We start from the raw sequence: 57,671 nt of genomic DNA, 5'->3' as shown, positions 1-57,671 counted from the left end.
CCGCACCGCGGACCGCGGCGTCCTCGAGCACCACGACCCGGTCGTGCAGCGCCAGGGGCGCGGTCCGGTGGGTGACGGTGACGACGGTGCGCCCGGCGGCGAGGTCGTCGAGGGCGGCGAGCACCGCGGCCTCCGTGGCCTCGTCGAGCTGGCCGGTGGGCTCGTCGAGCACGAGCAGCGCGGCGTCCGCGACGAACGCGCGGGCCAGCGCCAACCGCAGCCGTTCCCCACCCGAGAGCCGGGCGGCGTCCTCGCCCAGCGGCGTCGCCAGGCCCTGCGGGAGCCGGCGGACGACGTCGAGCAGGCCCGCCCGCGCGAGCGCCTCCTCGACGTCGGCGTCGGTGGCGCCGGGCCGCCCGAGCCGCACGTTGTCGGCGACGCTGCCCGCCAGCAGCCACGGGCGCTCGGGCACGTAGGCCACCCGGGACCGCCAGCTCTCGGGGTCGAGCTCGGCCAGGGGGACGCCGTCGACCAGCACGCTGCCCTCGTCGGGGACGGCGAAGCCGAGCAGCAGCCGGGCGAGGCTGCTCTTGCCGGCACCGCTCGGCCCGACCAGCGCGGTCCGGGACAGCGGCGGCAGGTCGAGGTCGACACCGTCGAGAGCCACCCGCTCGCCGTACCGCAGGGTGACGCCGCGCAGCTCGACGTGCGGGACGCCCGCCGGGGCCGGCCGCGAGCCGCGCCGCGGCGAGGGCGCGTCCAGCAGCGCGAACACCCGCTCGGCGGCCGGCGCACCCTCGAGGCTCGCGTGCCGGTCGGCCCCCAGGGCCCGCAGCGGCGCGAAGAACTCCGGCGTCAGGAGCAGCACGAGCAGGGCGCGCTCCAGGGCCAGCTCGCCCTCGAACAGCCGCACGCCCACGGTCACCGCGACCAGGGCCGTGCACAGCACCGCTCCGAACTCGAGCACGAAGCCGTTGAGGAACGCCGTCCGCAGCAGCCGCATGGTGCTCCGCCGGTGGGCCTCGCTGACGTCGGCCAGCCAGCGGGCGCTGCTCCGCGCCCGGCCGTAGGCCACCAGCGTGGGCAGCACCTGCAGCGTGTCGACCAGCGCGGCGCCGAGCCGGGCCAGCGTCTCCCACTGGGCGCGGGACGCGCGGGCGGCCAGGGTGCCGGTCAGCCACAGGAACAGCAGCACCAGCGGGCCGGTCAGGAGCAGCAGGGCGCCGGCGGCCGGGTCGAGCACCAGCACCGTCACCGCCACCAGCGGTGGGACGACGGCCGCCGTCACCGCACCGGGCAGCAGCCGGCCGACGACGCCGTCGAGCCTGCCGACGCCCTCGGTGACGGTGGTGACCAGCTCCCCCGCCCGCTCGCCGGCCACGGTGCCGGGGCCGAGGACGAGGAACCTGCGCAGCAGCGTCGCCCGCAGCATCCGCCGGACCCGCGCGGAGGCCCGTGCCGCCGCGCGGTCGCGCACGCCGGCCAGGGCGGCGCGGGCGCCCCAGGTGGCCAGGACCCCGGCCAGGACGCCGGCCAGCGTGCCGGGTGTCGCGCCGTCCTCGACGACCGCGGTGACGACGGCCGCGACCAGCGCCCACTGCACGACCAGCAGCGCCCAGGTCAGCAATCCGAGCACACCGCAGACGAGCACCAGCCGTCGCGGACCGGGCAGGGTCAGCAGGCGTGCTGCGGGGCCGCGGGCCATCAGTAGCCGTGGGTGAGGGCGCCCTCGTCGGGGCGGACGCGTTCCCGGAAGACGTAGTAGTTCCAGATCTGGTAGCCGATGATCAGCGGCAGGAAGATCCCGCCGACCCACGTCATCAGCACCAGCGTGTAGTGCTGGCTGGCCGTCTCCTGCAGCGTGAGGCCGAAGGCGGGGTCGAGCGTCGAGGGCAGCACCTCGCCACGGGTGTAGAGGGCGATGAACACCGTGACCGTGGCGAACAGGACGGTCAGGCCGCTCATGGTGAACGCGAGGGTGTCCCAGTGGCGCGACAGCGCCAGCCAGATGCTGGCCAGCGTCAGGAAGGCCGCGACCGGGAACACCCAGGACGCGAACCCGAAGTCCTCGAACAGGTCCTCGGTCACGTAGCCCATGACGACGAACGCCACGATCGCCACGGTCGCCAGCGCGCCCCACCGCAGCGCCGCCGTGCGCGCCCGGTCGTACAGGACGGTGTCCCGGTGCAGGCGCAGCAGCAGGAAGTTGGCGCCGTGGAGCATGAACAGCAGCAGCGTGGTGACGCCGCCGACGACCGAGAAGGGGGTGAACATCTCCGCGAAGCCGCCCTCCACGCGGCCCTCACGGCCCACCGGCAGCCCCTCGATGATCTTCGCCATGATCACGCCCCACAGGAACGACGGGACGACGCTGCCGCCGAAGGACATCCAGTCCCAGAACGCGCGCCACCGCTCGCTGTCGACCTGGTTGCGGTACTCGAAGGAGACGCCGCGCAGCAGCAGGGCCAGCAGGATCAGCACGAACAGCGGGTACATGCCGCTGAACACCGCGCCGTACCAGACCGGGAAGGTGGAGAACATCAGCCCGGCGGCGGCGATCACCCACACCTCGTTGCCGTCCCAGAACGGCCCGATGGTGCCGGTGAGGGCCCGCTCCTCCGCCTCGGTGCGCGCCAGCGTCGGCCGCAGGATGTCGACGCCGAAGTCGAAGCCCTCCAGGAAGAAGTAGAGGGTGAAGGCCAGCGCGATGAGCCAGAACCACAGCGTGACCAGGTCCACCGTCAGTCCCTCTTCTCGTACCCCTGGAACCCGGCGCCCTCGTAGTCCGGCGCCGGCGCGGCGACCAGCTGGGCCTCGGGCTTGCGGTGGATGCCGGCCCGGGCGGTGACCGTCAGCAGGTAGATGTCCAGCCCGATGAGCGCCAGGTAGACCGCCCACAGCCCGATCAGGCCGGCGAGCACCTCGCCGGCGGTGTTGGCGCTCACCCCCTCCTCGACGGTCAGCAGGCCGTAGACCATGAACGGCTGGCGGCCCATCTCGGTGACCATCCACCCGGTAAAGTTGGCGATCCAGGGCAGCGGGATGAACAGCACCAGGGCCCGCAGGAACCAGCGGGTGGTGTCCAGTCCCTGCCGTCGTCGCCACCAGAGGAACAGCCCGAGGAACGCCGTCGCCAGCAGCAGCGAGCCGATGGCCACCATCGTGCGGAAGGACCAGTACACCCACGCGACCGGCGGGACGTAGTCGCCCTCGCCGTAGAGCTCCTGGTACTCCTCGTTGAGCGGGATCAGTCCCTCGTAGCGGCCCTCGAGGCTGTTGTAGGCCAGCACCGACCCGAGGTACGGGATCTCCACGTTGACCGTGTTCCGCTGCTCGTCCTGGTCGATGACCGCCGCCAGCGACCACGGGGCCGGCGAGTCGGACGTCTCCCACTGCGCCTCCATGGCCGCGAACTTCATCGGCTGGTCCTCGACCGCGACCTGGGCCTCGGTGTGCCCGCTCACGATCGAGAACACCGTGCCGACGGCGGCGAAGACCAGGCCGAGCCGCAGCGACCGGGAGTAGACGTCGGTGTCCTGCCGGCGCAGCAGGTGGAAGGCGCTGATGCCCAGCACGAAGAAGGCGGCGACCACCCACGCGCTGCCCTGCACGTGCGCGAAGTACAGCCAGGCCTTGTAGTTGAAGACGACGGCACCGAAGTCGGTGAGCCGCGCCTGCCCGTCGACCACCTCGTAGCCGACCGGGTGGTGCATCCAGGCGTTGGCCAGCACGATCCAGAACGCGCTGATCTGCGTGCCGATCGCGACCAGCCAGATGCTGGCCAGCCGCATCCACGGCTTGAGCCGGTCCTTGCCGAACCACCACAGCCCGATGAAGGTGCTCTCGAGGAAGAACGCCATCAGCACCTCGAGCGCCAGCGGGACGCCGAAGATGTTGCCGACGAAGTCGGAGTACTCGCTCCAGTTCATCCCGAACTGGAACTCCTGCACGATCCCGGTGACCACGCCCACCGCGAAGTTGATCAGGAAGAGGTGACCGAAGAAGTTGGTCATCTTCCCGTAGACCTCGCGCCGGTCCGCGCGGACGAACGCGATCGTCTCCATCACCGCGATGAGGAACGCCAGCCCCACGGTGAGCGAGACGAAGAAGAAGTGGAAGATGCTGGTCGAGGCGAACTGGAACCGCGAGAGCTCCACGACGTCCACGCACACCACCTCGCTCCGGAGGCCGGGGAGCCGTGAGGAGGCGCGGGGCTCACGCCAGGGCGCCGGGCGTCCGGGCACCAGACTTGCACGCCACCGGTCGGGGAGCACCCCCAGCGGCCGCCCGGCTCCGGGCGGGCCCGCCTCTCCGATCCCTGGTCAGCCCCTCGGCTTCTCGCTCCCCCGGCCCTCGCGGACCCGCACCGAGATCTCGATCGGCGTCCCGTGGAAGCCGAAGCGCTCGCGCAGCTTGCGCTCCAGGAACCGCCGGTAGCCGGCCTCGAGGAACCCCGTCGAGAAGACGACGAACCGCGGCGGGCGGACGTCGGCCTGCGTCACGTACTTGATCTTCGGGGCGCGGCCCCCGCGGGCCGGCGGCGGCGTCTCCTGCACCAGCGCGCGGACGTAGGTGTTCAGCTCCGCCGTCGGCACCCGGGTCTCCCAGGAGGCCAGTGCCGCGCGCAGGTGCTGGGCGAGCTTGTCCACGCCGCGGCCGGTCTTGGCCGAGACGTTCACCCGCGACGCCCACTTCACGCGGGCCAGGTCGCGCTCGATCTCGCGCTCCAGCTGCAGGCGGCGGTCCTCGTCGAGGGCGTCCCACTTGTTGAAGGCGATGACCAGCGCACGGCCGGCCTCGATCACCTGGGTGATGACCCGCTGGTCCTGCTCGCTGACCACCTCGTCGGCGGCCAGCAGGACGACGGCGACCTCCGCGGCCTGGATGGCGGCCTCGGTGCGCAGGCTGGCGTAGTACTCCATGCCACTGGCGGTGCTGACCTTGCGGCGCAGCCCGGCGGTGTCGACGAACCGCCACTCCTCGCCGCCCAGGGTGACGATCGAGTCGACCGGGTCGACGGTGGTGCCGGCGACCGAGTCCACCACCGAGCGCTCGTCGCGCGCCAACCGGTTGAGCAGGCTGGACTTGCCCACGTTGGGCCGGCCGACCAGCGCCACCCGGCGCGGGCCGCCCTCGTCCTCCTGCTCCCGCGGCGCCTCGGGCAGCGCGTCGAGGACCAGGTCGAGCAGGTCGCCGCTGGCCCGGCCGTGCAGCGCGCTCACCGGCTGCGGTTCCCCCAGGCCCAGCGACCACAGCTCCGCGGCGTTGGACTCGCTGCGCTCGTCGTCGACCTTGTTGGCCACCAGGACCACCGGGCGGTCGCTGCGGCGCAGGATCCGCGCGGCGGCCAGGTCGGTGTCGGTGGCGCCCACCTGGCTGTCGACGACGAAGACGATCACGTCGGCGGTCTTCATCGCGTACTCGGCCTGGCGGGTGATCGAGGCGCCCAGGCCGCTGGCCTTGGGGTCCCAGCCGCCGGTGTCGACGACGGTGAAGCGCTTGCCGTTCCACAGCGCCTCGTAGGCGATGCGGTCGCGGGTGACGCCGGGGGTGTCCTGGACGACGGCGGCGCGGCGGCCCAGGATCCGGTTGACCAGCGTGGACTTGCCGACGTTGGGCCGGCCGACGATCGCGACGACCGGCAGCGGGCCGCTCTGCTCGCTCATCGCGCGGCCCCGACCGTCGAGAGCGCGAGCTCCACCACCCGGTCGACGACGCCCTCGCGGTCGAGGTGGGTGCTGTCGACCACCACGGCGTCCTCGGCCGGGCGCAGCGGGCTGTCGGCGCGGCTGCTGTCGTACTCGTCGCGGCGGCGCAGGTCGGCGGCGAGCTCGGCGATCTCGTCCGGGGTGGTCAGTCCGAGCTGGGCGGCCCGCCGCTCGGCGCGGGCCTCGGGCGCCGCGGTCAGGTACACCTTCAGCGTCGCGCCGGGCAGGACGACGGTGCCGATGTCGCGGCCCTCGACCACGACCGCGTCGGCCGCAGCCACCAGCGCGCGCTGCTGGTCGACCAGCCGGCGGCGCACCGCGGGCACCGCCGAGACCGCCGAGACGGCGCGGGTGACCTCCGGGCCGCGGATGCGCACGGCGACGTCCACGCCGTCGACCTGCACCAACTCGGTGCCGGCCGCCGTCCCGACCTCGATGCGGGCCGCAGCGACGACGGCGGCCACGGCCTCGGCGTCCTCCGGGTCCACCCCGGCGTCGAGGACGGCGACGGTGGCGGCGCGGTACATCGCGCCGGTGTCCAGGTAGGCGGCGCCCAGCTTCGCGGCGACGGCTCGCGCGACGCTGGACTTGCCGGTCCCCGACGGTCCGTCCAGCGCGATCTGGCCGGTGAAGGCCGCGGTCACCGTGCGATCGCTCCGCACGGTGGTGTCCGCTCGTCCCTCGCTCACTGTGCGATGTCCCGTCGCAGCGCCACGGCCCCGCGCAGGTACACGTGCTGCACCTCGGCGCGCGGCCGGTCGGTCTCCACGTGCGCCATCAGGCGCAACACCCGCGGCAGCGCGTGCGGTACGTCCATCTCGGTGGCGCACATCAGCGGCACGTCCCCGAAGCCGAGCTCGCGGGCGGCCAGCGCCGGGAACTCCGAGACGAGGTCGGGGGTGGCGGTGAACAGGATGCTGATGACGTCGTCGTGCTCCAGCTGGTTGCGCTCCATGACCGCGGTGACCAGCTCTCGCGTCGCGTCGAGGACCAGCTCCCGCTCGTCGGCGTCCACCTGCGTCGCGCCCCGGATCGCTCGGACGGCCACTACCACTCTCCTCGATCGGTGGGGGGCGACGGATCGCCGTGCCCCTCGATCGAGTCTAGGTACCCGTTCGGGGACCGCCCGCGCCGCACAGGTGACGGTTTCCCCGCCTCCCCGCGTCGGCGTGGTGTCCCGCCGTCGAGGTGTAGCTGCGCGTTGGGTATAACGGCAGCACGACGGACCCGCCGCGCCGGCCAGCGGCTCGACGGCGCGGTCCCGCCCGGTCCCCAGCGGGACGCGTCCAGCGCCGGGGCCTCGCTCAGGTGCGGTCGGCGGTGAGGTCGCGGACCTCCGCGTAGCGCTCGCGGACGGCCGGCACGGGGTCGGCCTCGTGGACCTCGGTGGCGGCGCTCGGCCAGACCGGCGGGGTGTCGCCGCCGGCCAGCACCCAGGCCGCCTGCCGGGCCGCGCCGTCGGCCACGTACTCGCTCGGCGGCGGGACGAGCACCGGCACGCCGAGGACGGCGGGGGCGATCCGGCGGACCGCCTCGGAGCGGGCACCGCCGCCGATGAGGAACACCCGCCGCACCGGCGTCCCGCCGGCCGCCACGGCCTCGAGCCCGTCGGCGAGCCCGCACAGCAGGCCCTCGACGGCGGCCCGCGCCAGGTGCGCCGGCTCGGCGGTGGACAGGGTGAGGCCGTGCAGCGCCCCCGTGGCGTGCGGCTTGTTGGGCGTCCGCTCGCCCTCCAGGTAGGGCACGAGCACCAGGCCGCCGGCCCCGGCCGGCGCGGACAGCGCCAGCCGGGACAGCTCCGCGTGGTCGACCCCGAGCAGGCGGGCCGTCGCGTCGAGCACACGCGCGGCGTTCAGCGTGGTGACCAGCGGGAGGAAGTGCCCGGTGGCGTCGGCGAACCCGGCGACGGTCCCCGTCGGGTCGGTCATCGGCGTGGTCGAGACGGTGGAGACCACCCCCGACGTGCCGATGGAGACCACCACGTCGCCGGGCTCGGCGTTGAGGCCGAGGGCCGCGGCGGCGTTGTCCCCCGTGCCCGGCCCGAGCACCGCTCCCCCGTCGGCGGCCAGGGCGCCGGCGGCGACCGTCCCGGCCGGCTCGGCCGGGCCGAGCACGCGCGGGACGACGGGGGTGCGGCCGAACGCCCGCTCCAGCAGGTCGAGGCGGTACTCGCCGGTGATGGGCGACCAGTAACCGGTGCCGCTGGCGTCCCCGCGGTCGGTGACGAGGGTGTCGAGGCCCTGCCGGCCACCCGCCGACCCGCGCCCGCGACCCCCCGCCAGCTCCCAGGTCAGCCAGTCGTGCGGCAGGCACACCGCCGCGGTCCGCGCCGCGTTCTCCGGCTCGGTCTCCGCCAGCCAGCGCAGCTTGGTGACCGTGAACGACGCGACCGGCACCAGCCCGACGGCCTCCGCCCACGCCTGCCCGCCGCCCAGCTCCGCGGTGAGCTCCCGCGCGGCACCGGCCGAGCGGGTGTCGTTCCACAGCAGCGCCGGGCGGACCACCGCGCCGTCCTCGTCGAGGCAGACCATCCCGTGCTGCTGGCCGCCGACGGCGACGGCGGCGACATCACCGAGACCGCCGGCCCCGTCGATCGCCGCCTCGAGCGCCGCCCGCCAGGCGGCCGGGTCGACCTCCGTGCCGTCCGGGTGCGGCGCCCGGCCCTCTCGCACGAGGGCGCCGGTGTCGGCGTCCCGGACCACGACCTTGCACGACTGGGTCGACGAGTCGACCCCGGCCACCAGCGTCATGACGGAGTGCCTACCGGACTCAGCGGGCGCCGAGCAGGTGCTCCAGCGCGAGCTGTGAGAGGCGCACCTGGCCACCCGGGCGGGCCCCGGCGGCCGCCGCGTCGAACTGCTCGAACGCCGCGGCGTCGGCCAGCAGGTCCGCGTACGTCTCGCCCTCGCCGAGGGTGGGCTGCGCCAGCTCCGGCACGCGCGCGGCGGCCAGCGCCTCCTGCACCTCGGGGTCGGCGCGGAAGGCCGCGGCCCGCTCCTTGAGCAGCAGGTAGGTGCGCATGTTCGCCGCCGCGGACTCCCAGACGCCGCTCACGTCCTCGGTGCGCAGCGGCTTGTAGTCGAAGTGCCGCGGGCCCTCGTAGCGCGGGCCGCCGGAGGGGAAGCCGTTCTCCAGCAGGTCGACGGTGGCGAAGGCCGAGAGCAGGTCACCGTGGCCGAAGACGAGGTCCTGGTCGAACCGCGGGCCCTTCTGGCCGTTGAGGTCGATGTGGAAGAGCTTGCCCTGCCACAGCGCCTGGGCGATGCCGTGCGTGTAGTTGAGGTTGGCCATCTGCTCGTGCCCGACCTCGGGGTTGAGACCCACCAGGTCGGCGTGCTCGAGGGTGGAGATGAAGCCCAGCGCGTGACCGATGGTGGGCAGGAAGATGTCGCCCCGCGGCTCGTTCGGCTTGGGCTCGAGGGCGAAGCGCAGCCCGTAGCCGCGGTCCTCGGAGTAGGCGGCGAGGGTGTCGATGCCCTCGCGGTAGCGGTCCAGCGCGGCCTTGAGGTCCTTGGCGGAGTCGACCTCGGCGCCCTCGCGGCCGCCCCACAGCACGTAGGTCTGCGCGCCCAGCTCGGCGGCCAGGTCCATGTTGCGCATGACCTTGCGCAGGGCGTAGCGGCGGATGTCGCGGTCGTTGTTGGTGAGGCCGCCCTCCTTGAACACGGGGTGGGTGAACAGGTTGGTCGTCGCCATCGGCACGACCAGGCCGGTCTCCTCGAGCGCCGCGCGGAACCGCTTGACGTGGTTCTCCCGCGCGGTGTCGTCACTGCCGAAGGGGATCAGGTCGTCGTCGTGGAACGTGACGCCGTAGGCGCCGAGCTCGGCCAGCCGGTGCACCGACTCCACGGGGTCCAGGGCCGGACGCGTCGCGTCCCCGAACGGGTCGCGGGCCGGCCAGCCGACCGTCCAGAGGCCGAAGCTGAACCGGTCGTCCTTGGTGGGCTGTGGCGCGCTCATGCGGTCTCCCTCGATCGGGTTTTGTTCTGCCGTAGAACATAAAGCAGCGCGCCGCTAGCCTCAAGGGGTGCGGACGGTGGAACAGACGGGGGCGCGGCAGTCGACGCTGCGCAGCTCCAACCTGGCCCTCGTCCTGCGCACCGTGTGTGCCGCCGACGGGCCGCTGTCGCGCGCGGACGTCGCCGTCCGCACCGGGACGACGCGGGCGACCGCCGCCCGGCTGGTCGACGAGCTGGTCGCCGGCGGGCTGCTCGACGAGGGCGAGCCGGTGGCACTGCCCCGGCGCGGCCGCCCGGCCACCCCACTGCTGCCCGGCGCCCGGATCGGCGCGCTCGGCCTGCAGGTGGACGCCGGGCTGCTCGCCGCGCGGGTGCTGGACCTGCGCGGCCGGGTGGTCGCCGAGCGGGTCGAGGAGGCCGACCTGGTCGGCAGCGAGCCGGCGGGCACGCTGGCCCGGCTGGGGGCGCTCGCCACTGCGCTGCTCGACGGTCCGGCCGGGGGGCTGCGGCTGGCCGGCGCCGGGCTGGCGTTGCCCGGCCTGGTGGACGCCGGGGTGCTGCTGCGCGCGCCGAACCTCGGCTGGTCCGACGTCCCCGCCGTCGACCTGCTGGCGCTGCACCTGCCCGGCGGGCTGTGCCCCGCGCTCGGCAACGAGGCCGACCTGGCCGCGCGCACCGTGGCCGAGGCGGCGCCGGGACGGCCCGGTCCGCTGCGCGACTTCCTCTACGTCTCCGGCCAGATCGGCATCGGCGGCGCCGCCGTCCTGGACGGGCGGGTGGTCACCGGCAGCGCCGGCTGGGCCGGCGAGGTGGGGCACGTCTGCGTGGACCCCGAGGGGCCGGCCTGCCGCTGTGGCTCGACCGGCTGCCTGGAGCAGTACGCCGGGCGGCACGCGCTGCTCGCCGCCGCCGGCCTGCCACTGGACACCCCGCCGGCGGAGGTCGCCGCCCGCGCCGGGGATGCCGACGTGCGGCGCGCCCTCGACGCCGCGGCCCGCGCCCTCGGCGTGGCGCTGGCCGGCGTGGTCAACGTGCTGGACCTGCCGGCAGTCGTCCTCGGGGGGCACCTGGCCGCGCTGGCCGAGCCCCTGCGGCCCCGGCTGGAGGAGCTGCTGGGACGCCGGGTCCTGTCGGCGCGCTGGCGCCGGCCGGTGGTCGAGGCCGTCAGCGGGCCGCCGGCCGCGGGCGCGACCGGCGCGGCGCTGCGGGCGCTGGGCGACGTGCTCGCCGACCCGGTGCGGCGGCTGGCCTAGAGGCCCACGGCCTCCTGGAGGGCGCCGACCTCGGCGCGGGTGAGCCGGCGGATCGACCCGCTGCGCATGCGCTCGAGCTTCACCGGGCCGACGGCGGTGCGGGTGAGCCGCGACACCGGCAGCCCGACGTGCGCCAGCAGCCGCCGCACGATGTGCTTGCGGCCCTCGTGCAGGACCACCTCGACGACCGACTGGCCGGCGTGGGTGTCGACGACGCGGAAGGAGTCGACCCTCACCGGGCCGTCCTCGAGCTCCACACCCGCGCGCAGCCGACGGGCCAGGTCGCGCGGGACCGAGCCCGACACCTGCGCCAGGTAGGTCTTCTTGACCTCGTAGGAGGGGTGGGCCAGCCGGTGGGCCAGCTCGCCGTCGTTGGTGACCAGCAGCAGGCCCTCGGTGTCCTGATCCAGCCGGCCGACGTGCACCAGGCCGGGTGCGAGGTCGCCGACCATGTCGCCGACGGTGGGGCGGTTGCGGTCGTCGCTCATCGCGGTGATGACGCCGGCCGGCTTGTTGAGGGCGTAGGTGACCCGGTCGTCGCGCAGCTCGATGCGGACCCCGTCGACGGCGATCTTGTCCCGCGCCGGGTCGACCCGCATGCCCTGCACGGTGACCGTCCGGCCGTTCACGCTGATCCGGCCCTGGTCGACCATGTTCTCCACGACCCGGCGGGAGCCGACCCCGGCGCGGGCGAGGACCTTCTGCAGCCGCTCACCCTCCGCCGCGGCATCGCTGCGGGCGCGACCGCGGTCACCGGGGTGGACGGGGGCGAGCTCCATGTCCTCCGACCACCCCTCGCCGGGGCCGGAGGTGGGATCGTCGTGCGGGGCGGTGTCCATCCGCTCCAGTCTCCCACCGCCGCGGCGTCGTCCCCCGGACGGGCGGTCGTCGGCCCGCGGGGTCAACCGGCGCGGACCCGACCCCCGCGCCGTTCCTGCCGCTCCCGCGCGGTTGCGACGGCGCGGAGGCGCGCGGAACGGCGCGAGAGTGCCCGCACTGCCGGGGATGGTCGTGGATCGCCGGGCCGGCAGCGCCGGCAACCCACGAGGAACGCCCGCACTGCGACCGCCAGGGGGGCCTGGGTCCGGCCCTCGCGCGGTTCCTGCTGCTCCCGCGCGGTTGCACCAGCGGGGAGACGCGGGGAACGGCGCGAGAGTGCCCGACTGCCGGGGTTGCTGGCGCGTGGCCCCTCTGCAGGGTCCCCGGCCCTCTCCTGGCGTGCCCTGAGCTCGCGAAGGGCTCGGGGAGAGGGTCCTCCTACGAGTGGCGGGGGCAGCGGGGTCCTCGTTCAGGCGTCGGGGTGCTCGTCCAGCACGGCCGACGTCTCGGGCAGCAGCGGCCCCAGCTCGGGCAGCTCGTCGAGGCTCTCCAGCCCCAGGCGCTCGAGGAACAGCGGGGTGGTCGCGTACAGCCCACCGCCGCTGTCGGGGTCCGTGCCGACCTCGGACACCAGGCCGCGGGAGAGGAGCGTGCGCATGACGCCGTCCACACCGACACCGCGGATGGCCGAAACCCGCGCGCGGGTCACCGGCTGCCGGTAGGCGATGACGGCGAGGGTCTCCAGCGCCGCCTGGGTGAGCCGGCTGCGCTGCCCGTCGACGAGGTAGCGCTCGACGACGCCGGCGTGCTCCTCGCGGGTGTAGAGCCGCCAGCCCTCTCCCACGCGCCGCAGCGTGATGCCGGCGCGGCGGCGGTCGTAGTCCTCGGCGAGCTCGGCGAGGAGGGTCCGCACCCGTGGCACGGGGCAGCGCAGCACACCGGCCAGCGTGACCTCGTCGACCGGGGTGTCGACGACGAACAGCAACGCCTCCAGGCCCCCGCGCAGCGCGGCGGGGTCGAGGTCGGCCTCCGGCTCGGGTTCCGGCGCCGGCCCGGCTTCCGGCGCCGGCTCGGGCGACGGGACGGCGGCGACGGGCGGGGCCAGCGGCGCGGGCTCCTCGACCGGGGCGGGCTCGGCCACGGGTGCCGACCGCTCCGCGACCCGCGCGGCCAGCTCCGCGGCGACGGCGTCCCAGGTGGCCGGGTCGGCGCCGTCGCGTTGCTCGGCCTCCTCGCGGGTGGCGGCCAGCTCGGCGGCCAGCGCGTCCCACGAGATCGGCGGCCGTTCCTCGGTCACGTGTCCTCCTCGCGGGCGCTCGTCGGCTCCGCGAGCGGCGCTGCTGCGTCCCTGCGTGACCTCGCGAGCTCGGTCACGTGTCCTCCCCGTCGAGGAGGATCTCGGGCCCGGGATCGGCGCCGCCGACCCAGCGCACGTGTAGCTCGCCGAGCGGGGTGAGCTGCTCGAACAGCACCCGCTGCTGGCGGTAGAGCTCCAGCAGGGCGAGGAACCGGGCCACCACCTCGAGGGTGTGCTCGCAGTCGGCGGTCAGCGCTCGGAAGCTCGCCGTCCCGGCCTCGAGGAGCTGGTTGCGCACCAGCAGGAGCTGCTCGGAGAGGCTCACCGGGGGCGCGTGCAGGTGTGCGACGCCGACGGTCGGCGGCGCCTTCGGGGTCAGCGCCCTGGTGGCCAGGGACGCGAACTGCTCGGGGGTCACGCCGAGCAGCACCTCGGACAGCAGGTCGGCGAAGCGGGGCTCGGGCGCGACGTCGCGGGGGTACCGGCGGACGGCGTCGGCCTCCCGCTCGCGCAGGAACGCGGCGGCCTGCTTGTAGGCGCGGTACTGCAGCAGCCGCGCGAAGAGCAGGTCGCGGGCCTCGAGCAGCTCGAGGTCCTCGTCGTCCTCCACCTCCGCGGCCGGCAGCAGCCGGGCGGCCTTGAGGTCGAGCAGGGTGGCGGCGACGACGAGGAACTCGCTGGCCTGGTCGAGGTCGAGCTCGTCGCCGAGCGCGTCCAGGTGCGCGATGAACTCGTCGGTGACCTGGGACAGCGCGATCTCGGTGACGTCGAGCTGGTGCTTGCTGATCAGCTGCAGCAGCAGGTCGAACGGGCCCTCGAAGTTCGTCAGCCGGACGGTGAACCGCCCGCTGCCGACCTCCGAGGTGTCCGTCGCGCTCACACGATCAGCTTAGGAGCGGTCACCGACGGTGCCGGGCACGGCGATGCGGAGGGGACCCGCTACTTCTTCAGCCGCTGGACCAGGACCGAGTCCTCGCCGCGCTCGGCGAGGTCGGCCAGCAGCACGTTGACCGCCTCGCGGACGATGCGGCCGCGGTCGGCGGCCACCCCGTGCTGGCCGCGCAACGCCAGCCGGGCGCTCTCCAGCGCCAGGAGCTCCTCGGCGGAGATGTAGACGGTGATCTTCTCGTCGTGCTTGACCCGCTCGCTGCGCTGCGCCTTGCCGCGGGTCGGCCGCACCGGCGTCACGGCCGGGGCGGGCTGCCGGAAGGAGGCCAGCGGGTCGGCGGCGTCGTCCGCGCCACCGGGGACCAGCGTGAGCGGCGTGGTCGGCTCCGCCGCGCCCTCGCCCCGGCGGGCGGCCCCGCCGCGCAGCGCCGGCGAGCTCACCGTGGCACTGATGCTGGGCAGCTCGGTGACCTCCGGCGCCGGGGGCGCGTCGGTGCGGCGGAACAGCTCGGCCGCACCGGGCAGCACGGGACGGCGGGTCACGCCGACACCTCGCCTGCGCTCGGCGTCTGCGCGACCCGGGGTGCTGTGTCTCCGTGTGATCTCGCGAGCTCGATCACAGTGCCAGGACCTCCTTGGCCAGGTCGCGGTAGGCCGACGCGCCCGAGGACGTCGGCGCCCAGGTGGTGATCGGCTGGCCGGCGACCGTGGTCTCCGGGAAGCGCACGGTCCGCTGGATGACCGTCTGGAAGACGGTGTCGCCGAAGGCCTCGACCACCCGGCTGAACACCTCGCGGCAGTGCACGGTGCGCGCGTCGTACATCGTGGCGAGGATCCCGGAGATCTCCAGCTCGGGGTTGAGCCGCTCCTTGACCTTCTCGATGGTGTCGACGAGCAGGGCCACGCCGCGCAGCGAGAAGAACTCGCACTCGAGCGGGATGACCACGCCCTGGGCGGCGGTCAGCGCGTTGACCGTCAGCAGGCCCAGCGAGGGCTGGCAGTCGATGAGGATGTAGTCGTACTCCTCGCGGACGTCGGCCAGCGCCCGCAGCAGCGTCTGCTCGCGCGCGACCTCGCTGACCAGCTGCACCTCGGCGGCCGACAGGTCGATGTTGCTGGGCACCAGGTCGAGGCCGGGGATGTCGGTGGACACCCGCACGTCCTTCAGCGAGGTGCGCCGCTCCATGAGGGCGTTGTAGATCGTCCGGTCGAGGTTCTGCGCCGGGACGCCGAGGCCCACCGACAGCGCCCCCTGCGGGTCGAGGTCGATGAGCAGCACCTTGCGGCCGTACTCGACCAGCGCGGCACCCAGGTTGATGGTCGACGTCGTCTTGCCGACGCCGCCCTTCTGGTTGCACATCGCGATGATCCGCGCGGGGCCGTGCTGCGTGAGCGGCATGGGGTCGGGCAGCCGGCGCATGCGCGCGCGGGCCGGGTCCAGCCGCGGGGCGGCGGCACCCATCTCGGGCTCGGGGTCGGTCGGGAGCGCGAAGGCCTGTCCGGCCGCGTCCCCTCGGATCGCCATCGCTGTCGTGTCCTCCACCTCGTGCCCGCCGGCGTCCGGCACCGGTGCGGTCAGCCGTTCTGCCGCGCGGGATGCACTGACGGTAAGGAGATCAACACGGTTCGCCCGGGAGGCACGCCGCACGTCGTGTCGACTTGGCGACCCGTGCCAACCCGGCTGGCACACCCGGCCGAGGCCACTGGCAGAAGACGCCGAGGATCCCCGCTGACGACTGTCAGGTCAGGGCGCGGGGGTGGCTGCTGGCGTAGACCTCGCGCAGCCGGTCGACCGTGACGAGCGTGTAGACCTGCGTGGTGGTCACCGAGGCGTGGCCGAGCAACTCCTGCACGACGCGGACGTCGGCGCCGCCGTCGAGCAGGTGGGTGGCGAAGGAGTGCCGCAGCGTGTGCGGCGACACCTCCGCCTTGAGCCCGGCCCGCTCCGCCGCCGCCCGCAGGATGGCCCAGGCGCTCTGCCGCGACAGCGAGCCGCCGCGGGCGTTGAGGAACAGCGCGCCGCCGCGGACGCCGGTGCGGCCGGCCGCGGCCAGCGCGGGGCGGGCGCGCACCAGGTAGTCCTCCACCGCCTGCAGCGCGTAGGACCCCACCGGCACGATCCGCTGCTTGCCGCCCTTGCCGGCCAGCCGGACCACCGACTGGCCGCGGTCGAGGTCGTCGACGGCCAGCCCCACCGCCTCGGAGATGCGCGCCCCGGTGCCGTACAGCAGCTCGAGCAGAGCCCGGTCGCGCAGCCCGCGCGGACCCTCCAGCGCCCCGGCGGCCTCGATGAGCGCGACCACCGACTCGACCGGGATCGCCTTGGGCAGCCGCCGCGCCGGCGCCGGCGGGCGCACCTCGTGGGCCACGTCGTCGGGCACCAGGCCGTCGAGCAGCGCGAACCGGTGCAGGCCCCGGACGGCGACCACGGCCCGGGCCGCCGACGTGGCCGACAGCGGCGGGTGGTCGTCGTCCCCCTGCCGGAGGGCGGCGAGGAACCCGGCGACGTCGGACTCGGCCACCTCACCGAGCCCGCGCACCCCGGCGGCCTCGAGGAACTCGGTGTAGCGGCGCAGGTCGCGGCGGTAGGCGGAGACGGTGTTGGCCGCCAGCCCCCGCTCGACGGTGAGGTGGTCGAGGTAGCCGGCGACCACCCGCTCGACCGGGCTGGTGGTGGACGTCGTCAGAGGAGCACCTCCTCGAGGGGGACGGCGGTCATCCCGTGGGCCTCGGCGACCTCGGGCAGCACCACCTGCCCGGAGACGACGTTGACGCCGTGCGCCAGCGCCGGGTCCGAGCCGACGGCGGCTGCGGTGCCCTCGTTGGCCAGCGCCATGACGTAGGGCAGCGTCACGTTGGTCAGCGCGTGCGTCGAGGTGTTGGGCACCGCGCCGGGCATGTTCGCCACGCAGTAGAAGACCGACCCGTGCACGCGGAACGTCGGGTCGTCGTGCGTGGTGGGACGGGTGTCCTCGAAGCAGCCGCCCTGGTCGACGGCGATGTCCACGAGCACCGACCCGGGCTTCATCCGCGACACCAGCTCGTTGCCCACCAGCGTGGGCGCCTTCGCGCCTGGCACCAGCACCGCCCCGATGACCAGGTCGGCGTCGAGGACGGCCCGCTCGACCTCGTAGGCGTTGGAGGCCACCGTCTGCAGGTGCCCCTGGTAGATGCGGTCGGCGGCGCGCAGCTTGTCGATGTCCTTGTCGAGGACGACGACCTCGGCCTGCATGCCCAGGGCGATCGCCGCGGCGTTCATGCCGGAGACGCCGGCGCCGATGACGACCACCTTGGCCGCGTAGACGCCCGAGACGCCGCCGAGCAGCACGCCGCGGCCGCCGTGCGCCCGCTCCAGGCTGTGCGCGCCGACCTGCGGCGCCATCCGTCCGGCCACCTCGGACATCGGGGCGAGCAGCGGCAGCGCCCCGCCGGCGGTCTGCACCGTCTCGTAGGCGATCGCGGTGGTGCCGGAGGTGACCAGCGCGTCGGTGCACTCCTTGGACGCCGCCAGGTGCAGGTAGGTGAACAGCGTCTGCCCGGCGCGGAGCCGGTGGTACTCCTCGGCGATCGGCTCCTTGACCTTGAGCAGCAGGTCGGCGTCGGCCCACACGTCGTCGGCGTCGGCCACGATCGTCGCCCCGGCGGCGGTGTAGTCGCCGTCCGGGATGGACGAGCCCTCGCCCGCGCCCCGCTCGACGAGCACCGTGTGCCCGGACCGCACCAGCTCGGTCACCCCGGCAGGGGTGAGCGCCACCCGGTACTCCCGGTTCTTGACCTCTCGGGGAACCCCGACCCGCATCGTCCGCTCTCCTGGTCCCGGTGGGGCGTCCGAGGGTGACGGGCACCGCACCGCGTCGTGGGCGCACCCGGTCGGGGCGCGCCTCGCGCGGAGTGTAGGCAGGCAGCAGGGACCCCGGTGGCCCGCCGGGCCGGGTTCCCCCGTTGGGGGCGGCCCCTCTGCAGGGTCCCGCCGCGAGCCTGCGAGTGGTGGGGAGGACGGGGTCCTCCGGTCAGCCGGCGCTGGTCGCGTACCCGCAGGCGGTGACGGCGGCGCTGCAGACGTCCTCGTCCTGCTGGCCGGTGCCCCCGCTCGCACCGAGCGCCCCGACCAGCTGCCCGTCGGCGTAGACCGGGACGGCACCGGGCTGCGGCGTGAAGCGGCCCCCGGTCATCGCGCTCAGCGCGGTGGAGAAGTTCGGGAGGGTGTCCATCTTGGCCTTCTGCCCGGCGCTGGGCATGCCGTAGGCCGCCGCGGTCCAGGCCTTGCCCTGGGCGACGTCGGTGGAGATCCACGGGGCGCCGTCGGTGCGCAGCAGGGCCACGAGGTGGCCCGCGGCGTCCATGACGGCGAAGGACATCGGTACGCCGACCCGGGCGCACTCCTCGCGGGCGGCGGAGAGGAGGGCCAGGGCCTGGTCGGAGGTCAGCACGGGCCCAGCCTGCCAGCGCTCCCGGGGGCTCCGCCTGCGGGGAGCGGTCCCGCGGCGGAGGGTGGTCGGGTCCCCCCGGTCCGACAGGAGGAGTGCCCGTGCCCCTGTACGCCCCGTCCCCCGCCCTGCGCGGTCGCCAGCTGGCCGCCGACGTCGGGCTGCTGGCCTGGCTGGTGCTCTGGGTGCTGGTGGCCCGGACGGTGCACGGCGCGGTGCTGGCCCTGGCCGGGTCCGGCCGCGCCGTCGCGGACCTCGGCGCCTCGGTGGCCGGCAGCATGTCCTCGGCCGCGCAGGCCGCCGAGGACGTCCCCGTGGTCGGCGACGAGCTGGCCGCACCGTTCGAGGCGCTGGGTTCGGCCGGCGGGTCGGCCGGCGGCGCGGGGCAGGCCGCGCAGGACGCCGTCGGCACGCTGGCGGCGGTGCTCGCCGTCGTCCTCGTCGTCCTCCCGGTGGGCTGGCTGCTGCTGCGCTGGCTGTCCTGGCGGCTGGGCTGGGTGCGGGCGGCCGGCGCCGCCCGGCGGCTGGCCACCGCCGACCCCGCGGTGCTCGCGGCGCGGGCGCTGGCCACCGCACCCCTCGGTCGGCTCGCCGCCCTGCCACCCGGTACCGCCGACGCGTGGCGGGCCGGCGACCCGGCCGCGACCCGGGCGCTCGCCGCCGTCGAGCTCGCCCGCCTCGGGTTGCCCGCGGACACCCTCGCGAGGGACGAGCGCCGGTTGGGGTTGAGGTGACGCCAGGGACTGCCGATGACCGGGAGGACACCAGGAGGTGCTGCGTGGCACGGCGGGCACGACGACGGGGACGCGGGACCGGCACGGTCGCCGCGGTGGCGGCGGTCGGGCTGATGGCGCTGAGCGGCCCGGTCACCGAGGTCGCCGCGACGGTGACCGCCTCCCGGACGGCGCTGCCCGCGGTCCCGGCGCCCGCGGCGGCGCTCCCCCGCCCGGCCACGGTCGTCGCCCCGCCTCCGGCCGCGCCGGTCGCCATCCCACGGGTCAGCGTGGTGGACGTGCCGCGACCGCGGCCGATCGAGGTCCGGGTGCGTCCCGGCGTCCCCCACGGCGTGGTGCCCGACACCGACCCGCCACCCTCGTCGTGCGGCGGCTACGGCAACCCGCGGCAGGTCCCGCCGGGAGTGGTGCCCGGCGTCGCGTCGGCCACGGTCAGCTGGCAGGCCGACGGGCGCACCGAGGTGCGGCGGTACCGGGTGCAGGCGGTCAGTCAGCAGCTGGCGCCCGGCCCGCAACCCGAGCCGCCGGTGCTGATCGCGCCCCAGCCCGCCGACTGCGTGCCGGTCACGGTGACGTTCACCGGGCTGACGCCCGGCGTCCCCTACGTGTTCTGGCTCGAGGAGGAGGTGCCCGACACCCTGGGCGTGCCGCGCTGGGTGCAGGTGGGCACCTCGGCGCCTGCGGTCATCCGCTGAGGACCCCGTCCTCCTCACCGTGGGAGGACCCCGTCCTCCCCACCCTTCGGAGAAGGCCCCGTCCTCCTCACCGCTCGCACGCTCGCGGCGAGCCTCTGGACGGGGCCGACCCGGGACGGGGCCGGGACCCGGGACGGGGCCGCCCTGCCAGGGCTACTCGGCGTCGGCGGGGCGCAGCTGGGGCGCGGTCGCCCGGACCTGCGCCGCGGCGAGCACGCCGACGACCGCCGAGGAGTTGCGGATCGCGCCGGCGAACACCCGCTGCACCGCCTCGTCGAGCGGCACCCGCTCCACGGTCATGTCGAGCTCCTCGTGCTCGACGACGAAGCCCTCCGGCCGGTCGACGGCCGAGAGCCCCTCCGCGAGGTAGACCAGGACCTGCTCGTCGCAGAAGCCCGGGGTCGAGTAGCTGTTGACCAGCAGCGACCAGCGCTCGGCGGCCAGCCCCGCCTCCTCCGCGAGCTCGCGCCGGGCCGTGGCCAGCGGTGGCTCCCCGTCGGCGTCGCGCAGGCCGGCGGGCAGTTCCCACAGGTAGCCGCGCACCGGGTGGCGGTACTGGCGGACCATCACGATCCGCCCCGCGTCGTCCACCGCGGCGACGCACACGGCGCCGATGTGCCGGACGATCTCCCGCACGCTGTCCCCGCCGCCGGGCATCGCGACGGTCTCCTTGACCAGGGTGATGATCCGGCCCTCGTGCACGGTCTCGCTGTCGAGGACCTCGTACTCACCGGGCCGCGCGGGCTCGGTCATCGGTCCTCCTCGCTGGCGCTCGTCGTCCCGATGACCGTCAGTGCTCCGCCCTCCGGTGACCTCGCGAGCTCGGTCACTAGATGCCCACCTTCTCGTCCTCGTCGAGCGGCACGGGCAGCCGCGCGGACTCGGAGAAGTCGATCGCCGCCTGCACGAACGCCGCGAACAGCGGGTGCGGCCGGGTCGGGCGGCTCTTGAGCTCCGGGTGGGCCTGGGTGCCGACGAAGAACGGGTGGACGTCGCGGGGCAGCTCGGCGAACTCGACCAGCAGGCCGTCGGGCGAGGTGCCCGAGAAGACCAGCCCGGCCTCGCCGATCCGGTCCCGGTAGGCGTTGGCCACCTCGTAGCGGTGCCGGTGCCGCTCGCTGATCTCGTTCGAGCCGTAGGCCTGCGCCACGACCGAGCCCTTCTGCAGGGTGGCCGGGTAGCTGCCCAGCCGCATGGTGCCGCCCATGTCGCCGCGCCCGGCGACGACGTCGACCTGGCTGGCCATCGTCGCGATGACCGCGTGGGGGGTGTCGGGGTCGAACTCGGCGGAGTTGGCCTCGGGCAGCCCGGCCAGGTTGCGCGCGGCCTCGATGACCATGCACTGCAGCCCCAGACACAGGCCCAGCAGCGGGACGCCGTTGACCCGGGCGTGCCGGATCGCGCCGAGCTTGCCGTCGATGCCCCGCACCCCGAACCCACCCGGGATGCAGACGCCGTCGACGCCGGCCAGCGCGCGCTCGGCGCCCTCCGGGGTCTGGCAGTCGTCGGAGGGCACCCAGCGGATCTCCACCCGGCTGCGGTGGGCGAACCCGCCGGCCCGCAGCGCCTCGGTGACCGACAGGTAGGCGTCGGGCAGGTCGATGTACTTCCCGACCAGCGCGATCGTCACCGTCTGCTTCGGCGCGTGGACCCGGTCGAGCAGGTCGCCCCACACCGTCCAGTCGACGTCCCGGAACGGCAGGCCCAGCCGGCGGACGACGTAGGCGTCCAGGCCCTCGCGGTGCAGCACCTTGGGGATGTCGTAGATCGACGGCGCGTCGGGGCAGGAGATGACGCCCTCGGCGTCGACGTCGCACATCAGGCTGACCTTGCGCTTGAGGCCGGTGCCGATCTCCCGGTCCGAGCGGCACACCACCGCGTCGGGCTGGATGCCGATGTTGCGCAGCGCGGCGACCGAGTGCTGCGTCGGCTTGGTCTTCAGCTCACCGGACGGCGCGATGTAGGGCACCAGCGAGATGTGCAGGAAGAAGCAGTTGTCCCGGCCGATCTCGTGGCGCACCTGGCGGGCGGCCTCGAGGAAGGGCAGCGACTCGATGTCACCGACGGTGCCGCCCACCTCGGTGATGACGACGTCCACCCGCTCGGAGGCCCCCTCCTCCGCCGACATCGCGGCGGCCATGATCCGGGCCTTGATCTCGTTGGTGATGTGCGGGATGACCTGCACGGTGTCACCGAGGTACTCGCCGCGCCGCTCCTTGGCGATCACGTCCGAGTAGACCTGGCCGGTCGTCACGTTCGACCGGCCGGTGAGGTCGGTGTCGAGGAACCGCTCGTAGTGCCCGATGTCCAGGTCGGTCTCGGCGCCGTCCTCGGTGACGAACACCTCGCCGTGCTGGAACGGGTTCATCGTCCCGGGGTCGACGTTGAGGTAGGGGTCCAGCTTCTGCATGGTGACCCGCAGGCCACGGCTGGACAGCAACGCCCCGAGCGAGCTGGCCGTCAGGCCCTTGCCGAGAGAGGAGACAACTCCACCGGTGACGAAGACGAACTTCGTCGGCTGGGAGTTGTGGAGGAGCCCGTAGTCACGCGTGCCATGCGGTCGATCCACGGGAGACCACCGTAACACGATCGGCTCCCTCCCCCGCCCGGCCCGCGGCCGTGCCCTCGGGTCCGGCCGGGCCTCCCCCGCCCGGACCCCGCGGGCCCGCCGCGAGCCACACCAGCAGCGGCACCAGCAGGGACGCCGCCGTCGCCGGCAGGGCCACCCCGGAGTCGTTGACCGCCGCCCCCAGGGCCAGGCTGAGCGCGCTGGCCAGCAGCCCGGCCCGCAGCACCGCGAGGTCGGCCGGCGGCAGCAGGTCGCGGCGGCCGCGCAGCAGTCCGGGCCCGCGCAACGGCTCCGGCAGCCACCCACCCCACCGACCCCCGGCCGGGCGCACCAGCCAGACCGCGGCGACCAGCGCGACCGGCAGCAGCCAGGCCAGCGGGCTGCCGAACAGGATGCCGAGGTTGGCCTCCGCCTTGCGGCTGACCACGGTCCACGCCTCGCCGGTGAGCAGCTGTTCGACGAAGCGGCCCAGGTGGCTGCGCTCGGCGGGGGGCCGCAGCCAGTCGAGGACCGCGAGCGTGCCCACCGCCGCCACGGCCAGCCCGAGCACCGCCGCCATCCGGGTCACCGTCACGCGGGTGCCGGTCAGCAGCATCGCCAGCAGCAGGAAGCCGGGCAGCGCGGCCAGCACCCCGCCGAAGTCACGGCCCAGCGCCGGCGCCCCGACGACCAGCACGGTGAGCGCCCCGGCACCGAGGACGACGGCCGCCGTCGCGGCCCGCGCCCGGCGCACGGGTGCGCGGCGGGCGGCGGCGGTGGCGAGCAGGGCGGTGAGCAGCAGCGCGCTGACCGCGAGCAGCCCGAAGCCGAGGTTGCCGTAGCCGGTGAACCGCCCGGCGACGATCGGGTCGTAGCCGAGCAGCCCGTTGAGCTCGAGGGTCGACCCGGTCAGGACGTCGCCGACGAGGGTGCCCAGCGTGATCGCCAGGACGACGACCGGCGGGCCCAGCGGACGGCGCCGCCACGGCCCCAGCGCGGCGACCGCGAGCACCGCCAGCGCGGCGAGCAGCACGCTGCCGGCCAGCGCCGGACGGGGCGCCGCCGCCTGCTCCCACGGCAGCAGCCCGGCGAGGTAGCTGGCCACCGGCACCGCGGCGGCGCCGAGGGCGACCGGGCGCAGCGCGCCGCGCAACCTCTCCCCGGCCGGGCGCGGTACCCGGTTCCGGCGCCGTCCTCCGGCGACCAGCAGCCCCAGGGCGACGACGGCGGCGTCGAGCACCACCAGCCCGATGAAGAAGGCGCCGGTGCTGCGGTAGTGCACGGAGGCGGCGGTGTTGGCCCGCTCGAGCACCTCGACGGCCTCGGCCAGCGGCGGCCGCGCGCCGTCGGCCCGGAGCGCCTGGCCGTTCATCGACGCGGGCCGCTCCAGGCCCAGCGCGGCGAGGACGGTGGGGGCGACGTCGATCAGCTGGACGAACGGCGCCCGGCCGGTGCTCGCCGAGGTCAGCCAGCGTGGCTCGCGGGCGCCCGGACCGGAGGCGATGCCGACGTGCAGCTGCGCCCGGCCGTCGTTGACCTCGGAGATGCCCTGGACCAGCAGCAGCGTCTCCCCCGGCGCCGCCGCCACGGCCTCGACCAGCCGGCCGAGCGCGGCGTCGATGCCGGCGAGCGCGGCGGCGCGGGGCCGCGGCTCGGTGCCGGTGTCGCTGCCCTCGAGCGCGGGCTCCCCGGCGTCCACCAGGTCGTCGAGGCCGACGAGCACCAGCGGGCAGCCGGTGAGCAGCTCGCCGGGGTCGGCGGGCAGCTGGTCGCGCCAGCCGATGGTCACGCCGGGCGCGGCGACGGCCAGCGTCGGCGCCCGGCCGACGACGGTGGCGCAGCCGACCGCCGCGCCCAGGGCCGCGGGCTCGGCGCCGAAGCGGGCCGTGGCGGGGTCGTCGGCGACCGCGGCGACGGCGGCCTGCGGATCGGCCAGGCCGGCCGCGGCGAGCCGTTCCTGCAGGCCGCAGTGCGACAGCGCGGGGCTCGCCGGCGGCACCGGTGGGACCTGCGGCTGCGGCGTCGGCGTGGTCTCCGGATCGGCCGGCGCCTCATCGGGCAGCGGCACGGTCGGCAGCGGCACCGGCGGCATCGACTCGTCCGGGGCCGGGAAGCGGGCGCGGTTGCCCGCCCCCAGCGTCGCCCAGCCGTCGAGCACGCAGCTGGTGGCGCGCGCGGCCCGCACCGACACCGCGCCGATCGGCGAGCTCTCCGCCAGCGCCCAGAGCGCCGGCGTCGCCCGCGGGTCGACGTCGTCCCACACCAGGCCGGGGACGCCGACGACGACCACGCGGTCGGCGCTCGCCTCCGCCGGCGCGGCGGCCGCGGGAGGGACCGGCACGGCGGTCAGCAGGACGGCGAGGACGGCGAGCAGCGCCGCGAGCCGGCTCATCGCGGCGCACCGAGCAGCTCGCGGTAGAGCGCGACCAGCTGGCGGGCGGTGGCGTCCTCGTCGGGCCAGGTCGCCGCCTGCCGGCTGCCGGCCTCGGCCAGCGCCCGGGCGCGCGCCGGGTCGCCGAGCAGGCCGGTGACCGCGTCGGCGAGCGCCGCGGCGTCACCGACCGGCACCAGGGCCGCGCCGTCGCCGAGCAGCTCGGGCAGGCCGCCGGTGCGGGTGGCGACCAGCGGGGTGCCGGCGCGCAGGGCCTCCTGCGCGGTCAGCGAGCGGGCCTCCCACCGCGAGGGCAGGACGACGAGGTCGGCGGCCGCGAGCAGGTCGGCGACGTCGCTGCGCCGGCCGAGCAGCGCCACCGGCAGCCGCTCGGCCGCGATGCGCGCGGCCAGCTCGCCGTGCAGCGGTCCGTCACCGGCGACGGCGACCAGCGGGGGGTGCGGGCCGGCGGCCCACCGGGCGGCGGCGTCGAGCAGGACGTCGTAGCCCTTCTGCGGGTGCAGCCGCCCCACGGCGACCACCAGGGGCCGGCCGTCGGCGACCCCGAGCTCGGCGCGCACCTCGGCCGCCGGCCGGGCCGGGGCAGGCAGCGGCGGGGCCGCGACGGGCGCGACCCGGACGTCGCGCGCGCCCTGCCGCCAGGCGTTCTCGGCGAGGTCGCCCGAGGCGGCGAGGACGACGTCGGCGCCGCGGATCGTGGCCCGCTCGACCAGCCGCAGCACCCGGCGCAGCACGCCCCCGCCCTCGGGCAGCGCGTTGTGCAGGGTGAGCACCAGTGGCCGGCCGCTGCGCCGGCGGGCGGCCGCGGCGACCAGCCCGGCGCGCAGTCCGTGGGCGTGCACCAGGTCGGCGTCGGCGGTGGTGCGGCGCAGCGCCGCGACGGCGCGGACGTCGGCTCCCGGGGAGAGTCCCGCGGAGATCTCGACGGGCGCGAAGGCGGCGCCTGCGGCGGTGAAGCCGAACAGCCGCTCGGTGGCCGCGGGCCCGCACACCCGGACGTCGGCACCGGCCGCGACGAGCGCGGCCAGCACCGCGCGCACGTGCGTGCCCACTCCACCGGTGCTGGTCGCCAGGACCTCGGCCACCCGGCGGCCCTGCAGCGGGAGCCGCTCAGCCACCGTGCACCTCCTGGGGATCGCTCCGACGCAGCCCGCGCACCGCCGCCAGCAGCGGGCGCCGCGCGGTCCCCATCATGACCACAGCGGCGACGGCCAGTGCGGCCGTCGCCGCGAGCACCCCGGCGCCGACGGTCGCGACGAGGCGGCCCTGCGGGACCGGGTCGGCGCCGAGCACGCCGGCGACGGCCAGTCCCGCGGCGGCGGCGAGCGCGGCGGCGAGCAGCGCCGGCAGCCCGGTGCGGGCCACCCCGGTGAGCCCGGCCGGGGTGGCGGGGCCGGCCGGGGTCGCCCGCGCGACGACGGCGAGCAGCGCCAGCCCGGCCACGGTGACCCCGGCGCTGTGCCCGGCGGCGAGGGCGACGCCGCGGTCGTCCGCGGGCAGCACCGCGGCGAGGACGACGTCCGCCGCCACCGCGAGCAGCCAGCCGCCGAGCACGCACGCCGTCGGCGCCCGCCACAGGCCGCGGGCGTAGAGCGCACGGGAGAGCACCGCCACCAGCCCGTAGCCGAGCAGCCCCGGCGCGAAGGCGACGATCGTGTCGCGCAGCGCACCGACCACGGCCGCCGGCTCCCCGGCGAGGAACACCCCCGCCATCGGCCCGGCGACCGCGACCAGCACCGCTGCGGCGACGGTCGAGGCGACGACGACCAGGGCGGTCACCGGGGCCAGCGCCCGGCGGAACCCGGCCTCGTCGCCGGTCCCGGCGCGCTCGGCCAGCCCCGGGTAGGCCGACGTGGCCAGCGGCACCGCCAGCGCGGCCCACGGCACGAGGAACACCGTGAGCCCGGCGGCGTAGACCACCTGGGTGCCGTCGGGCGCCCCGGCGTTGGCCAGCCGGATCGCCACCGCTGCCAGCAGCTGCTGACCGGCGAGGGTGAGCACCCCGGCCACGGCCAGCCGGCGCACCCGCGGGGCGACGCCCACGGGAAAGCGCAGCGACGGCCGCAGCCCGAGGCGCAGCCGCCGCACCGGGAGCAGCAGGGACAGCGACAGCGCGGCCACCCCGAGCGTCGTCCCGACCGACAGCACCAGCTCGGCGGGGGTGGAGAGTCCCTCCGCCGTCCGGCTGCCGCCGATCGCGGCGAAGGTCAGGTACGCCCCGGCGACGACCACGCTCGACAGCAGCGGCGCGAGCGCGGGCGCGGCGAAGCGGCGGTGCGCCTGCAGCACGCCGGTGAGCACGATCCCGATGCCGTAGAGCACGACCTGCGGCGCGAAGACGACGAGGAACCGGGCGGCGAGGTCGACCTGCACCGGGTCCTGCGAGCCGAGCAGCAGCCGGGCGACCGGCTCGGCGCACACCGCGAGCAGCACGGCCAGGGGGGTGAGCACCAGCAGGCTCCAGCCGAGCAGCGCCGAGGCGGTGCGCCGCACCTGCTCGCGGTCGCCGGTGGCGATGCCGCCGGCCAGCATCGGGACGACGAGGCTCGCCAGCGCACCACCGGCGACCACCTCGAAGACGATGTTCGGGACGTTGTTCGCCGCCAGGTAGGTGTCACCGGTGCTGCCGGCGCCGACGGCGTTGGTGAACACCAGCGTGCGGCCGAACCCGGCGAGCCGGGTCAGCACGGTGAGGACGGCGATCAGCGCGGCGGCGCCGGCGACCCCCCGGACCACCTGCCTCGAACTCATGCCCGGAGGCGGCCGAGCCGGTCCAGTTCCCGCAGCCCGGGCGTGGCCTCGATGACCCGCGTGAAGCTCACCCGCTCGCTGGCCAGGGTCAGCCCGACGACCGCCGCCAGCGCCCCGGCCCGCGCCGGGCGTCCCGGCACGGCGGCCAGCCGCAGCCCGAGCAGCGCGCCGACGGCGTTGGCACCGCAGTCGCCGAGCATGACCCGCTCCCCCAGGTCGGCCGGGAGCACGGCGAGGCTCGCGCCGAGCGGCCCCGCGACCAGCGCGCCCGACGGGCTCCCCAGCATCGCGGCGGCGGCGAGCGCGGCGGCCTTGGCCGCGCGGCCGGGACGCAGGTCGAGCAGGTTGACCAGGTTGGCGGTGCCGGCGACCAGCCCGGTGGTGAGGACGGCGTCGGCGAGCCCGCGGTCCCGCCGCGTGAGCAGGGCCGCGGCCGCGGCGGCGGCGCCGATGCCGGCGACCTTCACCGCACCGGCCGACACCCGCCCGGTGCGCAGCGCCCGCAGGTGCCCGGCCAGCCCCTTGTCCCGCGCCTGCTCGGGGCGGGCGCCGGCGAGGTCGTCGTAGCCGCCGACCAGCCCGGACACGGTGCCGACCAGCGCGGCGGCCGCCCGGGTGCCCGCGGGGGCACCGGCCACCGCGGACGCCGTCGCGGCCAGCGCCAGCGCCGGGCCGCCGAGCAGGGTCACCGGACGGCCGGCGTAGTTGGTGCGCCGCCAGCGCGCTCCGACCGGGCGCGCGTCGAGCGCGCCCGCGGCGGCGAGGCCGAGCCGGGCCGCGGCCGCGCCACCGAGCGCGACCCGGACCGACCGCCGGCGGGTCACGGGGCCGCGGCGGGGAGCGGCGGGACCGGCTGGGTGTCCTCACCCGTCCCGTAGGCGCCCGAGGTGCCCTGGCTCTCCCGCCCGAGGGCGAGCACCGTGCTGATCCGGCCGGACGCCGCGCCGACGTTGTCGACCGTGGAGACGGCGGCCGAGTTCTCCGGGTCGGCGCGGAGGACGCCGACCAGCCCCGTGTCGCCGGCCGAGGCGGGGTCCCCGGCGACGACGGCGCCCGAGCCGGCGGCGTCGAGGGCCAGCGCGAGGTCGACGAGGGTGTCGGTGCGCTGCCCGGCGTCCTCCTCGAGGGGGGCGCCGGCGGTGAGCAGCACCGCGAAGTCGGCCGGGGTGACCGAGCTCGACTCCACGTCCAGCACGTCGAGGGCCCGCAGGCCGGCGAGCACCGAGGAGAGGGCGGCGGTGTCCGGAGCGGGAGCGCCGGGCGCGGTCGGGCGCATGAGCACCTGGGCCAGCAGCGCGCCGACCAGCTGACCGGTGTCGTCGGTCTCGGGCAGCTGGACGCCGGTGGGCAGGCCCGGCCCGGTGACGTAGCTCTGCACCTCGGCGGCGGTGGCCGGGTCGCTGTACTGGGGCTGCAGCCGGACGGTGCCGGTCACCGTGCCGCCGGCCTGGCCGACCAGGGTGGAGACCTCCTCGACGGTCTCGGCGGCGACGTCCTCGCCGGTGGCCAGCAGCACGACGCTGCGCCCCGTGAGGCCGCCGGCGACCAGGGCAGGAGCGACGGCCTGGTCGAAGGCGTCGCTGGTGTCCAGCTGGGCCTGCAGCTCCTGGGTCTGGGTCTCCAGCGCCCGCTTGTCCTCGGCGAGCGCGGCCACCTCGCCCTCGAGGTCCTCGAGGATCGGCGCGTTGAGCGCCGTGGTGCCGATGACGATGCCCAGCGCGACGGCCAGGAAGACGGCGATCAGCGAGACGAGGTGGTAGCGGAAGTCGATCACGAGAAGAGGTTCTCCAGCCAGAACACGAAGCTGTTCCATTGGTCGACCATCAGGTCGAGGTAGACGCGGCCGGCCGCCGAGACGGCGAGGGCCGACCCGATGGCCACGAGGGCGGCGAGCACCAGGACCACCAGCGTCAGGGTCGAGATGCGGCTGCGGTAGAGCCGGCTCACCCCCTTGGCGTCGACGAGTTTGCCGCCCAGCCGCAGCCGGGTGAGGAAGGTGGAGGCCATGCCGCCGCGGCCCTTGTCGAGGAACTCCACCAGGGTGGCGTGGGTGCCGACGGCGACGATCAGCGAGGCGCCCTTCTCGTCGGCCAGCAGCATCGCGATGTCCTCGCTGGTGGCGGCGGCCGGGAAGGTGATCGCCTCGACGCCGAGGTCCTGGACCCGGGCCAGGCCCGGCGCCCGGCCGTCGGCGTAGGCGTGGACGACGACCTCGGCGCCGCTCTTCAGCACCTCGTCGCTCACCGAGTCCATGTCGCCGATGATCATGTCCGGCTTGTAGCCCGCCTCGACGAGGGCGTCGGCGCCCCCGTCGACGCCGATCAGCACCGGCCGGTAGTCCCGGATGTAGGACCGCAGCGCCTGCAGGTCCTCCTTGTAGTCGTAGCCGCGGACGACGACCAGCACGTGTCGGCCCTCGATCTGCGTGGCCACGTCCGGGACGCCGACGCCGTCGAGCAGCAGCGCACGCTCGCGCTTCATGTACTCCATCGTGTTGGTGGCGAACGCCTCCAACTGGACGGAGAGCCCGGCCCGCGCCTCGGCCATCGCCTCGGCGACGGTCTCGGGGGTCTGCTCGGTGCCCTCGGCGACGACGGTGCCGTCCTCCCGCACCAGCCGGTTGCCGTCGACGCGGACCGTCGTCCCCTCCTTGACCGCCGAGAGCACCTCCTTGCCGACGCCGTCGACGAGCGGGATGCCGGCGTTGACGAGGATCTCGGGGCCGAGGTTCGGGTAGCGGCCGGAGGTGCTGGGCGCGGCGTTGACCACCGCGGCGACCTTGCACGCGACCAGGGAGTCGGCGCTGACCCGGTCGATGTCGACGTGGTCGATGACCGCGACGTCCCCGGGGCGCAGCCGCTTGGTGAGGTTCTTGGTACGGCGGTCCAGCCGCACGGTGCCGGTCACTCCGGGGGCCGCTTCCGGCGCCCGGTCACGGCGGAGGGAGCCGATGCGCATGGCCTGCACTCTCCCACGGAGGCCTCACACCCCTTTCCTCCGACGCGCATCGACGACCTCCCGGTCACGCAGAGTGGTCGACACCACGGGACGGTGACACGCCGGGCGGATGCGGCGCACCGGCCCCTCCGGAGCAGTCGGGCGCGCTGTCTAGCGTTGTCGAGGTGACTCGAGGGGCGCAGGCGGTCGGCCGTACGGACTCCCACGACGAGGTCCGGCCGGAGGCGCCCGAGGCGGTCCGCGAGCTGTCCACGCCGGCGGCGCCGGCCGGCGCCGACGACGAGGCGCCCTCGCTGCCCGGCGCCACCACCCCGGCCGCTCCGTCCGCGGTCCCGGAGCCCGAGCAGTCCGCCCGCGGACGGCGTGGCCGGCGCGCGCTGCGCGGCCCGGGCCTGCGGGAGCGACGCCGCCAGCAGACCCGCGCCACGATCATCGAGGCCGCCGCCGACCTGTTCGCCGAGCGCGGCTTCGACGCGGTCAGCGTCGTGGAGATCGCCCAGCGGGCCGGCGTGGTCGAGAAGACGGTCTTCAACCACTTCCCGGTCAAGGAGGGGCTGGTCTTCGAGGCCGACCCGCCGATGCGCGCGGCGCTGCTCGAGGCGGTGCGCACCCGCCCCGCCGGGGAGTCGGTGAGCGCCGCGGCCGGCACCTTCGTCGTCCGGGCCATGAGCGGGCTGGGCTCGCCCGAGGCCGCGGCCGGGGTCGCGGAGATGGCGCAGGTGATCCGCGGCAGCCGCACCCTGCAGGTGCGCGAGCGCGAGATCCTCGGCGAGCTGACCACCGCGCTGGCCGAGCTGATCGCCGAGGAGACGAAGGCCGAGCCCGGTGAGCTGGCGCCGTGGCTGGCCGCGCACGCGGTGCTCAGCCTCTACGCCGCGCTGCTGGAGCTGGCCCGCGACCGGGTGCTCGCCGGCGTGTCCGGTCCCGAGCTGTCCGCCGAGCTCCGCGCCCGCGGCGAGCGCGGACTGGCGCTGCTGCAGTTCGGCCTCGCCGGCTACGCCAAGCGGCGGTGACGATGACATCGTCGGCCTACCGGCCGACACCGCGGCCACGTGCCGTCCCCCGGCCGAGCTGAGCCCTACCCGGCCCTCCTCGCGAGACCCTCCGGGCCCCACTCGTCGAACCGACACCGCGGCCACGTGCCGTCCCCCGGCCGAGCCGAGCCCTACCCGGCCCTCCTCGCGAGACCCTCCGGGCCCCACCCGTCGAACCGACACCGCGGCCACGTGCCGTCTCCCGGCCGAGCCGAGCCCTACCCGGCCCTCCTCGCGAGACCCTCCGGGCCCCACCCGTCGAACCGACACCGCGGCCACGAGCCGTCCCCCGGCCGAGCCGAGCCCTACCCGGCCCTCCTCGCGAGACCCTCCGGGCCCCACTCGTCAGACCGCCCCACGGGGCGGCTCACTCGAGCGCCACGTTCAGGAGGCGCCTTCATGTGCTCATGAGATCTGCAGTGCCCGCAGCAGCTGGCCGGCGCGGTCGCCGGGGATGTCCGGGTCCTGGGTGAACAGCGCGACGGCGACCATGTACTCGCCCTCCCCCGCCCAGCCACGGCCCTCGGCGACCAGCCGGCGGATGTGGTCGCGCACCTTCGGCTCGCTGCTGTACTCGCCGTAGTCCAAGCCCATCGCCAGGAAGTTCGCGACCCGGTAGCCGAGGTCCTCCGCCGTCCGGACGGTCGTCTCCGGGTCGGCGTAGCTCGGCACCGCGGTGACGACGTTGCGGTAGCCGGCCTTGAGCAGCTGCAGCACCAGGTCGTTGCCGTACACCCCACCCCACAGCTCCGGCATGAGGATGTCGCGGTCGGGCGCCGGGATGTAGGGCGGGTTGGCGATCACCGTGGTCGCGGCCGGCCCGGCTGCGGAGTCGGCGCGGTCGAAGAAGTCGCCGAGCTCCACGGTGTACCGGTCGGCGACCCCGCGGGCGGCGATGTTCTCGCGGGCCCGCTCGACCGACGAGGCGCTGATGTCGAAGCTGCGCACCCTCAGCTCCGGGAGGCCGGCCACCACGTCGGCGATGGCGGTGGCGTCACCGGTGCCGAGCTCCACGACGCCCTCACGTGCCCAGCCCAGCTGCTCGCGGTACTGCGTGAGCAGCATGCACACGCTGAACCCGTAGTGCGCCGATTCGTCGGCGGAGGAGAAACAGCTCACCGGGCGGCACCGGGAAGCGGGCGGTGGACCAGAGGCCGCGCGACAGCGGCGGTGCGACGTCGGTGGGGCACGATCCGGCCCTACCCCACTGGTTCCGCCGTCACTCCTGCCGACTCCCCACCTCCCCTACGCCGCCGTGCGCGCCGTGGCCGCCACGGCCAGCAGCTCCCGGGCGTGTGCCTGACCGGTGTCGCTGTCGGCCAGCCCGGAGAGCATCCGGGCCAGCTCGCGGACCCGGTCCTCACCGTCGACCGCCCGGATGTCGGTGGCGGTCACGCCCGCACCGGTGTCCGGGGACTTGTCCACCACCAGGTGGGTGTCGGCGAACGCCGCGACCTGCGCCAGGTGGGTGACGACGACGACCTGGTGCTGCCGCGCCAGCCGCGCCAGCCGCCGGCCGATCTCCCCGGCGGCCTGCCCGCCGACCCCGGCGTCGACCTCGTCGAAGACCATCACCGGCACCGGGTCGGCCCCGGCGAAGACCACCTCGATCGCGAGCATCACCCGCGACAGCTCACCGCCGGAGGCACCCTTGTGCACCGGCCGCGGCGGGGCGCCGGGGTGCGCGGCCATCAGCAGCGCCACCTCGTCGATGCCGTCGGGGCCGGGGGCGTCCGGATCGCTCTCGATGGAGAACGAGACGCGGGCGCTCTTCATCGCCAGCCCGGCCAGCTCCCGGCCCACCTCGGCGGCGAAACCGTCGGCCGCCGCCCGCCGTCCGGCCGACACCTGCGCGCCGAGGTCGTCGACCTCGGCGCGGGCGGCGTCGCGCGCGGCCTCCAGCGCCTCGAGCGCCTCGTCGGAGACGTCGAGCTCGTCCAGCCGGCGGCGGGCGTCCTCCGCCCAGGCCAGGACGCCGCCCACCCCCTCGCCCACGTCGGCGTACTTGCGCACCAGGGCCGTGATCGCCGCACGGCGGTCCATCACCTCGGCCAGCCGGGCGGGATCGGCGTCGAGGTCGGCGACGTAGGAGGCCAGCTGCCCGGCCACGTCGGAGACGACCGCGACCGCGTCGTTCAGGTCCTGGGCCAGCATCACCAGCGTGGGGTCGTCGGAGGCGGCCAGCGCCCGCTCGGCGATGGCCAGCGCGGCGCTGGCGTCCTGCGGCAGGTCGTCGCCGAGGTCGCCGGTGACGTCGCCGACCAGCACGACACGGGCCTCGTCGGCGGCGGCGCGCAGCGCGTCGGCGTCGCTGAGCCGGCGCGCCTGGGCGTCCAGCTCGTCGTCCTCCCCCGGCTGCGGGCCCACGGCCTCGATCTCCTCCAGCCCGTGCCGCAGGACGTCGGCGGCCTGCGCCAGCTCCCGGGCCTGGCTGCGGCGGCGCTCGAGGTCACCGGCCAGCCGCCGCCACCGGCCGTACGCCTCGCGGTAGCGGTCCAGCAGCTCCAGGTGGGCGGTGCCGGCGTAGCGGTCCAGGGCCCGGCGCTGCTCGGCCGGGCGGGACAGCCGGAGCTGGTCGCTCTGCCCGTGCACCGCGAGCAGCCCCTCGGCCATCTCGGCGATGACGCCGACCGGGACGCTGCGCCCGCCGAGATGGGCCCGCGACCGCCCCTCGGCGCTGACCGTGCGGGCCAGGATCAGCGTGCCGTCGTCGTCGGGGTCGGCGCCGGCGTCGGCGGCCCGCTCCCACACCGGGGAGTCGGCGGGCAGCGCGAGTCGCCCCTCGACGCCGGCCCGCCCGTTGGCACGCACGCGGCCGGGGTCGGCCCGGCCGCCGAAGAGCAGCGTGAGCCCGGTGACGACCATGGTCTTGCCCGCGCCGGTCTCGCCGGTGACCACGGTGAGCCCGTCGCCGAGCTCGAGGGTGACGTCGTCGATGGCGCCGAGCCCGCGGATGCGCAGCTCGGTCAGCCGGCCACGCGTCGTCGGGTCGTCGGCCGCCGCGGGAGGGACCTCGACCCGCTCGGCCGCGCGGGCAGGCCGCCGGGTCTCACGCGTCGTCGTCCGTGCCGCCACCGCGGCCCTCCTCCCCTCCGTCCCCGCGGACGTAGCCGCGGGTCAGCACGTTGCGGTCGTGGCTCATCTCGTGGCCCGGGTCGTGCCGGCGGGCGTCGCGGAAGCCGCGTACCGGCAGGCCGAACTTGGCGACCAGGCGGTCGCCGAACGTGGTGGCGTGCACCCGGGCGATGCGCACCGGCCGGGCGGCCCGCCGGACGTCGACCCGCCCGCCCTCGGGCACCTCCAGGGCGCGGCGCCCGTCGGCGGAGACCCGGGCCCGGTTGCCGTCGGCGGGGATGGCCACGGTGAGCACCGAGTCCGGCGAGGTGACCAGCGGCCGCGAGAACAGCGCGTGCGCGTTGGACGGGACGACGAGCATCGCCTCGACGTCGGGCCAGACGACGGGCCCGCCGGCGGAGAAGGCGTAGGCCGTGGACCCGGTGGGCGTGGCGAACAGGACGCCGTCGCAGCCGAAGCTGGTCAGCGGGCGGCCGTCGATGGCCACGACCACGTCGAGCACCCGGGAGCGCTCGGACTTCTCCACCGACGCCTCGTTCAGCGCCCAGGTGCCGCCGACGACGGCACCGGTGGCGTCGAGGACGTCGACCTCGATGGCCAGCCGCTTCTCCACCGAGTACTCGCAGCGCTCGATCGCGGTGAGGGTCTCCTCGACCGCCTCGGGCTCGGTCTCGGCGAGGAAGCCGACCCGGCCGAGGTTGACGCCCATGAGCGCGGCGTTGCTGTAGCGGGCGAGCTCCGCGGCGCGCAGGAAGGTGCCGTCGCCGCCGAACACCATGACGATCTCCGCACCGCGGGCGCCCTCGGCGTCCGCGGGGACCACCTGGGCGCCCTCGATGCCGAGCGCCTCCGCCTCGTCCTCGAGCAGCCGCACGGTGATGCCGCCCTTGGCCAGCCGGACGGCGGAGCTGCGGGCGAGCTCGACGATGTCCTGGCGGCCGGTGTGCACGGCGAGCAGCACGTGCCGGTTTCCGCTGGGCGCCCACACGGTGGGGCTGACCTCTGTCACGCTTCCTCCTCGCTGGCGCTCGTCAGTCGCGTGCCAGGCAGTGCTGTGTCCCTGTGCGACCTCACAAGCTCGGTCACAGGTCCTCCTCGGGAGCGGTGGCCGGCGGGGTGCCGGCGCGGCCGTGGTGCTCGCTGGCCGATGGCCCGTGGGTACCCCGTCACGATGGGCCCTCCTCCACGGCGCGGCGCACGTCGTCCTCCCGCGGCGGCCCTGAGTCCCGGCGCAGCCAGAGGAAGAACTCGACGTTGCCGGCCGGCCCGGGCAGCGGGCTGGCGACGACGCCCGCCGTCCCCCACCCCAGGTCGGCGGCCGTTCGCGCCACCGTCAGGACGGCGTCCTGCCGGTGCGCCGGGTCGCGGACCACGCCACCGGCGCCGAGGCGCTCGCGGCCGACCTCGAACTGCGGCTTGACCATGGGCAGCAGGTCGGCCTCGGTGGTGGCGCAGGCGGTGAGGGCGGGGAGCACCAGGCGCAGCGAGATGAACGACAGGTCGGCGACGACCAGGTCCACCGGGCCGTCGACCTGCTCGGGCGTGAGCGTGCGGACGTTGGTGCGCTCCAGCACCCGCACCCGCTCGTCGGTCCGCAGCGACCAGGCCAGCTCCCCGTAGCCGACGTCGACCGCCACGACCTCCCGGGCACCGCGGCGCAGCAGCACCTCGGTGAAGCCGCCGGTGGAGGCACCGGCGTCCAGCGCCCGCCGGCCCTCGACCGGGACGGGGAAGGCCTCGAGTGCGCCGAGCAGCTTGTGCGCTCCGCGGGAGACCCAGGTGGGCTCGTCGGGATCGGTGCGGACGACGACGGGCGTGTTGGCGTCGACGCCCGTGGCGGGCTTGGTGGCCGCCCGCCCGGAGACGGCGACCCGCCCCTCGGCGATGAGCGCGACGGCGTGCTCCCGGGAGCGGGCCAGGCCCCGCCGCACGAGCTCCGCGTCGAGCCGGCTGCGGCGGACCATCAGAGCTGGTCGATCGTGCCGAGCTCGCGCTGCAGCCGGGCGTGCTCGGCCTCGAAGACGGCGACGTGCTCGGCCACCGGCCGCGCGGGGAGACCGGCGAAGGGCGCACCCTCGTCCGCGGCCGGCGTCGCCACCGGCACCGCCTCGGGAGACACCGGCCCCGCCGGGACCGGCGCCGGACCGCCCCACGGGCCGGGCCGGGGCGGCCCCGGGACCGGTCGCGGTCGGGACGGGTCGGTCATCGCGGGCCTCTCGGGTGGACGGACGCGGCGGGAGCGGGCGCCGGCAGGACCTCGGGGACGGGCGGTCCGGGCACGGCCCGGTGCTGTTCCCCCGGCACGCGAGGGTACCGGCCCGGGGTGACGCGCACGGGTCGACGGCGGGCGCTAGCGTTCGGCCGCCCGGTCCCCCGACGCGATGGAGGCGTGCCCACGTGGCGACGATGGAGCAGTGCATGACCGCCCTCGAGGGTGTCCTCGGCGACCTCGCGGCGAAGCCGGCGGCCCAGGGCCTCGACCGCAGCCTGTCCTGCCGGCTGACCGACCTGGGGCAGGTCGTGCGCGGCCGGCTGGCCCGGGGCTCGGTGCGCGAGGTGCGGGCCGAGCCCGACGGCTCGTCACTGGAGAAGGCCGACATCCGGCTCACCATGTCCAGTGACGACCTGCTCGCGCTCACCGACGGCCGGCTGTCGTTCGGCCCCGCGTGGGCGTCGGGACGGGTGAAGCTGGAGGCCGGCCTGCGGGACATGCTCCGGCTGCGCTCCCTGCTCTGAGGGAGGACCCTCCTGCCCTCCACCGTGGAAGGGGCATCTGCAGGAGGGCCGTGCGGCTCACCGGGGCCACCTCAGGACGGCAGACCCCACTGCCGCAGCACGGTGGCGGCGGCCTCGCCGTCGGCCGTCACCTGCACGGGTGCGGCGGTCCCGGGGTGCCGCACCCAGTGGGCGACGCAGAGTGCCCGGAGCCCGTCGAGGCCGTCGGCGCTCGTGGGTGCCCGGCCGGCGTCCCGGCCCAGCCGCAGGGGTCCGTCGCCGCGGCGGACCGTCCACTGCCCGCAGCGCCATCCCCCGCCGTCGGCCACCACGCCCGGGTGAGGGGTGAGCAGCCCGCGGGCGTCCGGTGCGAGCAGGTCGGGCCGCTGGTGCGGACCGGCGGCGAGCAGGACCGCCGGGTCGGTCACGCCGGTGAGGACCAGGAGCGTCGCCGCGCCGGCCCGGCGCCCGCCCTCGACGTCGGTGTCCAGCCGGTCGCCCACGACCAGCGGACGGCGTGCGTGCGTGCGGCGGACGCACTCGGCGTGCATGGCCGGGTCCGGCTTGCCGGTCACCAGCGGACGCCGGCCCGTCACGGCGCTGACCACGCCCACCAGAGCGCCGTTGCCGGGCAGCGGGCCGCGGGGCGACGGGATGGTGGCGTCGGCGTTGGTGGCGACGTGCTCGGCGCCGTTGCGCACCGCCACCACGGCCTCGGCCAGCGCGGTCCAACCGACGTCGCGGCCGTAGCCCTGCACCACCGCGAGCGGCTCGTCCTCGGCGCGGGCCACCACGGTGAGTGCCGCGGCCTCGAGCGCGGCAGCGACCCCGGGACCGCCGACCGGCAGCACGCGGGCGCCGGGGCCGAGCCGCTGTGCCACGACGGTGGCCGCTGCCTGCGAGCTGGTGATCACCTCGGCGGCGCTCGCGGGGACGTCGAGGGCGCTGAGGTGTCCGGCGACCTCCTCGGGCGTCCGGGAGGCGTTGTTGGTGACGAAGCCCAGCCGCATGCCCGCGGCGCGTGCGGCCGCCAGCGCCTCGGGCACGCCGGGCACCGCCTCGGACCCGACGTAGACGACGCCGTCGAGGTCGAGCAGCGCGACGTCGTACGCCCGGCAGGGCGGCTCGGTGGCGCCGACCAACAGCGGGACCGGCGCGCCGCTCACGAGGTCTCCCCGCCGCGGCGGGCCCGCACCCCGCGCAGCGCCCGGGAGTAGTGGCCGAGGTCGGGCCGCATCGCCACGGCGAGAGCCAGGTGCTCGGCGGCCAGGTCCAGGTCGCCCGCCCGGCTGGCCGCCAGGCCCAGGCCGAACTGCGCGTAGTCGTCGGCGGGGTTGCGCACGGTGAGCTCGCGGAAGGTGCCCACCGCCTCGGCGTAGCGGCCGGCGTCGTACTGGGCGCGGGCCAGGGCCTCCAGCAGGCTCCGCGACCCCGGCTCGGCCTCGGCGGCGCGCGCCAGGATCGTCGCCGCCGCGGCCGGATCCCGGTTGGCCAGCAGCTGCAGTCCCCGCTGGTACCAGTCGTAGACGTCGCCGTCGGGCACCCCCGCGTCGGACACCGCCGCTCCCTCGGTCCGGGTGCCGCCGGACGGTGTCGACGCCGCTGGCCCTCCCCCGCAGCCCGCGACCGGCACCGACCGGAGCGCACCACTCCTACGATTCACGTCGTGCTCTCGTCGTCGGCGGACTCCGCGCACCCAGCAGCTGCGACGGGACTCGAGGTCCGGCCCTTCCGCGCCCTCACCTACCGGCAACGAGACCCCGGCCACCTGGCCCGGGTGAGCTCGCCAGCCTACGACCTGGTGACCCCGGAGGGCCGGGACCGGCTGACCGCCGCCGATCCACACAACATCGTGCGCCTCATCCTGCCCGGCGTCGCGTCCGGGCCCGACGGCGCCGACACGACCCGCCGCTCCGTCGCCGGAGCCGCCGCCACACTGCGCGACTGGGAGAGCACCGGCGTGCTGGAGCGCGACTCCGGCCCGGCGCTGTGGGTGTACACCATGCGGCCCGCGGACGGCGCCCCGGAGACGGTCGGCTGGCTGGGGGCGGTCGGGCTGCCGCCGGCCGGCTCCCGCGCCGTCCTGCCGCACGAGGACACCTTCCCCGTCGCCGTGGAGGGCCGCCGCGCCCTGCTCGCGGCCACCGCGACCGACCTGGAGCCCATCGTCCTGGCGCACGACCCACATCCCGACGTCCCAGCGCTGACCGCCCTCGCCCAGGACGGCGCGCCGACCCTCGAGGTGACCGACGCCGACGGCGTCCGGCACGCCCTGTGGCGGGTCACCGACCCGGCGCTCAGGGACGCGGTCACCGCGGCACTCGCCGACACCGGCGCGGTCATCGCGGACGGTCACCACCGCTTCGCCGCCGCGCGGGCCTACGAGGCGCGCGCCATCCTCGCGCTGGTCACCCCCATGGGTCCGGGCGGGCTGAGGGTGCAGCCGATCCACCGGGTGGTGCCCGACCTGGCCCTCGACGAGGCGCTCGCCACGGCGTCGGCCGGCTTCCGGGTCACGGAGCTTTCGAGCGCCGGCAGCGCCGCGGACGTCATCGAGCGGTGGATCACCGACCCCGCCGGCTCTGGCCTGCTCGTCAGTGACGGCTCCCGCGTGGCCCGGCTGGACTCCCCGTCGGGTGAGGTGCTCGCCGCCGTCCCCGCGGAGGCGCCCGCAGCGTGGCGCGGCCTGGACGTCGTGCTGGCGCACCACGGCCTGGTGCAGCACCTGTGGGGCCGCGACGACGACCACGGGGGCGTGCTGATCGCGCACGGCCTCGAGGAGGCGCTCGACGGCGCGCGGGACCGCCGCGGCGTGGCCGTGCTGCTGCGCGCGCCCTCGCCGGCCGACGTCGCTGCCGTGGCCCGGGCGAACGCCCGCATGCCGCGGAAGTCGACGCTGTTCGTGCCCAAGCCGCGGACCGGCCTGGTGCTGCGGCCGCACGGGGACTGACCGGCCGCTCAGGCGGTGCGGGCGTCGGGGCCCGCGGACCGTGGCACCTTGTGCCCCCGTCGACAGTTGACCTCCGTGACCGACGCGGTACCGGAGGCGGTCCGCCAGAAGCGCCGCTGCAGCGCGCCCTCGACCTCGACGACGTCACCGGCCTGCCACGCCGCGATCCGCCGCTGGAGCGCACGGTCGTAGGTGATGCAGGGCAGCGCGTCCGTCGACTGGCCCCTGGCCCGCGGCTCGGGCCGGCGCACCACCAGCCGGAAGCTGACCAGCGTGTCGCCGCTGGGCAGGGTCCTGACCTCGGCGGGGGCGGACAGCCTCCCGCGGAGCACGACGACGTTCCGGTCGATCACAGCCACGCTCATGACGGCAGCCTCGCCGTCCGGTCCGCGCCGGACCAGGCTCGCCGGCGGTCTGTGGACCCATGGCGCCGGTGTGGACGACGCCGCCGTGGGTGTCGGTGGTCAGTGCTCGGCGTCGCCCTCGTCCGCGTCGGTCTCGCCGAGCAGCTCGGCGACCTCGCCCTCGACGTCCTGGTCGAAGTCGTAGGCGCCCGCGTCGATGCCGTCGCGGTCGTCCGCGTCCTCGACCGTGTCGGCCGGCGCCGCTGGCGTGGACCCGGACACCGTCGGAGGGGGCTCCTCGTCCGGAGCCGTGTCGGCCGACGGCAGCCCCTCCTCGGAGAACTCGACGTCATCCTCCGGCGTGTGGGCGGCCACCGCGGCGCGCCACTGCTCCGCGGCCTCCGCCTCGCCGACTGCCTCGAGGAGGTCGGCGTAGGCGCTCGCCACGCGCAGCACGGTGGGGTCGGTGAGGTCCACCGAGTCCGGCCGCGAGGAGCCACCCAGGGCGCCCTCCAGGACGAGCCGGGCTGCCGGCAGCTCACCGAGGTCCTGCCGTACCCCGGCCTCGACCAGGCGGAGCTCGACGGCCTCCTCGGCGTCGGGCTGCTCGGCCAGCGCCTCGCGCACCAGCCGCAGCGCCACCTCCGGGCGCCCCAGCGCCCGCTCGCAGTCGGCGAGCACCGCCCGGTATCCCTGGTCACCGCTCATCCGGCGGTAGGCCCGCAGCTCGCGGGCGGCCTCGGCGTAGTCGCCGGCGTGGTACGCGGCCACCCCCACGGCCTCCCGGACCACCGCGAGGCGCGACGCCCGGTCCCGCGCCGCCCGCGCGTGCGCCAGCGCCTCCTCGGGCTGGTCGTCCACGAGCGTGCCCGCGACGACGAGGTGTCCGGCCACCCGTTGCGCGTTGCGCGGGTCGAGGCCACGCAGCGCCGCCCGCACCGACTGGTCGAGGTCGCGCGGGTCGGCCCACTCCGGGACCTCCGGGCCCGCCGGCGCCGGCGGCGTGCGGTCCGCGCCCCGGAGCGGACGCTCGCCGCGCTCCGGACGACCGCGGCGGTCGTCGCCGGGACGGCGGTCGCGCCAGTCGCTCCGCGGCCCGCCCTCGCGGCCCTGACGGGGCTGCCACTCGCCCCGGGGCCCACCGGGACGCTGCGGACGCCCCTCGCGCCGGTCCGGAGCGGCGCCGTCGGCGCGCGCAGCGCGGGGGCGGTCCTGCCATCGAGTACGGGCACCCTGGTCCCGGTCCCCGGCCGGGCGGCGGTCCTGCCAGTCGCTGCGCTCCCCTGCCGGGCGACGGTCCTGCCAGTCGCTGCGCCCCGAGCGGTCCCGCTCCGCGCGGGCGGGACGGTCGCCCTGCGTCCGGTCCTCCTGGGGACGGCGGTCACGCCAGTCCGCGCGCCCACCGGTCGGCCGGTCGCCGTGGGGACGGCGGTCCTGCCAGTCCGCGCGCCCACCGGTCGGCCGGTCACCGGGGGAACGGCGGTCCTGCCACTCACGACGAGGGCCACCGACTCCTGAGCCGCCGTCCCGCTGCGGACGGCGGTCCCGCCAGTCCGACCGTCCGGACCCCTCCGGCCGACCGCCCTCGCCCTGGGGACGACGCTGCGCCCGGTCGCCCTCGGGACGGCGCTCCTGCCATCCGCCACGGCTGTCCTCGGACCGGCCGCCGGCGGGCCGACGCCCCTGCCAGGACCCCCCGCCGCGACCGGCCGCGTCTGCGCGGGGGCCGGCGCTCCGGCCCTGCGTTCGGCCCTGTCCAGCGCCGCCTCGGCCTCCTCGGGGTCCCTGCCCGCCGGTCCCCCCGGCGCCTCGTCGCGGTGAAGTCATGACCGTCTCCGTACCTCGAGAGTGGCGGCAGCACGCGCAGTGCTGCGAGAAGTGTGTGAAGAGGTGCTGCAAGGAGTGTGGAGACGACAGAACGGGGGCCAGAGCACCTGGCTCTGACCCCCGTTCTGGAATGGTTGTCCGGCGGTGTCCTACTCTCCCACCCCGTTCCCGGGGCAGTACCATCGGCGCTGAGAGGCTTAGCTTCCGGGTTCGGAATGGGACCGGGCGTTTCCCTCTCGCCATGACCGCCGAAACACTGTGAACGTGTACCAGCCCGCCGGGGGTTGGTGCGTTCAGAACCGCACAGTGGACGCGTACACGCTTTGTCTTGCCACCGCCCCCGGGTGGAGGGTGGTGTGGTCGTGTGGTCAAGCCCTCGGCCTGTTAGTACCGGTCAGCTCCAACACCTCGCGGTGCTTCCACCTCCGGCCTATCAACCCGCTGGTCTGGGCGGGGGCCTTACCCGGTTGCTCCCGGTGAGAGACCTCATCTTGAAGCGAGCTTCCCGCTTAGATGCTTTCAGCGGTTATCCCTGCCGAACGTAGCCAACCAGCCGTGCACCTGGCGGTACAACTGGCACACCAGAGGTTCGTCCGTCCCGGTCCTCTCGTACTAGGGACAGCTCTTCGCAAGTCTCTTACGCGCACGGCGGATAGGGACCGAACTGTCTCACGACGTTCTAAACCCAGCTCGCGTACCGCTTTAATGGGCGAACAGCCCAACCCTTGGGACCTACTCCAGCCCCAGGATGCGACGAGCCGACATCGAGGTGCCAAACCATCCCGTCGATATGGACTCTTGGGGAAGATCAGCCTGTTATCCCCGGGGTACCTTTTATCCGTTGAGCGACACCGCTTCCACATGCCGGTGCCGGGTCACTAGTCCCAGCTTTCGCTCCTGCTCGACCCGTCGGTCTCACAGTCAAGCTCCCTTGTGCACTTGCACTCGCCACCTGATTGCCAACCAGGCTGAGGGAACCTTTGGGCGCCTCCGTTACCCTTTGGGAGGCAACCGCCCCAGTTAAACTACCCACCTGACACTGTTCCTGATCCGGATCACGGACCCAGGTTAGACATCCAATTCGACCAGAGTGGTATTTCAACGGCGACTCCACGGACACTGGCGTGCCCGCTTCACGGTCTCCCACCTATCCTACACAAGCCGAACCGAACACCAATATCAAGCTGTAGTGAAGGTCCCGGGGTCTTTCCGTCCTGCCGCGCGTAACGAGCATCTTTACTCGTAGTGCAATTTCGCCGAGCCTGTGGTTGAGACAGCTGAGAAGTCGTTACGCCATTCGTGCAGGTCGGAACTTACCCGACAAGGAATTTCGCTACCTTAGGATGGTTATAGTTACCACCGCCGTTTACTGGCGCTTGAGTTCTGAGCTTCGCCCCGAAGAGCTAACCCGTCCCCTTAACGTTCCAGCACCGGGCAGGCGTCAGTCCGTATACCTCGTCTTACGACTTCGCACGGACCTGTGTTTTTAGTAAACAGTCGCTTCTCACTGGTCTCTGCGGCCCCCCACCGCTGCCCCGCGCGAGGCGGTTCACAGCAGAGGGCCCCCCTTCTCCCGAAGTTACGGGGGCATTTTGCCGAGTTCCTTAACCACAGTTCGCTCGATCGCCTCGGTATTCTCTACCCGACCACCTGAGTTGGTTTGGGGTACGGGCCGCTCGGAACTCGCTAGAGGCTTTTCTCGGCAGCATAGGATCATCCCATTCACCGCAATCGGCTATGCGTCAGGCCTCACCCTGTCTGCGCCACGGATTTGCCTATGGCGCGGGCCACACCCTTGCACCGGTACCACCACTCACCGGTAGGACTACCTTCCTGCGTCACCCCATCGCTTGCCTACTACCAGGTCGGATCCCGCGCTCGACCGCGTTGGTCACAAGTGACCGCGGCGGCGTCGGGCGGTTAGCATCGCTGGGTTCGGCATGGGCGCTCCTTCGCGGGTACGGGAATATCAACCCGTTGTCCATCGACTACGCCTGTCGGCCTCGCCTTAGGTCCCGACTCACCCTGGGCGGATTAGCCTGGCCCAGGAACCCTTGGTCTTCCGGCGGGGGAGGTTCTCACTCCCCTCTCGCTACTCATGCCTGCATTCTCACTCGCGTGGCGTCCACGGCTGGATTCCTCCGCCGCTTCGCCCGCCACACGACGCTCCCCTACCCACCTCCACCCCTGGCCGGCGCCCCGAAAGGCGACGACGGGGATACGTGGAAGTGCCACGGCTTCGGCGGTGTGCTTGAGCCCCGCTACATTGTCGGCGCGGAACCACTTGACCAGTGAGCTATTACGCACTCTTTCAAGGATGGCTGCTTCTAAGCCAACCTCCTGGTTGTCTCTGCGATCCCACATCCTTTTCCACTTAGCACACGCTTAGGGGCCTTAGCCGATGATCTGGGCTGTTTCCCTCTCGACTACGAACCTTATCGCCCGCAGTCTCACTGCCGCGCTCTCACTTACCGGCATTCGGAGTTTGGTTGACGTCAGTAACCTTGTGGGGCCCATCGGCCATCCAGTGCTCTACCTCCGGCAAGAAACACGCGACGCTGCACCTAAATGCATTTCGGGGAGAACCAGCTATCACCGAGTTTGATTGGCCTTTCACCCCTACCCACAGCTCATCCCCCAGGTTTTCAACCCTGGTGGGTTCGGTCCTCCACGCGGTCTTACCCGCGCTTCAACCTGGCCATGGGTAGATCACTCGGCTTCGGGTCTAGAGCACGCGACTGCACCGCCCTGTTCGGACTCGCTTTCGCTACGGCTACCCCTCACGGGTTAACCTCGCCACGCACCGCTAACTCGCAGGCTCATTCTTCAAAAGGCACGCAATCACCGCCGCACCCCAAGGATGCGCTTCACGGCTCTCACGGCTTGTAGGCACACGGTTTCAGGTACTATTTCACTCCCCTCCCGGGGTACTTTTCACCTTTCCCTCACGGTACTCGTCCGCTATCGGTCACCAGGGAGTATTCAGGCTTAGCGGGTGGTCCCGCCGGATTCACACCGAATTCCACGGGCTCGGTGCTACTTGGGAAACACGTCCGGGAGGTGCGGCGTTTTCGTGTACGGGGCTCTCACCCTCTGCGGCGACCCCTTCCAGAGGCCTTCCACTAACGACCACACTTGCTCACTCCCTCGTCAGCCGGCAGACTGACGCGGACGGTCCCACGACCCCGCTTCCACAACCCCTGCCGGGTCTCACATGGAAACGGTTTAGCCTCCTCCGCTTTCGCTCGCCACTACTCACGGAATCACGGTTGTTTTCTTCTCCTGTGGGTACTGAGATGTTTCACTTCCCCACGTTCCCTCCACACGCCCTATGTGTTCAGGCGCGGGTCACACCACATGACTGGTGCGGGGTTCCCCCATTCGGACATCCTCGGATCAACGCTCGGTTGGCAGCTCCCCGAGGCTTATCGCAGCCTCCTACGTCCTTCATCGGCTCCTGGTGCCCAGGCATCCACCGTGTGCCCTTAACAACTTGGCCACACAACAACAACACACCCCACCCACACCCACCGGCACCGACCGGCCCTCCCACGGGAGGACACCATCGACACCGAACCGGGTCTGCGCGGGCCTGCAATCAAAGATGCTCGCGTCCACTGTGCAGTTCTCAACGACCAACCGGCCACCATCCGGACACCGCCCCGCCGAACCCCACCCCCGGCGCCAACGCGCACGGACGATGAGTGGTACGAGGACCCGAACGGCCCCGACCGAGACAACCCACCCCCACCCCGACCCGAGCGCACGGCGCCCGACCCGACCCAGGGGTCCGCTCCCTCAGGACCCAACAGCGTGCCTACGACCGGCCCTCCCGCGGTCCGCCCCGTTCCACACGGCCCCTCCAGGGGGAACCGCCGTACTGGGAGCAGCCACCGGCTGCCGGCCGAACTGGTCAGCGTTCCACCCTCGAGCACTGCCCCGAACACCCGCGGCCCTCCGGAAGCGGAGAACCATCACGGTCCGAGCACAGCTCTGCACCACCACGCGCACGTGGCGGCCGGTGCTCCTTAGAAAGGAGGTGATCCAGCCGCACCTTCCGGTACGGCTACCTTGTTACGACTTCGTCCCAATCGCCGATCCCGCCTTCGACGGCTCCCTCCCACACGGGGTTGGGCCACCGGCTTCGGGCGTTACCGACTTTCGTGACGTGACGGGCGGTGTGTACAAGGCCCGGGAACGTATTCACCGCAGCGTTGCTGATCTGCGATTACTAGCGACTCCAACTTCATGGGGTCGAGTTGCAGACCCCAATCCGAACTGAGACCGGCTTTTTGGGATTCGCTCCACCTCGCGGTATCGCAGCCCTTTGTACCGGCCATTGTAGCATGTTTGCAGCCCTAGACATAAGGGGCATGATGATTTGACGTCATCCCCACCTTCCTCCGAGTTGACCCCGGCAGTCTCCCATGAGTCCCCACCATCACGTGCTGGCAACATGGAACGAGGGTTGCGCTCGTTGCGGGACTTAACCCAACATCTCACGACACGAGCTGACGACAACCATGCACCACCTGTGCACGACCCCGAAGGACACGACATCTCTGCCGCTTTTCCGTGCATGTCAAGCCTAGGTAAGGTTCTTCGCGTTGCATCGAATTAAGCAACATGCTCCGCCGCTTGTGCGGGCCCCCGTCAATTCCTTTGAGTTTTAGCCTTGCGGCCGTACTCCCCAGGCGGGGCGCTTAATGCGTTAGCTGCGGCACGGAGACCGTGGAATGGCCCCCACACCTAGCGCCCAACGTTTACGGCGTGGACTACCAGGGTATCTAATCCTGTTCGCTCCCCACGCTTTCGCTCCTCAGCGTCAGTTGGTGCCCAGAGACCCGCCTTCGCCACCGGTGTTCCTCCTGATATCTGCGCATTTCACCGCTACACCAGGAATTCCAGTCTCCCCTGCACCACTCGAGTCGGCCCGTATCGACTGCAGGCCCGGAGTTGAGCTCCGGGTTTTCACAGCCGACGCGACCAACCGCCTACGAGCTCTTTACGCCCAATAATTCCGGACAACGCTTGCACCCTACGTATTACCGCGGCTGCTGGCACGTAGTTGGCCGGTGCTTCTTCTGCAGGTACCGTCACCGTGAGGCTTCGTCCCTGCTGAAAGAGGTTTACAACCCGAAGGCCGTCATCCCCCACGCGGCGTCGCTGCGTCAGGCTTCCGCCCATTGCGCAATATTCCCCACTGCTGCCTCCCGTAGGAGTCTGGGCCGTGTCTCAGTCCCAGTGTGGCCGGTCACCCTCTCAGGCCGGCTACCCGTCGTCGCCTTGGTAGGCCACTACCCCACCAACAAGCTGATAGGCCGCGGGCCCATCCTCGGCCGGAAACCCTTTTCACCACCGACCATGCGGCCAGCGGTGCCCATCCGGTATTAGCCCCAATTTCTTGGAGTTATCCCAGAGCCGAGGGCAGGTTGCCCACGTGTTACTCACCCGTTCGCCACTGAACCCACCACCGAAGCGATGAGCCCCGTTCGACTTGCATGTGTTAAGCACGCCGCCAGCGTTCGTCCTGAGCCAGGATCAAACTCTCCGTAGATGCTCGAAACCCGGCCGAGAACCGAGAACCGGACGCTCTCGATCAATCTCAACCCAAAGAAACCCACAAAGGGGTTGATACTATGGCACTGACTTTCGGCACGCTGTTGAGTTCTCAAGGAGCGGACGCTCGCGACACCCGGCCGGGTGGGCCATCGATCGCGGCGGCTGTTCCACGTTACGCCGCTCTCTGTGTCCGTCAAGCGGCGGGTCCAGGACCCGCGCCCGACGCTCGGAGCGGCGGCACCCAGTACAACCGACGTCCCCCGGGTTGTGTTCCCGGGGCCCGCTCAGCTGCTGGGCAGGCGGCGCCTGGTCCGACCCGCGGGCGGTGACTAGGTCTCCGTCCCGCTCCGGTCTCGCCGGGCGCAGAGAGAAAGTTACGTGGGTGTGGTCCGGGCTGTCAAACCGGTACGAGGTGACGCCCGACACCTGTGCGGAACGGTGTCGTCACACGCCGTTCACACGGGATCAGGCGCGCTGGACGCCGGCCACCGAGCGCTTACCGCGGCGCAGCACGAGCCATCCCCCGGGCAGCCAGTCCGACTCCCCCGGCACGGCGTCGGCATCGGTGACACGCTCGTTGTTCAGGTACGCGCCGCCCTCCTTCACCGTGCGCCGGGCCTCCGAGAGGCTGCTGACGAGCCCGGTCCGCTGGAGCAGTGCGGCGACGGTCGGCGTCCCCTCGTCGACGGTGATGCTGCCAGCCTCCCGCAGGGCCGCGCCCAGGGTCTCCGGGCCGAGGGCGGTGAGGTCGTCACGGCCGAACAGCGCCCGGCCCGCGGCCTCGGCCTGGCGGAGCTCGTGCTCGCCGTGCACCAGTCGCGTCAGCTCCTCGGCCAGCGCGCGCTGCAGGGCACGCGCCGCGGGGCGTTCCTCCGACTCGGCGATCAGCGCCTCGACCTCCTCGGCCGGGCGCTCGGAGTACAGGGGCAGCCAGGCGCGGGCGTCGGCGTCGTCGGCGTTGAGCCAGAACTGGAAGAACGCGTACGGCGAGGTGAGCGCCGGGTCCAGCCAGACCGCCCCGCCCTCGGTCTTGCCGAACTTGGTGCCGTCGGACTTGGTGACCAGCGGGGTGGACAGCGCGTGCACCGTCGCACCCTCGGTCCGGCGGACGAGGTCGATGCCGGCGGTGAGGTTGCCCCACTGGTCCGAGCCGCCGGTCTGCAGCGTGACGCCGTGGCGCCGGAACAGCTCGCGGTAGTCGTTGGCCTGCAGGATCTGGTAGCTGAACTCGGTGTAGCTGATGCCGGCCTCGGAGTTCAGCCGCGCGGCGACCGCCTCCTTCGCCAGCATGCGGCCGACCCGGAAGTGCTTGCCGATGTCACGCAGGAAGTCGATGGCGGACAGCGGCGCCGTCCACTCGAGGTTGTCGACGTAGACCGGCGCCCGGAGGCCCTCCCGCTCCGCCGGCACCTCGAGGAACGGGGCGACCTGGGTGCGGATGCTGTCCACCCACCCGGCGACGGTGTCCCGGTCGTTGAGCTGGCGCTCCGCGGTGGGCCGCGGGTCGCCGATCAGACCGGTCGCCCCGCCCACCAGGACGACGGGCTGGTGCCCGGCCCGCTGGAGGGCCCGCAGCACCATGAACTGCAGCAGGTGCCCGACGTGCAGGCTGGGCGCGGTCGGGTCGAAGCCGGCGTAGTAGGTGACCGGGCCGTCGGCGAGGTGCTTGCGCAACGCCTCCTCGTCGGTGCTCTGGGCGATCAGCCCACGGCGGTGCAGCTCGTCGATCACGTCGGTCACGGGTCCATCCTCGCTGGCGCTCGTCGGCGCCGTGCCCGGGGTGCTGGGTCCTCGCGTGGCCTCGTGGGCTCGGTCACCGACTCAATCCTGCCCGGCGGTCCGGCGGCGGGGCTTCCCGCCCGGGCGGAAGGGGCTGACCGACCCGGCCCCGGTCTCCCAGAACCGCCACGGCAGCTCGGTGGCCACGCTGATCCCGATGCGCGGCCCGGCCGAGACGTCGGCCGGCGGGTCGCCCCGGTGCAGCCGCACGGGGGACGACGGGTCGAGCAGGTCGGCGTCCTTGTCCTCGGGGCCGATGGCGAGGGCCTGGGTCAGCCGGGCGGGGCCGCGGGCGAGGTCCCGGGCCGCGCGCGCGGCGGGACGGCGGGTGGCGGCGAGCTCCTCCCCCACCACGACGTCCCCGGCGCGCAGCAGCACCGCCGAGCCCTGGCCCTCCGCACCCACGACGACGTTGGCGCACCAGTGCACGCCGTAGCTGAAGTAGACGTAGAGCCGCCCCGGCGGGCCGAACATGACGGCCGCCCGCGGCGTGGGGCCGCGGTGGGAGTGCGCCGCCGGGTCGGTGCCGTCGCCGGCGTAGGCCTCGACCTCGGTCAGCCGCAGCGCGACCCGGCCGGCGGGGCGGTCGGTGACCACCCAGCAGCCGAGCAGGGTCGGCGCCACGGCGTCCGGGGGGCCGACCAGCTCGCCGGGCGTCAGCAGCGGCCCGGGTCCGAGGTCGCTCAGAGCGCCGCCGCCACGGGTGAGGCCGACGCCCAGTGCGCGTGCTCGGTCGCGAGCTGCTGCAGCGCGGCGATCTGGCCGGCGACCCGCTCCGGCGCCGTCCCCCCGCGGGCGCTGCGGGCCGCCAGCGCGCCCGGCACGGAGAGCACCGACCGCACCTCGGGGGTGAGCCGCTCGTCGATGCCGGCGAGCTGGTCGTCGTCGAGCTGGTCGAGCTCGAGACCGGCCCCCTCGCAGAAGGCGACCACCGCCCCGGAGATCTCGTGCGCCGAGCGGAACGGCACGCCCTGGCGGACCAGCCACTCCGCGACGTCGGTGGCCAACGCGAAGCCCTGCGGCGCCGCGGCCGCGAGCACCTCGGGGCGGAGCGTGAGGGTGGCGATCATCCCGGTGACCGCGGGCAGCAGCAGGAGCAGCTGCTCCATGGAGTCGAAGACCGGCTCCTTGTCCTCCTGCAGGTCCCGGTCGTAGGCCAGCGGCAGGCCCTTGAGCATGGTGAGCAGGCCGGTCAGGTTGCCGACGAACCGGCCGGACTTGCCGCGGGCCAGCTCGGCGATGTCGGGGTTCTTCTTCTGCGGCATGATCGACGACCCGGTGGCCCAGGCGTCGTCGAGCCGGGCCCAGCCGAACTCCGTCGACGTCCAGAGGACGACCTCCTCGCCCAGCCGGGAGAGGTGGACGCCGACCAGCGCGGCGGCGAAGCAGAACTCCGCGGCGAAGTCGCGGTCGCTGACGCCGTCGATCGAGTTGTCCGAGGCGCGGTCGAAGCCGAGCTCGGCGGCGACGGCGTCGGGGTCCAGCGGCAGCGACGAGCCGGCCAGCGCGCCGGAGCCGTAGGGGCTGACGGCGGTGCGGCGGTCCCAGTCGCGCAGCCGGTCGACGTCCCGGGCGATGGCGTGCGCGTGGGCCAGCAGCTGGTGGGCGATGAGCACCGGCTGGGCGTGCTGCAGGTGCGTCATGCCGGGGGCCGGCACGTCCTGGTAGCGCTCGGCCAGGCCGACCAGCGCGTACTCCAACGACGAGAGCTCGGCGACCAGCGCCCGGACGTGGTGCCGCAGGTACAGCCGCAGGTCCGTGGCGATCTGGTCGTTGCGGCTGCGGCCGGCGCGCAGCTTGCCGCCGAGCGTGCCGAGCTTCTCGGTCAGGCCGCGCTCGAGCGCCTCGTGCACGTCCTCGTCGGACTCGATCGCGACGAACGCGCCCGCCTCGACCTCGGTGGACAGCTCGTGCAGCGCGCCGAGCATCCGCTCGAGCTCGTCGTCGGTCAGCAGCCCGGCGCGGTGCAGCACGCGGGCGTGCGCCCGGGAGCCGGCCAGGTCGAAGGGCGCCAGCTTCCAGTCGAAGTGCGTGGACTTGGAGAGGGCGGCCATCGCCGGCGAGGGACCGCCGCCGAATCGGCCGCCCCACAGGCGGGTCTGCGAGGAGGGGGCGGGGGTGCCGGGTCCGGCGGCAGAGGGCACGGCGGGGGTGCCGGGTCCGGCGGCAGAGGGCACGGCGGGGGTGCCGGGTCCGGCGGCAGAGGGCACGGCGGGGGTGCCGGGTCCGGCGGCAGAGGGCACGGCGGGGGTGCCGGGTGCGGCGGCAGAGGGCACGGCGGGGGTGCCGGGTGCGGCGGCAGAGGGCACGGCGGGGTCGGCCGGGCTCACGGTGCGGGGTCCTCCAGGTCGGTCTCGGGTCCGTTCGTCGGGGCCGGGGCGCGCTCGGCCATCGCCCGCAGCCGGTCGGCGAGGGCGGCCCCGCCGTTGGGACGGCGGGAGACGACCAGCAGAGTGTCGTCCCCCGCGATCGTGCCCAGGACGTCGGGGAGGCCGACCTTGTCCAGCGCCGACGCGAGGAACTGCGCCGCACCCGGCGGCGTGCGGACGACGGCCAGGTTGGCGCTGCCCTCCGCGGAGGTCAGCAGGTCGCCCAGCAAGCGGGTGAGCCGGGCGGGCGCGGCCTGTGCGGGGCGCAGCGGGGCGTTCTCCGGCGGCAACACGTAGGACGCCGGGGCGCCGTCGGACCCGCGCAGCTTGACCGCACCGAGCTCCTCCAGGTCGCGCGACAGCGTGGCCTGGGTGACCTCGATGCCCGACTCGGCCAGCAGCGCGGCGAGCTGGGTCTGCGAGGTGACCGGCTGGGCCTCGATCAGCTCGCGGATGCGGGCCTGGCGCGCGGAGCGGGTCAGCGCCGTGGTCACCCGGATCGCTCCAGGAGCCGCGGGGGACGCGCACCCTGCGGGGCGCGACGGGCGACGTCCGGTCTCACGAGTTCTCCAGGAGCCAGATGAGCACCGCCTTCTGCGCGTGCAGCCGGTTCTCCGCCTCGTCCCACACCGCGCTCTGCGGCCCGTCGATCACGTCGGCCGCGATCTCCTTGCCCCGGTAGGCGGGCAGGCAGTGCAGGACGACGGCGTCGTCGGCGGCCCGGGCCAGCGCCGCGTCGTCCACCGCGTAGGGCAGGAAGGGCGCGACGCGGGCGTCGTACTCGCTCTCCTGGCCCATCGACACCCAGGTGTCGGTGACGAGGACGTCGGCGCCGTCGGCGGCCGCCGCGGCGTCGTCGGTCCAGCGCACCGAGCCGCCGGTCTCGGCGGCGATCTCCTCGGCGCGCTTCCCCACCGAGGGATCGGGCTGGAAGGACGCCGGGGAACCGATCCGCACGTGCATGCCGGCCGTCGCGCCGCCGAGCAGGTAGGAGTGCGCCATGTTGTTGGCGCCGTCGCCCAGGTAGCTCATGGTCAGCCCGGCGAGGGTGCCCTTGCGCTCGGCGACGGTCTGCAGGTCGGCGAGGATCTGGCAGGGGTGGAACTCGTCGGTGAGGGCGTTGACCACCGGCACCCGGCTGACCGCGGCCATGGCCCCGATGCGGTCCTGGCCGAAGGTGCGCCAGACGATCGCGGCGACCTGCCGGTCGAGCACGCGGGTGGTGTCCTCGACCGGCTCTCCGCGGCCGAGCTGGCTGGTGGCGGCGTCGATGACCAGCGGGTAGCCGCCGAGCTCGGCGACGCCGACCGAGAAGCTGACCCGGGTGCGGGTCGAGGGCTTGTCGAACAGCACGGCCACCGCCCGGGGCACGCCGTTCGCCGCCCGCAGCGGGACGGGCGCGGCCTCGGTGTGCCGGGTGCGCTTGAGCTCTGCGGCCAGGGCCAGCACCTCGGCCTGCTCGGCCGGGCTGAGGTCGTCGTCCCGGAGGAGGTGGCGGGTCACCGAGCGGTCTCCAGAGCGGCGTCGAGGGCCGCCGGCAGGGCGGCCACGAAGGCGTCGACCTGCGCGTCGGTGAGCACGAGGGACGGCGCCAGCCGCAGCACGTCCGGAGCGACGGCGTTGGTGAGGAAGCCGGCCTCCCGCAGCGCCGCCTCCAGCGCCCCGGCGACCGGCGCGGGGAGGACGACGCCGAGCAGCGCGCCCCTCCCCCGGACGCCGGAGACGCCCGGGTGACCGAGGGCCTCGATGCCCGCGGTGAACCGGTGCTCGAGCTCCTTGGCCCGCTCCAGCAACCCCTCGTCGCGGATGGTGTCGAGGACGGCCAGCGCGGCCGCGGCGGCGATCGGGTTGCCGCCGAAGGTGGACCCGTGCGAGCCGGCGGTCATCAGGTCGGCGGCCTCGCCGAAGGCCAGGGTGGCGCCGAGCGGGAGCCCGCCGCCGATCGCCTTGGCCAGGGTGACGACGTCGGGGCGCACCCCGTCGGCCTGGTGGGCGAACCAGTGCCCGGTGCGCCCGGTGCCGGTCTGCACCTCGTCGACGGCGAACAGGGCGCCGGAGGCCGCGGCGGTGTCGGCCGCGGCGGCGAGGTAGCCCGGCGGCGCCGGCTGCACGCCGCCCTCACCGAGCATCGGCTCGAGCAGCACCATCGCCGTCCGGTCGGTGACCGTGCCGGTGAGGGCGTCGGGGTCGCCGTAGGGCACGAACCGGACGCCGCCGGGCAGCGGGGCGAACGCGTCGGCCTTGCCCGGCTGCCCGGTCAGCGCGAGCGCGCCCATGGTCCGGCCGTGGAAGGAGCCCTCCGCGGTGACCACCTCGGTGCGCCCGGTGAGCCGGCTGAGCTTGAACGCGGCCTCGTTGGCCTCCGCGCCGGAGTTGCAGAAGAAGACCCGTCCCGGCCGGCCGGCCAGCTCGAGCAGCCGCTCGGCGAGGGTGACGCCGGGCTCGTGCATGGCCAGGTTGGAGACGTGGCCGAGGGTCTGTGCCTGCCGCGTGATCGCCTCGACGACCCGCGGGTGGGCGTGGCCGAGGATGGTCGTCGCGATGCCGCCGAGCAGGTCGGTGTACTCGCGGCCGTCGACGTCCCACACGGTCGCCCCCGCGCCGCGGGCGAGCGCGACCGGCGGGGTCCGGTAGTTGTTCATCATCACGGCCGCCCAGCGGGCGGCCAGCTCGGCGGTCCTCACCCGCCCTGCCTCCCTCGTCATGCCGGCTCCTCCCCGGGGACGGTGCGGGCCGGGACCACCATGGTCCCGGTGCCCTCGGACGTGAACATCTCCAGCAGCAGGGCGTGCGGGGTGCGCCCGTCGACCACGGTCGCCCGCTTCACCCCGCCCTCGACCGCCCGCAGGCAGGCGGCCATCTTCGGGACCATCCCCGAGTCGAGGGTCGGCAGGATCTCGGCGAGCTCGGCGGCGTCGATCTGCTGCACCAGGGAGTCGCGGTCCGGCCAGTCGGCGTAGAGGCCCTCGACGTCGGTGAGGACGACGAGCTTCACCGCACCGAGCGCCACCGCGACCGCCGCGGCGGCGGTGTCGGCGTTGACGTTGTGCACCACGCCGTCCCGGTCCGGGGCGACGGTGGCGATCACCGGGATGTGCCCGGACTCCAGCAGCGCCCGGACCGGGGTGGGGTCGACCCCGACGACGTCCCCGACCAGGCCGACGTCGACCTGTTCGCCGTCCACCGTGGCGAGGGTGCGCTCGGCGGTGAGCAGGCCGCCGTCCTCCCCGGACAGGTGCACGGCCATCGGGCCGTGCTGGTTGATCAACCCGACGATGTCCGGGCCGACCTGGCCGGTGAGCACCATGCGGACGACGTCGATGGTCTCGGGCGTGGTCACCCGCAGGCCGCCGCGGAACTCGCTGCGGATGCCGAGCCGACCGAGCATCTCGGTGATCTGCGGTCCACCGCCGTGGACGACGACGGGCAGGATGCCGCAGGTCCGCAGGAAGACCATGTCCTCGGCGAAGGCGCGGCGGCACTCCTCGTCGACCATCGCGTGGCCGCCGTACTTGATCACCACGACGTTGCCGTGGAACTCCTTGAGCCACGGCAGCGCCCCGGTCAGGACGGCGACCTTGCGGGCGTCGCCCTCGGGGTCGTAGGTGCGCATGACCCGGCTGGTGCCGATCCGCCTGCGGACGGCGGGCACCGCGGGCGGGGCCTCGTCGATCCGGACGTCGGGCGGGGTGGGGTCCTGGGCGGCCGGGTCGTGCACGGTCGTCACGTGCGGCTCGGGGTCGGGTGCTGCCTGGTCGCTCATGTGGAGTAGGCCGAGTTCTCGTGCACGTAGGCGATGGACAGGTCGTTGGTCCAGATCGTGGCCTGCTCGCCGCCGGCCCTCAGGTCGACGTCGATGGAGATCTGCCGGCCGGTGAGGTCGACCCCCTCGCGGGGGTCGCCGATCGCGCCGCCCCGGCAGACGGTGACGCCGTTGATCGTGACGTCGACCCGGTCGGCCTCGAAGGCGGCGTCGGTGGTGCCGATGGCCGCGAGCACCCGGCCCCAGTTGGGGTCGTTGCCGAACAGCGCGGTCTTGAGCAGGTTGTTACGGGCGCAGGCGCGGCCGGCGGTGAGCGCGTCCTCGACGCTGGCGGCGTTGCGGACGGTGATCGCGATGTCCTTGGTCGAGCCCTCGGCGTCGGACAGCAGCTGCATCGCCAGGTCGGTGCACGCCGCGGTGAGCGCCTCGGTGACCTCCTCGGCGCTCGGCGTGACACCGCTGGCGCCGTTGGCCATGACGATGACCGTGTCGTTGGTGGACAGGCAGCCGTCGGAGTCGACCCGCTCGAAGCTCACGCTGGTCGCCCGCTTCAGCGCGGTCTGCAGGGTGCCGGTGTCGACCACCGCGTCGGTGGTGAGGACGACGAGCATCGTGGCCAGGCTCGGCGCCAGCATGCCCGCGCCCTTGGCCATGCCGCCGACGGTCCAGCCGCCTCGGGCCTGCACCGTGGTCTTCGGGACGCTGTCGGTGGTCATGATCGCCAGCGCGGCGTCCTGCCCGCCGTCGTCGGACAGCTCCCCCGCCGCGGCGGTGACGCCGGCGGTCAGCTTGTCCATGGGCAGCCGGACGCCGATCAGGCCGGTGGACGCGACGGCGACGTCGATCGCCCCGAGGCCCAGCTCCGCGGCGGCGTGCTCGGCGGTGGCGTGGGTGTCCTGGAAGCCCTGCGGTCCGGTGCAGGCGTTGGCGCCGCCGGAGTTGAGGACGACGGCCCTGACCCGGCCACCGCCGAGGACCTGGCGGCTCCACTGCACCGGCGCGGCCGGGAAGCGGTTGGTGGTGAAGACCGCCGCGGCGGCGTCGTCCGGACCGTCGTTGACGACCAGGGCGACGTCCTGCGCGCCGGTGGACTTGAGGCCCGCGGCGACGCCGGCCGCCCGGAAGCCCTTCGGGGCGGTCGTCGTCACGGGGCCACCCCCACGACGGGGAGACCCGTGGTCTCGGGCAGGCCGAGAGCGAGGTTGGCGCACTGGATCGCCGCTCCCCCGGTGCCCTTGGTCAGGTTGTCGACCGCGGCGACGACGACCAGCCGGCCGGCGTCGGGGTCGACGGCCAGCTGCAGGGCGACCGTGTTCGCACCGAGCACCTGCGCCGTCGTCGGCCACTGGCCCTCGGGGAGCAGGTGCACGAACGGCTCGTCGGCGTAGGCCTTCTCGTAGGCCGCGCGGGCCGCTGCGGCGTCGGCCCCGGCCTGCAGCCTCGCCGAGCAGGTGGCGAGGATGCCCCGGCTCATCGGCACGAGGGTCGGGGTGAAGCTGACGCCCACCGGCTCGCCGGCCGCCTGCGAGAGCGTCTGCACCATCTCCGGCGTGTGCCGGTGCACGCCGCCGACGCCGTAGGCGCTGACCGATCCCATGACCTCGCTGCCGAGCAGGTGCGGCAAGGCCTTCTTCCCGGCGCCGGACGTGCCGCTGGCGGCGACCACCACGACGTCGGGCTCGACCAGGCCGGCGGCCAGCGCCGGGGCCAGGGCCAGGGTGACCGAGGTGGGGTAGCAGCCGGGGACGGCGATCCGCCGGGCACCCGCGAGCTGCTCCCGCTGGCCGGGCAGCTCGGGCAGGCCGTAGGGCCAGCTGCCGGCGTGCGCGGAGCCGTACCACCGCGCCCACGAGGCCGGGTCGTTCAGCCGGTGGTCGGCGCCGC

General features: G+C 74.5%; 48 protein-coding genes and 3 rRNA genes (2 of these 51 cut by a window edge). 6 read left to right on the top strand and 45 right to left on the bottom strand.

Going from position 1 to position 57,671, the window contains the following annotated elements:
- From cydD to xylA, 8 genes are all read right to left on the bottom strand, one after another.
- Positions 1-1,645 carry the 5' portion of a thiol reductant ABC exporter subunit CydD gene (gene cydD, locus ACU610_RS05585; protein WP_446766725.1) on the bottom strand. The gene continues 14 nt to the left of window position 1, outside the view, so only the first 1,645 of its 1,659 coding nucleotides appear in the window; its start codon is at positions 1,643-1,645; the stop codon falls past the left edge of the window.
- A complete protein-coding gene (cydB, locus tag ACU610_RS05580; RefSeq protein ID WP_446766724.1) occupies positions 1,645-2,679 on the bottom strand; it encodes a cytochrome d ubiquinol oxidase subunit II in 1,035 nt (344 codons plus the stop codon). Before cydB ends, cydD begins: the two co-directional genes overlap by 1 nt.
- A gap of 2 nt (positions 2,680-2,681) precedes the next feature.
- Positions 2,682-4,106, bottom strand: coding sequence for a cytochrome ubiquinol oxidase subunit I (locus tag ACU610_RS05575; protein WP_446766723.1), 1,425 nt, complete (start codon positions 4,104-4,106; stop codon positions 2,682-2,684).
- A gap of 156 nt (positions 4,107-4,262) precedes the next feature.
- Positions 4,263-5,606 carry a ribosome biogenesis GTPase Der gene (der, locus tag ACU610_RS05570; protein ID WP_446766722.1) on the bottom strand — a complete coding sequence of 448 codons (1,344 nt, stop codon included), beginning with the start codon at positions 5,604-5,606 and terminating at the stop codon, positions 4,263-4,265.
- A complete protein-coding gene (gene cmk / locus ACU610_RS05565; protein ID WP_446766721.1) occupies positions 5,603-6,310 on the bottom strand; it encodes a (d)CMP kinase in 708 nt (235 codons plus the stop codon). The genes der and cmk overlap by 4 nt, the downstream gene beginning before the upstream one ends.
- A gap of 23 nt (positions 6,311-6,333) precedes the next feature.
- On the bottom strand, positions 6,334-6,696 hold the full coding sequence (gene aroH / locus ACU610_RS05560; RefSeq protein ID WP_446766720.1) for a chorismate mutase: 363 nt from the start codon (positions 6,694-6,696) through the stop codon (positions 6,334-6,336).
- Between the two features lie 256 nt (positions 6,697-6,952).
- Positions 6,953-8,398, bottom strand: coding sequence for a xylulokinase (gene xylB / locus ACU610_RS05555; protein ID WP_446766719.1), 1,446 nt, complete (start codon positions 8,396-8,398; stop codon positions 6,953-6,955).
- 19 nt (positions 8,399-8,417) lie between these two features.
- Positions 8,418-9,608: a xylose isomerase gene (gene xylA / locus ACU610_RS05550; protein ID WP_446766718.1), complete on the bottom strand. Its 1,191-nt coding sequence runs from the start codon at positions 9,606-9,608 to the stop codon at positions 8,418-8,420.
- A 67-nt stretch (positions 9,609-9,675) separates the two neighbouring features.
- Between xylA and ACU610_RS05545 the strand changes: the two genes are divergently transcribed.
- Positions 9,676-10,860 carry an ROK family protein gene (locus ACU610_RS05545; protein ID WP_446766717.1) on the top strand — a complete coding sequence of 395 codons (1,185 nt, stop codon included), beginning with the start codon at positions 9,676-9,678 and terminating at the stop codon, positions 10,858-10,860.
- Here the strand turns inward: ACU610_RS05545 and ACU610_RS05540 are convergent.
- From ACU610_RS05540 to ACU610_RS05505, 8 genes are all read right to left on the bottom strand, one after another.
- Positions 10,857-11,699, bottom strand: coding sequence for a pseudouridine synthase (locus ACU610_RS05540; protein ID WP_446766716.1), 843 nt, complete (start codon positions 11,697-11,699; stop codon positions 10,857-10,859). The genes ACU610_RS05545 and ACU610_RS05540 overlap by 4 nt on opposite strands.
- A 449-nt stretch (positions 11,700-12,148) precedes the next feature.
- Positions 12,149-12,976, bottom strand: coding sequence for an SMC-Scp complex subunit ScpB (gene scpB, locus ACU610_RS05535; RefSeq protein WP_446766715.1), 828 nt, complete (start codon positions 12,974-12,976; stop codon positions 12,149-12,151).
- Positions 12,977-13,049: 73 nt separating this feature from the next.
- Positions 13,050-13,856, bottom strand: coding sequence for a segregation and condensation protein A (locus ACU610_RS05530; protein ID WP_446766714.1), 807 nt, complete (start codon positions 13,854-13,856; stop codon positions 13,050-13,052).
- Between the two features lie 59 nt (positions 13,857-13,915).
- Positions 13,916-14,407, bottom strand: coding sequence for a hypothetical protein (locus ACU610_RS05525; RefSeq protein WP_446766713.1), 492 nt, complete (start codon positions 14,405-14,407; stop codon positions 13,916-13,918).
- Positions 14,408-14,480: 73 nt separating this feature from the next.
- Positions 14,481-15,389 (bottom strand): ParA family protein, encoded by a 909-nt coding sequence (locus ACU610_RS05520; RefSeq protein ID WP_446766712.1) that lies wholly within the window; start codon positions 15,387-15,389, stop codon positions 14,481-14,483.
- A gap of 214 nt (positions 15,390-15,603) precedes the next feature.
- Positions 15,604-16,518 (bottom strand): site-specific tyrosine recombinase XerD, encoded by a 915-nt coding sequence (gene xerD / locus ACU610_RS05515; RefSeq protein ID WP_446766711.1) that lies wholly within the window; start codon positions 16,516-16,518, stop codon positions 15,604-15,606.
- Positions 16,519-16,547: 29 nt separating this feature from the next.
- Positions 16,548-17,663 carry an alanine dehydrogenase gene (ald, locus tag ACU610_RS05510; RefSeq protein ID WP_446766710.1) on the bottom strand — a complete coding sequence of 372 codons (1,116 nt, stop codon included), beginning with the start codon at positions 17,661-17,663 and terminating at the stop codon, positions 16,548-16,550.
- A gap of 211 nt (positions 17,664-17,874) precedes the next feature.
- A complete protein-coding gene (locus tag ACU610_RS05505; RefSeq protein ID WP_446766709.1) occupies positions 17,875-18,294 on the bottom strand; it encodes a GlcG/HbpS family heme-binding protein in 420 nt (139 codons plus the stop codon).
- Positions 18,295-18,392: 98 nt separating this feature from the next.
- Here ACU610_RS05505 and ACU610_RS05500 point away from each other — a divergent pair, with 98 nt between their 5' ends.
- Together ACU610_RS05500 and ACU610_RS05495 are read left to right on the top strand one after the other, a co-directional pair.
- A complete protein-coding gene (locus ACU610_RS05500; RefSeq protein ID WP_446766708.1) occupies positions 18,393-19,025 on the top strand; it encodes a hypothetical protein in 633 nt (210 codons plus the stop codon).
- A 44-nt stretch (positions 19,026-19,069) separates the two neighbouring features.
- Positions 19,070-19,720: a hypothetical protein gene (locus tag ACU610_RS05495; protein ID WP_446766707.1), complete on the top strand. Its 651-nt coding sequence runs from the start codon at positions 19,070-19,072 to the stop codon at positions 19,718-19,720.
- Between the two features lie 153 nt (positions 19,721-19,873).
- Here the strand turns inward: ACU610_RS05495 and ACU610_RS05490 are convergent, their stop codons facing one another.
- The 8 genes from ACU610_RS05490 to steA all read right to left on the bottom strand — a co-directional run bounded on the left by ACU610_RS05490 (position 19,874) and on the right by steA (position 30,369).
- The gene (locus ACU610_RS05490) at positions 19,874-20,473 is read right to left on the bottom strand and encodes an NUDIX domain-containing protein (protein WP_446766706.1); all 600 of its coding nucleotides are present in this window, start codon (positions 20,471-20,473) and stop codon (positions 19,874-19,876) included.
- 76 nt (positions 20,474-20,549) lie between these two features.
- Positions 20,550-22,289: a CTP synthase gene (locus ACU610_RS05485; protein ID WP_446766705.1), complete on the bottom strand. Its 1,740-nt coding sequence runs from the start codon at positions 22,287-22,289 to the stop codon at positions 20,550-20,552.
- Entirely contained in the window at positions 22,264-24,660 is a 2,397-nt protein-coding gene (locus ACU610_RS05480; RefSeq protein WP_446766704.1) for a hypothetical protein, read from the bottom strand. Before ACU610_RS05480 ends, ACU610_RS05485 begins: the two co-directional genes overlap by 26 nt.
- The gene (locus ACU610_RS05475; protein WP_446766703.1) at positions 24,657-25,778 is read right to left on the bottom strand and encodes a glycosyltransferase family 4 protein; all 1,122 of its coding nucleotides are present in this window, start codon (positions 25,776-25,778) and stop codon (positions 24,657-24,659) included. The genes ACU610_RS05480 and ACU610_RS05475 overlap by 4 nt, the downstream gene beginning before the upstream one ends.
- The gene (murJ, locus tag ACU610_RS05470) at positions 25,771-27,411 is read right to left on the bottom strand and encodes a murein biosynthesis integral membrane protein MurJ (RefSeq protein WP_446766702.1); all 1,641 of its coding nucleotides are present in this window, start codon (positions 27,409-27,411) and stop codon (positions 25,771-25,773) included. Before murJ ends, ACU610_RS05475 begins: the two co-directional genes overlap by 8 nt.
- Positions 27,408-28,235: a hypothetical protein gene (locus tag ACU610_RS05465; protein WP_446766701.1), complete on the bottom strand. Its 828-nt coding sequence runs from the start codon at positions 28,233-28,235 to the stop codon at positions 27,408-27,410. The genes murJ and ACU610_RS05465 overlap by 4 nt, the downstream gene beginning before the upstream one ends.
- Positions 28,232-29,185 (bottom strand): copper transporter, encoded by a 954-nt coding sequence (locus ACU610_RS05460; RefSeq protein WP_446766700.1) that lies wholly within the window; start codon positions 29,183-29,185, stop codon positions 28,232-28,234. The genes ACU610_RS05465 and ACU610_RS05460 overlap by 4 nt, the downstream gene beginning before the upstream one ends.
- Positions 29,182-30,369: a putative cytokinetic ring protein SteA gene (gene steA, locus ACU610_RS05455; protein ID WP_446766699.1), complete on the bottom strand. Its 1,188-nt coding sequence runs from the start codon at positions 30,367-30,369 to the stop codon at positions 29,182-29,184. The genes ACU610_RS05460 and steA overlap by 4 nt, the downstream gene beginning before the upstream one ends.
- A 164-nt stretch (positions 30,370-30,533) precedes the next feature.
- Between steA and ACU610_RS05450 the strand changes: the two genes are divergently transcribed.
- Positions 30,534-31,382 (top strand): TetR/AcrR family transcriptional regulator, encoded by an 849-nt coding sequence (locus ACU610_RS05450; RefSeq protein WP_446766698.1) that lies wholly within the window; start codon positions 30,534-30,536, stop codon positions 31,380-31,382.
- 426 nt (positions 31,383-31,808) lie between these two features.
- Here ACU610_RS05450 and ACU610_RS05445 read toward each other — a convergent pair whose 3' ends face one another.
- The 5 genes from ACU610_RS05445 to ACU610_RS05425 all read right to left on the bottom strand — a co-directional run bounded on the left by ACU610_RS05445 (position 31,809) and on the right by ACU610_RS05425 (position 36,576).
- Positions 31,809-32,522 carry a methylase gene (locus ACU610_RS05445; RefSeq protein ID WP_446766697.1) on the bottom strand — a complete coding sequence of 238 codons (714 nt, stop codon included), beginning with the start codon at positions 32,520-32,522 and terminating at the stop codon, positions 31,809-31,811.
- Between the two features lie 126 nt (positions 32,523-32,648).
- Positions 32,649-34,478, bottom strand: a complete 1,830-nt coding sequence (gene recN, locus ACU610_RS05440; RefSeq protein ID WP_446766696.1) for a DNA repair protein RecN — start codon at positions 34,476-34,478, stop codon at positions 32,649-32,651.
- Positions 34,453-35,487 carry an NAD kinase gene (locus tag ACU610_RS05435; protein ID WP_446766695.1) on the bottom strand — a complete coding sequence of 345 codons (1,035 nt, stop codon included), beginning with the start codon at positions 35,485-35,487 and terminating at the stop codon, positions 34,453-34,455. Before ACU610_RS05435 ends, recN begins: the two co-directional genes overlap by 26 nt.
- Before the next feature lie 157 nt (positions 35,488-35,644).
- Positions 35,645-36,442, bottom strand: a complete 798-nt coding sequence (locus ACU610_RS05430; RefSeq protein ID WP_446766694.1) for a TlyA family RNA methyltransferase — start codon at positions 36,440-36,442, stop codon at positions 35,645-35,647.
- Positions 36,442-36,576: a hypothetical protein gene (locus ACU610_RS05425; RefSeq protein ID WP_446766693.1), complete on the bottom strand. Its 135-nt coding sequence runs from the start codon at positions 36,574-36,576 to the stop codon at positions 36,442-36,444. The genes ACU610_RS05430 and ACU610_RS05425 overlap by 1 nt, the downstream gene beginning before the upstream one ends.
- Positions 36,577-36,896: 320 nt before the next feature.
- On the opposite strand from ACU610_RS05425, the gene ACU610_RS05420 reads away from it, so the two are divergent.
- Positions 36,897-37,214, top strand: a complete 318-nt coding sequence (locus tag ACU610_RS05420; protein ID WP_446766692.1) for an alkyl sulfatase C-terminal domain-containing protein — start codon at positions 36,897-36,899, stop codon at positions 37,212-37,214.
- A gap of 71 nt (positions 37,215-37,285) precedes the next feature.
- On the opposite strand, the gene ACU610_RS05415 is transcribed toward ACU610_RS05420, so the two are convergent.
- Positions 37,286-38,359: an HAD-IIA family hydrolase gene (locus ACU610_RS05415; protein ID WP_446766691.1), complete on the bottom strand. Its 1,074-nt coding sequence runs from the start codon at positions 38,357-38,359 to the stop codon at positions 37,286-37,288.
- Positions 38,356-38,751 carry a tetratricopeptide repeat protein gene (locus ACU610_RS05410; RefSeq protein ID WP_446766690.1) on the bottom strand — a complete coding sequence of 132 codons (396 nt, stop codon included), beginning with the start codon at positions 38,749-38,751 and terminating at the stop codon, positions 38,356-38,358. The genes ACU610_RS05415 and ACU610_RS05410 overlap by 4 nt, the downstream gene beginning before the upstream one ends.
- 108 nt (positions 38,752-38,859) lie before the next feature.
- On the opposite strand from ACU610_RS05410, the gene ACU610_RS05405 reads away from it, so the two are divergent.
- Entirely contained in the window at positions 38,860-40,143 is a 1,284-nt protein-coding gene (locus ACU610_RS05405; RefSeq protein WP_446766689.1) for a DUF1015 domain-containing protein, read from the top strand.
- 8 nt (positions 40,144-40,151) lie between these two features.
- Here ACU610_RS05405 and ACU610_RS05400 read toward each other — a convergent pair whose 3' ends face one another.
- From ACU610_RS05400 to argC, 14 genes are all read right to left on the bottom strand, one after another.
- Entirely contained in the window at positions 40,152-40,508 is a 357-nt protein-coding gene (locus tag ACU610_RS05400; protein WP_446766688.1) for a single-stranded DNA-binding protein, read from the bottom strand.
- Positions 40,509-40,607: 99 nt separating this feature from the next.
- A complete protein-coding gene (locus ACU610_RS05395) occupies positions 40,608-41,426 on the bottom strand; it encodes a tetratricopeptide repeat protein (protein ID WP_446766687.1) in 819 nt (272 codons plus the stop codon).
- A 1,024-nt stretch (positions 41,427-42,450) separates the two neighbouring features.
- Positions 42,451-42,567: ribosomal RNA gene (gene rrf, locus ACU610_RS05390) — 5S ribosomal RNA — on the bottom strand.
- Positions 42,568-42,678: 111 nt separating this feature from the next.
- Positions 42,679-45,813: ribosomal RNA gene (locus tag ACU610_RS05385) — 23S ribosomal RNA — on the bottom strand.
- A gap of 533 nt (positions 45,814-46,346) precedes the next feature.
- Positions 46,347-47,871, bottom strand: a 16S ribosomal RNA gene (locus tag ACU610_RS05380).
- Together the 16S, 23S and 5S rRNA genes form the textbook arrangement of a ribosomal RNA operon.
- A 470-nt stretch (positions 47,872-48,341) precedes the next feature.
- Positions 48,342-49,616, bottom strand: a complete 1,275-nt coding sequence (gene tyrS, locus ACU610_RS05375; RefSeq protein WP_446766686.1) for a tyrosine--tRNA ligase — start codon at positions 49,614-49,616, stop codon at positions 48,342-48,344.
- A gap of 81 nt (positions 49,617-49,697) precedes the next feature.
- Positions 49,698-50,300, bottom strand: coding sequence for a DNA-3-methyladenine glycosylase (locus tag ACU610_RS05370; protein ID WP_446770692.1), 603 nt, complete (start codon positions 50,298-50,300; stop codon positions 49,698-49,700).
- Between the two features lie 38 nt (positions 50,301-50,338).
- Positions 50,339-51,799: an argininosuccinate lyase gene (gene argH, locus ACU610_RS05365; protein WP_446770691.1), complete on the bottom strand. Its 1,461-nt coding sequence runs from the start codon at positions 51,797-51,799 to the stop codon at positions 50,339-50,341.
- 182 nt (positions 51,800-51,981) lie between these two features.
- Entirely contained in the window at positions 51,982-52,518 is a 537-nt protein-coding gene (locus ACU610_RS05360) for an arginine repressor (protein WP_446766685.1), read from the bottom strand.
- Between the two features lie 64 nt (positions 52,519-52,582).
- On the bottom strand, positions 52,583-53,527 hold the full coding sequence (gene argF / locus ACU610_RS05355; RefSeq protein WP_446766684.1) for an ornithine carbamoyltransferase: 945 nt from the start codon (positions 53,525-53,527) through the stop codon (positions 52,583-52,585).
- Positions 53,524-54,729 (bottom strand): acetylornithine transaminase, encoded by a 1,206-nt coding sequence (locus ACU610_RS05350; protein WP_446766683.1) that lies wholly within the window; start codon positions 54,727-54,729, stop codon positions 53,524-53,526. Before ACU610_RS05350 ends, argF begins: the two co-directional genes overlap by 4 nt.
- Complete coding sequence (argB, locus tag ACU610_RS05345; protein WP_446766682.1) at positions 54,726-55,787, bottom strand: acetylglutamate kinase; 1,062 nt, start codon at positions 55,785-55,787, stop codon at positions 54,726-54,728. Before argB ends, ACU610_RS05350 begins: the two co-directional genes overlap by 4 nt.
- Positions 55,784-56,935: a bifunctional glutamate N-acetyltransferase/amino-acid acetyltransferase ArgJ gene (argJ, locus tag ACU610_RS05340; RefSeq protein ID WP_446766681.1), complete on the bottom strand. Its 1,152-nt coding sequence runs from the start codon at positions 56,933-56,935 to the stop codon at positions 55,784-55,786. Before argJ ends, argB begins: the two co-directional genes overlap by 4 nt.
- A protein-coding gene (gene argC, locus ACU610_RS05335) for an N-acetyl-gamma-glutamyl-phosphate reductase (protein WP_446766680.1) crosses the window boundary here: on the bottom strand, positions 56,932-57,671 show its 3' portion. It continues 301 nt past the right edge of the window; 740 of the gene's 1,041 nt are visible here — the last part of the coding sequence; its start codon lies off the right edge, out of view — the gene reads right to left on this strand; the stop codon is at positions 56,932-56,934. Before argC ends, argJ begins: the two co-directional genes overlap by 4 nt.

It is taken from the genome of Geodermatophilus sp. URMC 61, assembly GCF_052931555.1.
This window is presented reverse-complemented; position numbering and strand designations above follow the sequence as displayed.

Excerpts from the sequence above, each read along its gene's own strand:
- ACU610_RS05490 (WP_446766706.1), bottom strand. The coding sequence starts at position 20,473 with ATGACCGAGCCCGCGCGGCCCGGTGAGTACGAGGTCCTCGACAGCGAG.
- ACU610_RS05350 (WP_446766683.1), bottom strand. The coding sequence starts at position 54,729 with ATGACGAGGGAGGCAGGGCGGGTGAGGACCGCCGAGCTGGCCGCCCGC.
- ACU610_RS05400 (WP_446766688.1), bottom strand. The coding sequence starts at position 40,508 with ATGAGCGTGGCTGTGATCGACCGGAACGTCGTCGTGCTCCGCGGGAGG.
- ACU610_RS05480 (WP_446766704.1), bottom strand. The coding sequence starts at position 24,660 with ATGAGCCGGCTCGCGGCGCTGCTCGCCGTCCTCGCCGTCCTGCTGACC.
- steA (WP_446766699.1), bottom strand. The coding sequence starts at position 30,369 with ATGCGCATCGGCTCCCTCCGCCGTGACCGGGCGCCGGAAGCGGCCCCC.
- ACU610_RS05430 (WP_446766694.1), bottom strand. The coding sequence starts at position 36,442 with ATGGTCCGCCGCAGCCGGCTCGACGCGGAGCTCGTGCGGCGGGGCCTG.
- murJ (WP_446766702.1), bottom strand. The coding sequence starts at position 27,411 with ATGAGTTCGAGGCAGGTGGTCCGGGGGGTCGCCGGCGCCGCCGCGCTG.
- der (WP_446766722.1), bottom strand. The coding sequence starts at position 5,606 with ATGAGCGAGCAGAGCGGCCCGCTGCCGGTCGTCGCGATCGTCGGCCGG.
- ald (WP_446766710.1), bottom strand. The coding sequence starts at position 17,663 with ATGCGGGTCGGGGTTCCCCGAGAGGTCAAGAACCGGGAGTACCGGGTG.
- ACU610_RS05420 (WP_446766692.1), top strand. The coding sequence starts at position 36,897 with ATGACCGCCCTCGAGGGTGTCCTCGGCGACCTCGCGGCGAAGCCGGCG.
- ACU610_RS05540 (WP_446766716.1), bottom strand. The coding sequence starts at position 11,699 with ATGGACACCGCCCCGCACGACGATCCCACCTCCGGCCCCGGCGAGGGG.
- xylB (WP_446766719.1), bottom strand. The coding sequence starts at position 8,398 with ATGACGCTGGTGGCCGGGGTCGACTCGTCGACCCAGTCGTGCAAGGTC.
- argB (WP_446766682.1), bottom strand. The coding sequence starts at position 55,787 with ATGAGCGACCAGGCAGCACCCGACCCCGAGCCGCACGTGACGACCGTG.
- ACU610_RS05520 (WP_446766712.1), bottom strand. The coding sequence starts at position 15,389 with ATGGCGATCCGAGGGGACGCGGCCGGACAGGCCTTCGCGCTCCCGACC.
- xylA (WP_446766718.1), bottom strand. The coding sequence starts at position 9,608 with ATGAGCGCGCCACAGCCCACCAAGGACGACCGGTTCAGCTTCGGCCTC.